Origin of the sequence: Paenibacillus sp. 1001270B_150601_E10 (assembly GCF_015558675.1) — a bacterium.
Classification (GTDB): Bacteria; Bacillota; Bacilli; order Paenibacillales; family Paenibacillaceae; genus Paenibacillus_B.
This window is the reverse complement of sequence record NZ_JADMOL010000018.1, coordinates 1-57,671: the sequence shown is the minus strand read 5'-3', so window position 1 is coordinate 57,671 and position 57,671 is coordinate 1. Positions and strand designations below refer to the sequence as shown.

General features: G+C 46.4%; 35 protein-coding genes and 4 tRNA genes (1 of these 39 running past the window's edge). 10 read left to right on the top strand and 29 right to left on the bottom strand.

The window, feature by feature from the left end:
• The 11 genes from I2H74_RS22915 to I2H74_RS22865 all read right to left on the bottom strand — a co-directional run.
• Nucleotides 1-2,025, bottom strand: partial view of a beta-ketoacyl synthase N-terminal-like domain-containing protein gene (locus I2H74_RS22915; protein ID WP_195576566.1) — the 5' portion only. 1,569 nt of this gene lie to the left of the window's left edge; the window shows 2,025 of its 3,594 coding nt (coding positions 1-2,025); its start codon is at nucleotides 2,023-2,025; its stop codon lies off the left edge, out of view.
• Nucleotides 2,018-6,112 carry an SDR family NAD(P)-dependent oxidoreductase gene (locus I2H74_RS22910; RefSeq protein WP_195576565.1) on the bottom strand — a complete coding sequence of 1,365 codons (4,095 nt, stop codon included), beginning with the start codon at nucleotides 6,110-6,112 and terminating at the stop codon, nucleotides 2,018-2,020. The genes I2H74_RS22915 and I2H74_RS22910 overlap by 8 nt, the downstream gene beginning before the upstream one ends.
• 24 nt (nucleotides 6,113-6,136) lie before the next feature.
• Nucleotides 6,137-7,420, bottom strand: coding sequence for an ACP S-malonyltransferase (fabD, locus tag I2H74_RS22905; protein ID WP_195576564.1), 1,284 nt, complete (start codon nucleotides 7,418-7,420; stop codon nucleotides 6,137-6,139).
• A gap of 13 nt (nucleotides 7,421-7,433) precedes the next feature.
• Nucleotides 7,434-11,282: a non-ribosomal peptide synthetase gene (locus tag I2H74_RS22900; RefSeq protein WP_195576563.1), complete on the bottom strand. Its 3,849-nt coding sequence runs from the start codon at nucleotides 11,280-11,282 to the stop codon at nucleotides 7,434-7,436.
• 37 nt (nucleotides 11,283-11,319) lie between these two features.
• Nucleotides 11,320-14,442 carry a cyclic peptide export ABC transporter gene (locus I2H74_RS22895; protein ID WP_195576562.1) on the bottom strand — a complete coding sequence of 1,041 codons (3,123 nt, stop codon included), beginning with the start codon at nucleotides 14,440-14,442 and terminating at the stop codon, nucleotides 11,320-11,322.
• Nucleotides 14,435-15,679: a macrolide family glycosyltransferase gene (locus I2H74_RS22890; RefSeq protein ID WP_195576561.1), complete on the bottom strand. Its 1,245-nt coding sequence runs from the start codon at nucleotides 15,677-15,679 to the stop codon at nucleotides 14,435-14,437. The genes I2H74_RS22895 and I2H74_RS22890 overlap by 8 nt, the downstream gene beginning before the upstream one ends.
• 222 nt (nucleotides 15,680-15,901) lie before the next feature.
• Nucleotides 15,902-20,428, bottom strand: a complete 4,527-nt coding sequence (locus I2H74_RS22885) for a non-ribosomal peptide synthetase (protein ID WP_195576560.1) — start codon at nucleotides 20,426-20,428, stop codon at nucleotides 15,902-15,904.
• 895 nt (nucleotides 20,429-21,323) lie between these two features.
• The gene (locus tag I2H74_RS22880; RefSeq protein WP_195576559.1) at nucleotides 21,324-22,283 is read right to left on the bottom strand and encodes a vWA domain-containing protein; all 960 of its coding nucleotides are present in this window, start codon (nucleotides 22,281-22,283) and stop codon (nucleotides 21,324-21,326) included.
• A 128-nt stretch (nucleotides 22,284-22,411) separates the two neighbouring features.
• Nucleotides 22,412-23,539 carry an AAA family ATPase gene (locus tag I2H74_RS22875; protein WP_195576558.1) on the bottom strand — a complete coding sequence of 376 codons (1,128 nt, stop codon included), beginning with the start codon at nucleotides 23,537-23,539 and terminating at the stop codon, nucleotides 22,412-22,414.
• A 95-nt stretch (nucleotides 23,540-23,634) separates the two neighbouring features.
• Nucleotides 23,635-24,114 carry a DUF6530 family protein gene (locus tag I2H74_RS22870; protein WP_195576578.1) on the bottom strand — a complete coding sequence of 160 codons (480 nt, stop codon included), beginning with the start codon at nucleotides 24,112-24,114 and terminating at the stop codon, nucleotides 23,635-23,637.
• A gap of 339 nt (nucleotides 24,115-24,453) precedes the next feature.
• Nucleotides 24,454-24,639, bottom strand: coding sequence for a hypothetical protein (locus I2H74_RS22865; RefSeq protein WP_195576557.1), 186 nt, complete (start codon nucleotides 24,637-24,639; stop codon nucleotides 24,454-24,456).
• Between the two features lie 177 nt (nucleotides 24,640-24,816).
• On the opposite strand from I2H74_RS22865, the gene I2H74_RS22860 reads away from it, so the two are divergent.
• Both I2H74_RS22860 and I2H74_RS22855 read left to right on the top strand, forming a co-directional pair.
• Nucleotides 24,817-25,443, top strand: a complete 627-nt coding sequence (locus I2H74_RS22860; RefSeq protein WP_195576556.1) for a pentapeptide repeat-containing protein — start codon at nucleotides 24,817-24,819, stop codon at nucleotides 25,441-25,443.
• A gap of 436 nt (nucleotides 25,444-25,879) precedes the next feature.
• A complete protein-coding gene (locus tag I2H74_RS22855) occupies nucleotides 25,880-27,601 on the top strand; it encodes a methyl-accepting chemotaxis protein (protein WP_195576555.1) in 1,722 nt (573 codons plus the stop codon).
• Between the two features lie 209 nt (nucleotides 27,602-27,810).
• Here the strand turns inward: I2H74_RS22855 and I2H74_RS22850 are convergent, their stop codons facing one another.
• On the bottom strand, nucleotides 27,811-30,972 hold the full coding sequence (locus I2H74_RS22850) for an MMPL family transporter (protein WP_195576577.1): 3,162 nt from the start codon (nucleotides 30,970-30,972) through the stop codon (nucleotides 27,811-27,813).
• 175 nt (nucleotides 30,973-31,147) lie between these two features.
• Between I2H74_RS22850 and I2H74_RS22845 the strand changes: the two genes are divergently transcribed.
• Entirely contained in the window at nucleotides 31,148-31,702 is a 555-nt protein-coding gene (locus I2H74_RS22845) for a TetR/AcrR family transcriptional regulator (protein ID WP_195576554.1), read from the top strand.
• A gap of 399 nt (nucleotides 31,703-32,101) precedes the next feature.
• Here the strand turns inward: I2H74_RS22845 and I2H74_RS22840 are convergent, their stop codons facing one another.
• Nucleotides 32,102-32,665 (bottom strand): TetR/AcrR family transcriptional regulator C-terminal domain-containing protein, encoded by a 564-nt coding sequence (locus I2H74_RS22840; RefSeq protein ID WP_195576553.1) that lies wholly within the window; start codon nucleotides 32,663-32,665, stop codon nucleotides 32,102-32,104.
• Nucleotides 32,666-32,842: 177 nt separating this feature from the next.
• Here I2H74_RS22840 and I2H74_RS22835 point away from each other — a divergent pair, with 177 nt between their 5' ends.
• From I2H74_RS22835 to I2H74_RS22815, 5 genes are all read left to right on the top strand, one after another.
• Nucleotides 32,843-34,612 carry an oleate hydratase gene (locus I2H74_RS22835; protein WP_195576552.1) on the top strand — a complete coding sequence of 590 codons (1,770 nt, stop codon included), beginning with the start codon at nucleotides 32,843-32,845 and terminating at the stop codon, nucleotides 34,610-34,612.
• A 315-nt stretch (nucleotides 34,613-34,927) separates the two neighbouring features.
• Nucleotides 34,928-36,145 carry an N-acetylmuramoyl-L-alanine amidase gene (locus I2H74_RS22830; protein ID WP_229506135.1) on the top strand — a complete coding sequence of 406 codons (1,218 nt, stop codon included), beginning with the start codon at nucleotides 34,928-34,930 and terminating at the stop codon, nucleotides 36,143-36,145.
• Nucleotides 36,146-36,496: 351 nt separating this feature from the next.
• The gene (locus I2H74_RS22825; protein ID WP_195576551.1) at nucleotides 36,497-36,922 is read left to right on the top strand and encodes a MarR family winged helix-turn-helix transcriptional regulator; all 426 of its coding nucleotides are present in this window, start codon (nucleotides 36,497-36,499) and stop codon (nucleotides 36,920-36,922) included.
• 100 nt (nucleotides 36,923-37,022) lie between these two features.
• Nucleotides 37,023-38,435, top strand: a complete 1,413-nt coding sequence (locus I2H74_RS22820) for an MFS transporter (RefSeq protein ID WP_195576575.1) — start codon at nucleotides 37,023-37,025, stop codon at nucleotides 38,433-38,435.
• A gap of 56 nt (nucleotides 38,436-38,491) precedes the next feature.
• The gene (locus tag I2H74_RS22815; protein WP_195576550.1) at nucleotides 38,492-39,718 is read left to right on the top strand and encodes a macrolide family glycosyltransferase; all 1,227 of its coding nucleotides are present in this window, start codon (nucleotides 38,492-38,494) and stop codon (nucleotides 39,716-39,718) included.
• A gap of 381 nt (nucleotides 39,719-40,099) precedes the next feature.
• Here the strand turns inward: I2H74_RS22815 and I2H74_RS22810 are convergent, their stop codons facing one another.
• Nucleotides 40,100-40,462, bottom strand: a complete 363-nt coding sequence (locus I2H74_RS22810; RefSeq protein ID WP_195576549.1) for a hypothetical protein — start codon at nucleotides 40,460-40,462, stop codon at nucleotides 40,100-40,102.
• 780 nt (nucleotides 40,463-41,242) lie between these two features.
• Nucleotides 41,243-41,710, bottom strand: a complete 468-nt coding sequence (locus I2H74_RS22805; protein WP_324254139.1) for a DUF6022 family protein — start codon at nucleotides 41,708-41,710, stop codon at nucleotides 41,243-41,245.
• Nucleotides 41,711-41,871: 161 nt separating this feature from the next.
• Here I2H74_RS22805 and I2H74_RS24890 point away from each other — a divergent pair, with 161 nt between their 5' ends.
• Both I2H74_RS24890 and I2H74_RS24885 read left to right on the top strand, forming a co-directional pair.
• Entirely contained in the window at nucleotides 41,872-42,159 is a 288-nt protein-coding gene (locus tag I2H74_RS24890) for a MerR family DNA-binding transcriptional regulator (protein ID WP_229506139.1), read from the top strand.
• A 6-nt stretch (nucleotides 42,160-42,165) separates the two neighbouring features.
• A complete protein-coding gene (locus I2H74_RS24885) occupies nucleotides 42,166-42,621 on the top strand; it encodes a MerR family transcriptional regulator (protein ID WP_324254142.1) in 456 nt (151 codons plus the stop codon).
• 432 nt (nucleotides 42,622-43,053) lie between these two features.
• Here I2H74_RS24885 and I2H74_RS22795 read toward each other — a convergent pair whose 3' ends face one another.
• The 14 genes from I2H74_RS22795 to I2H74_RS22730 form a co-directional block, all read right to left on the bottom strand.
• On the bottom strand, nucleotides 43,054-43,698 hold the full coding sequence (locus I2H74_RS22795) for a hypothetical protein (protein ID WP_195576548.1): 645 nt from the start codon (nucleotides 43,696-43,698) through the stop codon (nucleotides 43,054-43,056).
• A gap of 237 nt (nucleotides 43,699-43,935) precedes the next feature.
• Complete coding sequence (locus tag I2H74_RS22790; protein ID WP_229506134.1) at nucleotides 43,936-44,283, bottom strand: GNAT family N-acetyltransferase; 348 nt, start codon at nucleotides 44,281-44,283, stop codon at nucleotides 43,936-43,938.
• A 332-nt stretch (nucleotides 44,284-44,615) separates the two neighbouring features.
• The gene (gene glmS, locus I2H74_RS22785; RefSeq protein WP_195576547.1) at nucleotides 44,616-46,451 is read right to left on the bottom strand and encodes a glutamine--fructose-6-phosphate transaminase (isomerizing); all 1,836 of its coding nucleotides are present in this window, start codon (nucleotides 46,449-46,451) and stop codon (nucleotides 44,616-44,618) included.
• 887 nt (nucleotides 46,452-47,338) lie between these two features.
• The gene (gene glmM, locus I2H74_RS22780; RefSeq protein WP_195576546.1) at nucleotides 47,339-48,679 is read right to left on the bottom strand and encodes a phosphoglucosamine mutase; all 1,341 of its coding nucleotides are present in this window, start codon (nucleotides 48,677-48,679) and stop codon (nucleotides 47,339-47,341) included.
• Nucleotides 48,680-48,800: 121 nt separating this feature from the next.
• Nucleotides 48,801-50,207 carry a YbbR-like domain-containing protein gene (locus tag I2H74_RS22775; RefSeq protein ID WP_229506133.1) on the bottom strand — a complete coding sequence of 469 codons (1,407 nt, stop codon included), beginning with the start codon at nucleotides 50,205-50,207 and terminating at the stop codon, nucleotides 48,801-48,803.
• Nucleotides 50,200-51,024 carry a diadenylate cyclase CdaA gene (gene cdaA, locus I2H74_RS22770; RefSeq protein ID WP_195576574.1) on the bottom strand — a complete coding sequence of 275 codons (825 nt, stop codon included), beginning with the start codon at nucleotides 51,022-51,024 and terminating at the stop codon, nucleotides 50,200-50,202. The genes I2H74_RS22775 and cdaA overlap by 8 nt, the downstream gene beginning before the upstream one ends.
• Before the next feature lie 292 nt (nucleotides 51,025-51,316).
• The gene (locus I2H74_RS22765; RefSeq protein WP_195576544.1) at nucleotides 51,317-51,934 is read right to left on the bottom strand and encodes a zf-HC2 domain-containing protein; all 618 of its coding nucleotides are present in this window, start codon (nucleotides 51,932-51,934) and stop codon (nucleotides 51,317-51,319) included.
• 152 nt (nucleotides 51,935-52,086) lie between these two features.
• Nucleotides 52,087-52,653: an RNA polymerase sigma factor SigW gene (sigW, locus tag I2H74_RS22760; protein ID WP_195576543.1), complete on the bottom strand. Its 567-nt coding sequence runs from the start codon at nucleotides 52,651-52,653 to the stop codon at nucleotides 52,087-52,089.
• A 38-nt stretch (nucleotides 52,654-52,691) separates the two neighbouring features.
• Nucleotides 52,692-53,594, bottom strand: a complete 903-nt coding sequence (locus I2H74_RS22755) for an EamA family transporter (RefSeq protein WP_195576542.1) — start codon at nucleotides 53,592-53,594, stop codon at nucleotides 52,692-52,694.
• Nucleotides 53,595-53,744: 150 nt separating this feature from the next.
• Entirely contained in the window at nucleotides 53,745-56,537 is a 2,793-nt protein-coding gene (gene ppc / locus I2H74_RS22750; RefSeq protein ID WP_195576541.1) for a phosphoenolpyruvate carboxylase, read from the bottom strand.
• A gap of 729 nt (nucleotides 56,538-57,266) precedes the next feature.
• Nucleotides 57,267-57,340, bottom strand: a tRNA-Gly gene (locus I2H74_RS22745).
• A 7-nt stretch (nucleotides 57,341-57,347) separates the two neighbouring features.
• A tRNA-Pro gene (locus I2H74_RS22740) sits at nucleotides 57,348-57,424 on the bottom strand.
• A gap of 12 nt (nucleotides 57,425-57,436) precedes the next feature.
• Nucleotides 57,437-57,513, bottom strand: a tRNA-Arg gene (locus I2H74_RS22735).
• Between the two features lie 8 nt (nucleotides 57,514-57,521).
• Nucleotides 57,522-57,596, bottom strand: a tRNA-Gly gene (locus tag I2H74_RS22730).
• Nucleotides 57,597-57,671 lie beyond the last annotated feature (75 nt).

Genomic DNA, 57,671 nt, shown 5'->3' with positions numbered 1-57,671 from the left:
TTCTCTACTTAATTCAGCCGCAGCAGGGATCGTCCATGCTGGCAGCGTATCTGCCGCTGGATCAATCCAGCAGCGTGACGTTTCAAAGCGATAGACTGGGAGATTCAGCTTTGAGGATGGACGCCCCTCATATAACACCTCCCAATTCACATCTGCACCTAGGACATAGAGCTGGGCAAGCTTGTCGAACACTCCCTTATCCATTCCGCCACCCGTTGAGACTCTTTGATGGATCAGCTCATTGGCTGCTTCGCTTCGAGCTTTGAGTTCGTCTGATGTATATTCGCCGCGCTTCCGACTCTCTTTGCGACCGTTTGCAACTCGATGCTCACTATAGAAAATGCCTTTTTCCGATGTATCTTCAAGGCCATCTAAGCCTGCTTCCAGCACGGTGTACAGCTTGTCCAATAAGCTTGGAATGCTGTTTGCGATGATCGCCAATCTGCAGCTATAATGCCCTCGCCCTGTTTGCGCTGTGAAGCTCAGGTCCGAAAAGCTTCCTTCAAGCTTAGGGAGCTCACGAACATAGGCTTGAAGGAGCCGCAATAACGCAGGCCTGCTCTTAGCCGATAGAACCATGAGCTGATCATCACGATTCGGATCGCCTTGGTCTGAGCGAGGATCGCCTAACGGCGCTTCCTCTAGAACGAGGTGACAATTCGTGCCGCTGAAGCCGAAAGAGCTTACGCCGCATCGTCTCGGATGCTCTCCGCTCTTCTCCCAATGCTCTAAGCGATCATTGACATAGAGCGGGGAGCTTTCAAAGGCAATATTCCGGTTCGGCCTCGTAAAATGAAGCGTTGGCGGCAGCTTCTTATACTTGAGTGCTGCGATTGCCTTCGCTAATCCAGCAACTCCTGAAGCGGCATCCAAATGCCCGACATTGGTCTTAACTGAGCCGATGGCACAGAACTGTTTGCGATTCGTATAGTGGCGGAATGCCCTACGGATTCCATCAGCCTCAATCGGATCGCCAAGCTTCGTTCCTGTACCGTGGGCCTCGATATAGCCGATCGTCTCCGGATGAACGCCCGCATCCTTCCATGCTCGCATGAGAAGCTTCTCCTGCGAAGCGGCATTAGGTGCGGTTAATCCTACGGATGTCCCGTCCTGGTTCATGGCGCTGCCACGAATGACCGCATGAATGGGGTCTTTGTCTCGAAGAGCCTGGCTTAATGGCTTGAGCAGCAATGCGACTGTTCCTTCCCCCCAGACCGTCCCATCGGAGCTTTCGTCGAATGCGCTCGTTTTTCGATTGGAGGATTCGATGCCAATCTCAAATAGTCCATCCACTGGCATTAGGCATACCTTTACTCCACCTGCGATAGCCATCTCGCATTCTGCATTTCTAAGCGCCATACAGGCAAGGTGCACCGCTACCAACGAGGAGGAGCAGGCTGTATCCACCAGCAATGCAGGACCTTGCAAATCCAGCATATAAGCAATGCGGCCTGCAATAATGGAAGGCGTGTTGCCTGTGCTTGCCATCGGAATCTGCGAGGGCTGATTTTTGGTAATGTACTGGCCATATACAGGCCAATCCGCATATCCAAGATAAACGCCTGTTTTACTGCCTTGAATTCGCTTGCCTCCATAGCCCGCATCCTCAATCGCCTCCCAGGCAGCCTGCAAGAACAGCCGCTGATTCGGATCCATTAAGGAGGCTTCCTTTGGAGATAGATTGAAAAAGGCATAGTCAAACTTATCGATATCCTGCATAAATCCGCCATGGCTAAATGGAACGGAGTCCGCTTGCAGCTGGGTAAAGGTGCGGATAAAGCCTAGGCTATCCCGCTGACGCTCTTCCGACAGCGGCCCGATGAAATCTCGGCCCTGCTCAAGGTTGCTCCAGAACTGCGGGAGATTATCCGCTCCAGGCATTTTTAAGGAAAGTCCAATGATTGCAATATCCTTGCGCTCAGTCGGTTGCTGCTCCTTAAGCGTTCGAAGCAGCTGCATCGCAGCCTTCTCGTTCAATTGACCATTCGCAACCTGCTCAAAGATTTGACTCGCTAGTTTATCCATGTGCGACCTCCATCCCGCGATATTGATCAACCGCATGCTCGATGGATATTTCTTTTCGCTTCACTTGCTCAATCAGCTCAAGTATCGCTTCATTCAAGGAATCTGCTTCAAACGCCCCCAGCACCGGGACACCTGCTTCTTCCTTATTGGAAACGACGGCATGTAGATGGTCGGTTATCCGAGCAACCGTTGGATACGAGAACATATCCGCCACCGTAGTCAGACCGGGGAACTCCTCATCGATATAATGATGTACCCTCGTGATCAGAATGGAATCCCCGCCGATCTCAAAGAAGTTGGCATGCACATCCAGTTCCTCGTAGCCAAGCACTTCCTTCCAAGCCCCCAGCACCACTTCTTCGATCTCGTTTCGAGTACTAGGCCCTATATGCGGCGCCTCAGGACTACCGATTGAAGCACCTGCTGAACGCCTCGAATTCGTCTTTACGTCCGTATCGGGTACTGATGATAGCGTCAAGGCCTGTTGAACCTGCTCCGATTGGCGAAACGGAAGCAGCTCTCTTAGAGCAAACAAGTGGCTGCTGCGATTCCATTTCCCGACAATCGCTTGACGTACGGGAGCGGCTTCAGATGCTAGGAGAAGCGCTTGGAATGCCATGATGCCGTCCTCTTCAGCCATAAGACAGAACATCTCCTTCGATTCATCCACGATCTCTGTCTCATCCTGCTTCCAAGCCGGCCAATTGATCGTTAACGTTCTCAAGCCAAGACGGCTGCGATAAGCCGAATATCCATCCAAATAGGCATTGCCCGCGGTATATGGACCTGAGCCGATTCCGCCCACCAACGTTATAGCGGACGAGAAGAGAACCAAGAAGTCAGGCTTATCCTGCCGTGTTAAATGATCCAGCAGCCACGTCCCTGTCGTCTTGGACGCGATGACCGAACGCAGTTCTTCCTCCGACAATCGGCTCATTAGATTGCCTTCGGAGACCCCTGCAGCGTGAACGATGCCAGCAATTCGCCCATAGCGCTCTCGCAGAGTTGTTATCGCCTTACTCAGCTGCTCATGATTCGAGGCATCCGCTTGGATAACTTCAATCTGCGCACCGGCACCCTCCATTTCACGAATAGCACGTATCGCATAGATCATTCTTTTCTCCTGATCTACTACACGTGCTAGTTCCGTTTGTTCTAATTCAGCCCACTGCTCTCTTGGCGGCAAAGCCGTTCTTCCCATCAAGGCAAGGCTGATGCTGCCATTTGATGCTTTTACCAAATGGGAAGCGATCAGCAGTCCGATGCTGCCAAGGCCGCCTGTAAGGAGATAGATTCCGTTTGTTTCCTTGGAATCGATCGGTAACATCTTTGCGGAATTGGATTCGGCTGCCTTCAGCTCCAGCACATCTACTCGCTCCACATAACGTTTGCCTTCACGATAAGCTGTCCAATACTCATTTGATTCGCTTTCCAGCTCAGTGCAAACGCACTCTTCCATATCCGACTGTAAGTCCACATCCACCCAACGGATTCTAAGATTCGGCTTCTCCCAACCAACAGCCTTGCTCAGCCCGATCATGGCGAATTGCTCTGGACGAATCCTTGCCTGCTCTGACGTCACCTCATCTGCATTGGAAGCAACCAGCGTAACGGCAATCGATTCATGACCTTCCCGACGTGTCAGTGCGTGCATCAGCCGATAGAGCCGATATATCGATTGACCCATTTGCTCTTCATGCTGCACTATTGTCTCCGGTGCATGACTGCTGGCAGCAAACCGCAGATCTACAAGTTGAAGAGATCGTCCACTTGCAGACTCGAGTGTATTTTGCGCATCTACTGAATGTGATGCATGGAATATATCTTGTCCATCGAATGAACCGAGTGCATTTGCCAGCAAACGTTCATAATCTTCTATCTCGTCCCGTATGATATACTTCGTCTCATCGACTCGTTCATAGCGATCACCCATGACAGCCTCGATAACTTTCGAACCAGCTGTTGTCCATCTGCTTATAAATGGGTTGCTAAGCTGATCCTTCTCCGTCAGGAGCAGAATCGTCTCCCTTCCCCGCTCTTTTCGAACATCCTTCGGCAGCGGCTCATGGAGCCATCTACGCTGATGATAGAACGCATGTTGAACCGGATCATGACCGTCATTCTTCCTGACTTCGTTAGCGCTAATGTTTTTAGTCGGGGAAATTCGTGATTTAGCCCGAGGTGATTGATCTGTCAGCCTCACCCAGCAACGATAGCGGTCAAATGGATAAGCTGGAAAGCTGAGGCGTCTTCTTCGCTCCTTCCGATACAGTCGGTCCCATGGCATGCTTGCGCCTTGCACATAGAGCCTGCCTAACTCGGCACAACGCGCACGATCCTGTCTATCAGAGGATAGGTACGCACTTAATGCCGCTTCTGCCGCTGCACGAATCGCTTCAGGGTTCGAATCTGCTCGATCACACGAACCGGCATATAAGGAGCTGCTCATCGCCTCCTGTGATTGTTCTTCCGCATCCTTGAATCCAGCGGCCTGCAAGCTACTCAGCTCTGCAACCAGCTCTTCCGTGCTTTTCGCCGCGATCGCAATCCGGTAACGATAATGTCCTCTGCCCGTGCTCAAGGTATAGCATAGATCGCCAACATTAATGGAGGGATGACGCGTTACATAATCCAAGCTTGCCTGCACATAGTTCTCCAATGCAGACACTGTATGTGCAGACAGTACGAACAGTCGATATTCATCCAGCTGTGAATGCAATGAGGCGCGCTCTGCTGGAGCCTCCTCCACCACAACATGACAGTTCGTACCGCTAATGCCAAAGGAGCTCACTCCACATCTGCGAGGATATGGGCTGCTTTCCCATTCCATCAGCTTATCGTTCACATATACAGGAGATTCCGCAAAATCAATCACTCGATTCGGCCGATCAAAATGAAGCGTCGGATAGATGCATTTGTTCTTTAGCGAAAGAACAGCTTTGAGCAAACCTGCAATGCCCGCGGCATTATCCAAATGGCCAATGCTGCTCTTTAGTGCCCCGATCGCACAAAACTGCCGTTTGTCCGTAAAGCGTCGGAAAGCCCGCTTCAACCCTTCCACTTCAATCGGATCTCCAAGCTTTGTCCCCGTGCCGTGGGTCTCGATATATCCAATGGTCTCGGGATCGATATCCGCCTGCTTCCACGCGTCAACAATCACTGCCTCCTGTGCCTCCGCATTAGGAGCGGTGATGCCTACGGAGCCGCCATCCTGATTCAGGGAACTCGACTTGATCACAGCATAAATGTGATCACGAGCTTCAATCGCTTGTTCGAGCGGCTTCAGCATCATCGCTACAGCTCCCTCGCCGGTCCCGGTCCCGTCAGCTTGATCATCAAACGTTCTCGCTCGTGATGTGGAGGATTCAATGCCTACCTCATATTCACGAATGGGAACCAGGTGAAGCTGAATTCCGCCTACAATCGCGGAATCACACTCGCCACTACGAATCGCCTGGCACGCCAGGTGAACGGCTACCAGCGAAGAGGAACACGTTGAATCGACAATGAAGCTTGGGCCCCGGAGATTCATCAAGTACGATAAGCGGCTTGCGATAATGGGACGTACATTGCCTGCCATAGACATGGAGACAGCCTCTGGCTCCACCTCTCGAATCAGCTTTAAGTAGTCTGCATCCGAGCCGTAGCCAACATAGACGCCTGTCCGACTCCCTGCAAGCTTGCCGCCGCCATAGCCAGCATCCTCAATTGCCCGCCAGGCTGTCTCTAAAAACAGTCGCTGGTTCGGGTCCAGCAAGCTTGCTTCTCGCGGCGAAAGCTTAAAGAAGGAATAATCAAATTTATCGATTTCATCAAGATAGGCGGCCTCTCCGTAAGCCAAGCCCTCCGGATCGTACCCTATTTTCTTAAAATACAAATCGGTATCCTGCTTGCGCAGGGAAGGGATTGGTCTAACACAATCCCTTCCTGATCTTAGATTGTGAGCAAATTGCTCAACCGTGTCGGCGAGCGGCAGCTTCACCGCAATGCCGACAATCGCGATATCCTGATTCGATGTTCGATCAAAGGCTACATCCTCAAGCGCTGCAGCAGACTTGCGGTTTAATTTGATTGACTGAAAATCCACCTTGATCACCTCCGCATCACATCATTAAGCGATTACCCATGAATCAGGTGAGAATTCTGGAAACAATGCAGCAGTGCCCGTTTTCTCTAGAATGTCGGCAAATCGCTTCTGCTGCTCTTGTTGAGGCACCATTTTGGTATCCAGCATTTGCTTTAGCAGCTTAAGCGCCTCCTGCATCTGAGCTTGTGTAGGCGGTTCGCCGGTCTCATCCAATTGCTCCTGCAGTCGTTGGACCTGCCGATATGGCAGAATGAAGCCTTGTTCATACGCCTCCGAATCCCAATTCCGGTTGCGTGTGCATACGGCAGCTGCAAGGCACCGTGTAACCACATTGTTTGTAGCTTGATGACGGGCCTGATCCATAATGTCGGCTTCAAGCTCCTTTTGAAGCGCATCAAGCTCTGCTGCTTTTTCATATGGATAGCACATAACGGACTTGGCGTCTGCTCGCATGAACTGTGTCAGCACCTGCTTAGCACCAAGCTCCGCTGCAAGGCTAACCCCCTGCTCCACAAACAGTTTCATCGTCTCATCCCACCGCACAGGAGCAGTCAGCTGCTCAGTCAAATAATCGACGACCTGATCCGGAGATTCATACGGTTTGCCAGTGACATTCGATATTACCGGCCATCGGAACGTGCTATAGGTGCAGGATGCCAGCTCCTCTTTGAAGCGAATGGCCGCTCCTTTCATCAGCGGACTATGGAAAGGCGCGCTTACTTGTAAAAACGCGATGCGTGTGCTGTGTCTTTCGAGCTCGCGTGCCGCCTCCTCGACTGCCGCTCGATGCCCAGAAATCACGAGCTGTCCGGAAGAATTATAGTTGGAGATAACCACCTCCTGCTGTTCGGAGATCGATGCCCGCTGGCAAGCCTCTTCAACACGATTGGGATCGGCGCCTATAATCGCGCACATGGCGCCAGTGCCCTCGGCTGCTGCTTCCTGCATCAGTTGACCTCTCCGTCTTACAAGCCTTAGCGCATCTTGGAATGTCATTACGCCAGCACAAGTCAGCGCAGAGAATTCGCCTAAGCTGTGACCCGCCGAATAGGCAGGCACTACGCCGACTTCCTCCATATATACTCGGAATGCTGCAACGCTCACGGTAAGCAGCGCAGGCTGCGCATTCTCCGTTCGCGTCAGTTTCTCAGAGCTGCCATTTGCGATAAGCGCTTGAAGATCAAAGCCCAATACCTCATTGGCTTCAGCGAATGCCGCTCTTGCTGCAGCCGAACGTTCAAGCAGGTCCTGGCCCATCCCAATATATTGCGAGCCTTGACCTGGAAATAGAAGCGCTAGCTTTCTCATCTACGATTCCTCCTTACGACATCACGCGGCTTGCGGTCAACTGACGGAGCAGATCAACATATCCGTTAGCGAGCATTTGGACCGCTTCCTTTTTTAACCGCTTGTCGTTGAATTTGATCGAAATAGACAGCTGACCTTCATCAGCTTGATCCTCTATTCCCCAAGCCATATCGTATATATCAAGCCACGCCGCATTGACATCAAGATCATGTTGGCGATAAATAAGAGGAAGCACCTCATCTGCTCCCTTTTTCAGATGTGCCGCTTGCATGCGTTCGATTAGATAAGCATTCGCATCGTTAGTTCGGCTCTGATGTACTTGCTGAAACAGCTCCTCAAACCCACTAATCGATGAGAATGCTATAGATAAAGGTACAGCCTGTTCACTATCGTTCTGCAGACTGTGGATCGAAGCATGAGGCTGTTCATTCAACTCGCTGAACAAATACAGTGCGATGCTTGTTAACACATCGAACGTTTCCACGTTATGACCCAATGCCAATCTATCTATGCTCTCTTGAAGCTGGGCTTGAAGATGGAACCGTACGACTCCCAGGCCGCTGCCGCTCGTGTGATGCTGGAAAAAAGCTGCTGGGAGCTGTTGATAAACGTTCCATGTTGACTGTTCCTCTTTGTTCGGGACGCCGTGTTTTTCGTCTATCCATTTGGCCAGCTTCGTAATCGTTGTATAGGAAAAGAGATCGACGATTTGAATGCCCCAGCCGTATTCCTTCTCAAGCTTGGCGTGAAGCTGCATAAGCAGGATCGAATTGCCTCCGAGATCAAAGAAATGCTCATGAAGCCCGATCGCCTCTACCTTCAGCACTTCCTGCCATACTTGTCGGATACGGCTTTCGGTCTCACTAGCCTCGCTTGCAGGATACAACTCTGCGCGATCCGTTACAGCCAGTCTGTCTGTCACTTGAAGCAGTGCCTTCCGGTCCAGCTTGCCGTTAGAAGTCTTTGGAACCTCGTGGATACGGTAGAAGAAGGTTGGAATCATATAAGCTGGTAAAAAAGCCGAAAGCTCGTCCCGCAGCTCATTCGCTGTTACGTCACGATTGATCCTGACATATGCGGCAAGAATCATCATGCCGTGTTCATCTTGATGCGCAAGCACAACCGCTTCATCGATCGCTTCAAGATCAAGCAAACGATGCTCGATATCGCCTGGTTCTACGCGATAGCCTCGAATCTTCACTTGCTGGTCATTTCTTCCGACGTAAAGCAGACTGCCATCTGAACGCCATAGCCCGATGTCGCCTGTGCGATACATGCGCGCATGTGCATCAAAAGGATCCGTGGTAAAATGCCGATCCGTGAGATCTGGTCGATTCAGGTAGCCTCTCGCTACACCCGCTCCTGCGATGCAGATCTCCCCTGGCACTCCAACTGGCAGCGGATGCCCATAGGAATCCAGCACATATACGCGGTAATTCCATATAGGCTTGCCGATAGGAATGCTGGTTTTGGAAGCCGGTTCCGGCGAGCAGCGATGATACGTCGCACATACCGTCGCTTCAGTCGGGCCATAGGTGTTGTAGACCGCTGCCTTCTTGATCAGCTCCGACATATACTCCGGCTTCAATACGTCTCCGCCGCTAATAAAGATTCGGACGCTGTCCATACCGGATTGCTTATTAAGCTCGTTCATTAAAAGAGGAGAGCACGACACGATCGTAACGTGATGACGGTCAATCAGCTGAACCAGCTTTGGCATGTCGATCACATCGGTCTTCTGCGCAATCACAACCTGCCCGCCAGCGAGCAGCACCGGATATACTTCCTCTACAAATTGGTCAAAGGAGCACGAGGCTTGCTGCAAAAAGGTATCTTTGTCGTTTAAGTGAAACTCATGCTGGAAGGCATCAACATAGGCCAACAAGTTGCGGTGTTCAACCACTACCCCCTTCGGCGTCCCTGTTGAGCCTGACGTGTATAGGATGTACGCGGCATCTCTAGCTTTGCTCGCAAGAGGAACAGGATTATCTTGAACTGTATTAGCGGTTGGCATCTCCTTCTCTATGCACACGCAGGTGCCTTCAAATGCAATGGAGTCTGGGAGACCAGTGTCGTCCACTACCACTATCCTTGTTCCGCTGTCCTGAAGAATCTGATTGATTCGACCTGGCGCGTAATCATAGTCGATCGGCACATAGGCGGCCCCTGACTTGAGTACAGCAAGCATGGCAATAAGGAGCTGTTCAGATCGATCAAGCCATATCGCGACAGGCTCGTCGGCACGAATGCCAAGCGTTCGGATCTGATGCGCCAGCCGATTGGCCGCTTGGTCAATCTCTTGATACGTATAGCTCTGTTCGCCGCTGATCAGGGCTATGCTGTCCGGTGACTTTTGGACTCGTCTTTCAAATCGAAGCTGGACAACATCTTCTTCAACAGGTTCTAGTTCGTCAGACTCTAGCTGTCCAGCTTGGAGACACTTGGAAGACCTGCGGTTAAACGAAGAGAGAAGCTCTTCCCTCTCACCCGCTGTCAGCAGCTGAAGCTCATTGATCTTCGCCTCCTCCTTGCTGAACATTTGCAGGACGATCTGTTTATAGTGATTGGCAAGCCGATCAATCATCGCCCTTGAGAAGGAATTAGGATCATAAGCAAACTCTAGTGCTAGCTCTCCGGTCACCTTTGGCTGAACACCAATCGTCAGCCCATAGTGCGTCGATTCCACCATCTCATACTTCCCAATTCGCAAGTCACCCGCTTGGCCAATCCTCGTATCCAACGGGTAGTTCTCCACCACCATAATCGAGTTGAACAACGGCTCGTAAGAATCAGCGCCACTATAAGCGTTTATATCAACGAGTGGAGTCAGCTCATAATCTACACGCTGTTTAAGCTGATTGTTAATAGACTTAACAAGCTGCTGAACAGGGTCATCTGCTGTCCAACATATCCGCAGCGGTACGGTATTGATGAATAAGCCGATCATCTCTTCCATTCCAGAAAGTTCTGGTGTTCTGCCTGATACGGTCGTGCCAAACAGCACATCCTCCGTTCCGCAGTAACGCCCGAGAAGCAAGCTCCAAGCTGCATATAGATAAGCAGCCAGTGTAATCTCATGCCGCTGCGTATAGTGAGAGATAGCCTCTACCTCTTGGAACGAGAGGGTTAGCGTGCTCACATCACATCTATTACTCGCTTCAGCCGCTTCACGTTCGTTAAAAGCCGCTTTCTGCTCCGTTAGCTGTGTGCGTTCCTGCCATCCCTTAAACGCCTGCTCCCAATACTGCCGCTGCTTAGCTTTGTCTTGGCGCTGCAGGAGCTGAACATATTGCTTGAATGGCGTCTTTGCATTCGTTCTTATAGCTGATGACGATCCATCCTTGATGGCTTGATAGGTTTGTATAAACTCCTTTAACAGCACCCCATTGCTCCAGCCATCAAATAAGATATGATGCCATGTGAGAATCATCTCGCATGACTCGTTGTCTATCAGACACAGCGTAATTCGCATCGGTTCAATTTCAAGATCAAGCTCTTTCTTGAGATCGCGAGCTTTAAGCTCTGCAATCAGCGTCTCCGCCTGTTCAGCCGTATAGCTGGAGTAATCATTTACAACGATCGGAATGTCCATCTCTCTTAGCACAATCTGAACAGGCTTCTCAAGCTTCTCCCAACGGTACACCGTTCGCAGCACGTCATTTGCACGAGCAACGCTCTGCCATGCTTGCCGAACAGCTTCAACCGAGCAATGACCAGATAAGCGTGCGGAAAACTGCTGCGTGTAGTATCCCTTGTCCTTGTCGCTTCTGTAATGAAACAGCAGGCCTTCCTGCATCGGTGTTAGTGCTAGGATATCTTCCACATTGGCCTTGTCCAATTTGGTTGAACGACTTTCTCTCATTTTGCTTCATCCTCTCATGCTGGCAAGTAGATCGATTTTATTTCGAATAAACGAGAGTTTCCTTCGCTTTTATCTCAGCGTTTTGTTCTACCTGCACAACCTGACCAAGCTCCATCTTGATAACCTGATCTGCCATATGGAAGTAGCGGTCATCATGCGTAATGGCAATAATGCATTTCCCTCTTTGCTTAAGCTCAGGAAGCAAGGTGTGATAGAAGAATGCCCGATATTCCGGATCTTGGTCTGCCGCCCATTCATCGAACAAGCAGATTGGGCGATCTTCAAGATAGCTAATAAGCAGTGCGAGCCGTTTGCGTTGTCCTGTCGACAGCTTCGTCGTATTAAGGGAGCCGTCACGAATCTCAACCTTATCCTGAAGATGGAGCACATTCAGATGATGCTCAATCTCAGCCTGCTTCGAGGAGTAAGGAACGCCATACAGCTTTTCAAACAGATAAAAGTCACTGAATATCGCAGAAAACTGTTGGCTTAACTCTCTTGCAGGGACAGGTTGTCCATTTATCGTTATTCCGCCCTGCATAGGTTCATAGAGTCCTGTTATCAGTTTCGCTAGCGTTGACTTTCCGCTTCCGTTGCCACCGGTGATAAAGGTAATCTGACCTGTCTCGAAAGCACAGTTGATCGGTCCTACAGCGAAGCTTTCGCCTTCGCGATTGCCGTACCGATATTCCACGGATTGCAGCTTAAGCTCGATCGTCTCCGCTGGTTCGATACTGGTAGCAGCTTGCTGCTGTGCTACTTGGATGGCATCCAGTTCCCGTGACAGCTCATTAATCCGATTCCAGCTGATACGAACACGGAAGATGTTCGGAATCGTTCCCAGGATGCCATGAACTGGACCTGTCATATAAAGTAGAACAAATACATAATTGCGCAGCGTGCTCACCTTCAGCTCCGTGAACAATATCGGGAATAGGAAGACCACGGCACCGATAACGAAGGTAAACAGCAGCTCGCCGATTACGTTCACGTTCGCAAATTTGAGATCGCCGCCAATCCGTTTCTCACGGTAAGCATGGCAGTTGTCCTGCATGTCTTTCTTGAAATCTTCTCGTTTGTCTCGGTTCAAGCTAAGTTCTTTGAATCCGCCCGTTAAGTCATGAATAAAGCGGAAGAATACGTTTTGAATATCCCGCATTTGCTCCCACAGCTGATTCGCCTTCAAGCCCGTAAAGTAATGAATGCCGGCAGCAACGATGATAAAGCCGATTGCCATCAGGACTCCCATCGGGCTAATCATGCCCATGTAGACAAAGCAGCTGATTAGAGTGACTAAGCTGGTAGCTCCCGTAATGACAATGTTGGAGAAGCCGCTAATCGCCTCTGTATCGTTATTGAGAGAGGCAGGAATTTTGCCATCCTCTACGCCTTCGATTTTTTGATAGGACGTATTCAGAATCTTGCCTAGCAGTTCCATCCGCTTCTCATACACCATGTCATTCGCGATACGAACGAGCCTGGTTCGCACGAGCTTCTGTCCAAATACATAGATGGCTATCCCAAGAACAAAGTAGAGCAGCATGCCGCTTTGGAACTTATCGAGATCTCGATTCAATGTTTCATTCACGATGAAGATAATGAGTGCATTGCCAAAGCCGCTTGCTACACTAAGCAGGGTTATGGCAAAGAAAGAACGATCATCTGACTTTGGAAATACGGTCGTGAATAGGAAGTACAAGCCGAACAAGCAAATGGTTGCAAACAAGGAGAAAACAGCATAAATCAATGTGTTTGGCGCCCACACTTGCACGAATGCCCAGTTCACGCCCCAGAAGAGCGTATCTGGAATTTGGTATAGGCAATAAGCAAGACCTGCCATAAATAAAGCAAAGATTACAAATCCGGTAACCGCTGTAGCGTGGCGGCCAACATATCTGCGGCTGCCCCTAATTGCCTGCCACACAGCCTTCCCTGTCAGCCAGAAGACTAACAGCATTACGGGCATTGTTAAGAGAAGCACAACGGAAGCAATCATATCGATGCTTTTGTACATATCGCTTGCAGGCTCAGGAACTTCCTTGCCGGCAATCATGTTCATGAGGCCTTGAGCCGCTGCTCCAGAAAACGGGGAATTCATGTTGGTAAGCACCGCTACCCCATAACCGTCGGCTGGACGCAGGACGAAATACGTCGAGAAGTTGGGATTGCCGCCTGCGTGAGCCAGCATCCCGGTTCCATCCTGATAGACACTCCAGCCTGCCGCATATGAAGAGCCATCACCTGATGGCGCAACAGAGCGATCTGGCTCATGGGAACGATTGAGCCATTTCTCGAAGTCCTTTGATTCTGGTGCTGCTCCCATTTGGATCTTGAGCCATGCTGCCACGTCCAATGTATTGGAAATGATATAGCCCGCAGGCGTATTTCCTCGATACATCGGGGCATCGTAAGCTGATGGCCGGAGCACGCTGAGCTTATATCCTACTGCCATTTCGCCACGAGCGGCATCCTCGCGGAACATATACGTTTGCTTTAAATTCAGCGGATCCAGCACATGCTGCTGAACGTATTGCTCATAGGACATGCCAGAGACTTGCTGAATGATAAGAGCAAGCACATCATAGTTGATGGTCGCATATTCGTATTTCTCGCCCGGCTCGTGATCAAGCTTCTGCCCGATTTGAGTACGAACCGTTCTCTCTAGCGCCTGGTCATCATCCGCGGCAGGAATGTCCGCGATACTATGGAACGGAATTCCGCTTGTATGATGCAGCAAATGCTTAATGCGTATATCAGCGGGCTTGCCCTTATAAGTAGTCTCGAACCATGGGAGGTATTTCGAGACAGAATCCTCTAGATTCACTAGCCCCTGATCCTCCAGCTGGATCAAGGCAAGCCCCGTAAAGGCTTTACTCGTGGAGCCAAGCTCAAACAACGTCTCAGGCGTCACAGGCACATCGTTCTGGACATCTGCATAACCGAATCCTTTTTGGTAGACCGTCTCGTTCCCTTTTACGATGACCACGGACATTCCGGGAATCTTTGATTTGTCCAGCATATCCTCGATATAAGCATCAATATCATTAACTGTGGCGGAACCTATCGTAGAAGCGGCTGCTGACAGCATCCCATTGGTCGTACTTATGAAAAGGATAGCGATTAAACCTATCGACAATAGCAGCCGTGATAATTTATTCATGGCACACCTTCTGTTTCGCAAATTGTATGACTTTATCTACTGCATGCTCTAAGCCGCCTGCTGACTTAAAGGATTGCATGATCCATTCGCATTTCTCACGGTAAAGAGGATTCTCCAGCACCTCTTCCACCATTTCTCGCAATTGTTCTTTCGTAGGCCGTTGATCACGCAAATAAATTCCCGTACCCGACCGTTCCACCATCAAAGCCCCCATAAATTCGTCAAACACCTGCGGCAGCACGATCATAGGCACTGCGCTGCACAACGATTCATAGATGCTATTCGCCCCGCCATGCGTAATAAAGGCGTCAGCCCTGCCTAATAGCTTCAATTGAGGCACATATGGCCGAACGATAAAGTTGTCGGGGACTGGACCTAATGATGCTACATCGGTTTGAATGCCAAGCGACATGACGACTTGATACTTGGAATCTCCCAATGCGTCAAAGCAGGCCTGATAAAGCTCAGACAGATTATGAAGAATCGTCCCGAAGGCAGCGTAGATTAAAGGTCTGCCGTCCAACTGCTCGAATGGAAAGTCCAAAGGCTCTTCCCTTGGATAAATCTCATAGCCCGCAAACACATGCGTATCGTCAAATACCTCTTCATAGATTTGAAATTCACGAGAGGTAAACACTAGGTTAAGCGGCTCCTTGCTGCAAAAGATATCATTCATGACATTCATCGATGGCTTTCCATATTTGAGCCCGATGACGCGAGACAGCTTATCCATCAGCTTTTTGTACAGGTCATGCTGTCCCTTATGCTTAAGATAGAGGGGATCATCAGAAGCAAGCAGCACAACATCCATAAAAAACGCCGGGTCTTTCTTCGCCATCTCATCGATAAAGGGGAAGTTTGAAAATACGGAGATCCCCGGTATTTGAAGCTCCGCGGCAAGCTCTTTTCCCCACAAGCAGAAGCTGTCATGGATGATATAGTCAGGCTGCAATTCACGAACCTCTTCACGCAGAGCCTCCACGATGTTCCGACACTTGTCCATGATAAAGTCCGCAAATATAAGCAGGGTCTCTATCCCTGTTCCATTATGTCTGCCAAAGCTGAGCAGCCCTTGATAGCTGCGAAAGGTCGCCCCTGTCTGTTCAATCTTCTCGCGAAAGGGATCACTGCAATAGTAGAAAACCTCTTCGCCTCTCTCGATTAGCTTGTGGATCAATCCGAGCGTTGGATTCACATGCCCGTGCAGATCAACCCCGAAAAACACTACTCTGGACATCTCGAACGACCTCCTTTGAGATCTCGGATCATGAAATGCTGTTTTATCGTATTTCCGCCAGCATAGGCATCGAATATTTCGTAGTTTGAGTAAAGGACCGAATTCCTGTCGCTAATAGGTAAAATATCCTTCAGGCCGCTGATGTTTGATGCTTTCTTAACTGGATAAAGGCCGCATAGTGAAATGTTCTTCGATCGCTGTGCCTTTCTTCTTTCAATCTTTTTAGAAAAACAAGCTATCAAGCTCCTCCTGAGACAGCTTGGCCGCTTCAAAGTCGGATGGCGTATATTCCCTCACTTGATTGCCTGCACAATGGCTCAGAATCCGCAACAACGCATCTTGGTAGGCATCCATAAGTCTAGCAATCGTGTCGTCCTTGAACCGACTGCGGCTATAAGTAATGCTGAACTTTAGCGATTGGTTAACGATCATCGCCTGTATGTCGAGCAAGCAGGTAAGCTCATTGCGTCTGCTTGTATCAAGACCGCTGGTCTCTTTCGCTAATGTGAACCAAGGGTTGTCCCAGGCACCGTCAAAGTCGCCTAGGTAATTAAATCGAATCATATTCCTTGAATCATATTTCGAAGCAAACTGTCCGTTCGATTGCAAAATGCCAAATCCGATACCCTGCATAGGAATGGAGCGAATTTGCTCTTTAACCCCTTTAATCAAAGTAGCCAGTGTCGAAGCATCCGCCCCTCGTTCAGAACACACCAACTTCATAGGGTACATACTAGTGAACCAGCCAATGGTACGGGATAGATCCAGCTCTTCCAGCGATTCGCGTCCATGTGACTCCAATTCGATAACGGATTCCTCCACCTGGAAGCTTTCGCCTATTGCTCGGGTTAATGCTGCGACGAGCAATTCCAACGGCTTCGTACCGTACGCCTGATGACAATCATAGAGCAGACTATGTGTCTCCTCAGCTGTAAATCTATGCTCTAGCGTATGAGAACTGCTCACCAAGGATCGGCCCTCGCTATAATCTGTAGGAAGTGGACTTATAGCAGCAATCGTCTGCTCCCAATACTGCTGTTCCAGTGATGAAATAGAATATCTCGACAATGCATCAGACCACATCTGAAGGGACGCCGTTTTGGATGGCAGTAAGAACGCTTCTCCGCGTGCTTGACTGCTCAACGATTCCGCTATATCCTCGAGCAAGATTCGCCACGATACACCGTCAATCACAAGGTGATGCGCCGTAATGAGAAGTCTCTTTCCGTTACGTCCAAGATCAAATAAACAGCACCCGATCAAGATCGTATCGCGAAGGTGGAACTGTGACTTGAAGGTTTCGCTTAATTCCGCCATGCGCACCAATTGTGCATGATCATCGATATCTGCCAAGGATATGGATTGAAAGGGGATCATACGATCTGTTTGATTGTGGTAAATGATCGCTCGTTCATCCATATTGACTTGCAGGCGCAATCCGTCATGATGTTCGACGAGTCGCAGCAGTATCGCTTTAACCATGTCGGCATTTATTTCTGATTTCAAATCCAGCAATACGGATTGATGATAGTAGTCTGGCTCTTCAAGCTGCTGCTCAAAAAACCATGAAACAATCGGCCACGGCATGACTTTTCCTTCACAGCGCTCCTGCGGATAAGTGCGAGCATGCTTCAAGGACTCAAGCCTTAATGCCATCTGTTCAATGATCGGATACTCCAAGATGTCTCTGACCTTAAGCGAATAGCCATATCGATTGATGCGGGAAGAGACTTGAATCGCTTTAATTGAATCTCCGCCCAAATCATAGAAGTGATCATACAGGCCTACTCCCTCGAGCTGCAAAACATCCCTTACAACCTCGATCAAATCTGCTTCATTACGGTTTCGTGCTGCTGCGTGCCCGTTTTCCTGTACTAAAGTAAAGTCCGGTTCAGGAAGCAGCGCTCGGTTCACTTTGCCATTAATCGTTAGCGGTATTTCGTCCAGCTCCACAAATGCCGCAGGCACCATATAACCAGGTAATATGTGGGACAACTGCTGCTTGAGATCATTCACTTCCACTGAAGCATGCTTAACGAAATACGCACATAAGTATTTTCCAAGTCTATCATTCTCTCGATCAATAACGACTGCGTCAGAAATTGCTGTATGCTGGGTGATTGCCTTCTCAATCTCCCCAGTCTCAATGCGATAACCACGGATCTTCACTTGATGATCGACACGGCCGATATATTCGATCTTGCCATCCGGAAGCCGCTTCACCAAATCCCCTGTACGGTACATTCGAGTTCCGGGAACAAACGGATTCGTTAAAAATCGTTCCTGTGTCAGCTCCTCACGATGCAAATATCCCCTAGCGACGCCATCGCCGGCAATGTACAGCTCGCCAATCGTTCCGGTCATGACTGGATTCTGATCCTGATCCAGAATGTAGAGCATGACATTATCCGCAGGGACACCGATCGGTACGGATACTCGCTTGTCTTCGTTAGGATGATATTGATGAATCATGCAGCCCACGACTGTTTCGGTTGGGCCGTACTCGTTGTAGATCTCGATTGCTCCTCCAAAAGACTCGGTGATCTCTTTCGCAAGGCTCGTTTTCAGATCTTCACCGCCAACGATAAAGCGCCCTACGGATGATCCCGTATTATCCCGTTCTTTTAATAATGCGAGATGGGCAGGAGTCAGCTTTATGATGGTCGAAGCATTGTCTCGCATAATGCGGTATAGAATAAATTCATCTCCGTTATCGCGATACACGACAATACGACCGCCGCTTATCAGCGGAGTAAAGATGGAGGTTACGGTAAGATCGAAGGCGAGGGATGAATACAGTGGAAACGTCGGGATAGAATCGCGAACGTACACCTTTTTTGCCCACCAGATATAATTCGTTAGACCTCTGTGCTCAATCATCGCGCCTTTCGGGCGGCCTGTTGAGCCTGATGTATAGATGACATATGCCAGGTCGTGAAGCTCATGAACATATTGGACGTTGGACGAATCAAGTCCATCCAAAGAAAGCTCCGAATAAACGAGCACCTCGCCTGAATAATCTGCAAGCAGACCATCTGATAGATTGGTGATGACGAGTTCAGCACCGGAGTCTTCCAGCATATATCGAATTCGCTCTTCAGGATAAGCCGGATCAATAGGCAGATAGGTACCGCCTGCCTTCATCACAGCTAGAATGGCAACAACCGCCTCAATCGAATGCTGCATCCACAGCCCAACGATGGATTCACGCGCAATACCCTTTTGCATCATATAATGGGCCAACCGATTGGCCTGTTCATTTAGCTGCCGATACGTCCAAGTCTCCTGCTCGTACACGATGGCCAGAGCTTCTGGATTCTGTCTTGCCTGCTCCTCAAAGAGCTGCAGGATAGTCTGATCTTTCGGATAAGACACTACCGTTTGATTATAGTCATACAGCTCACGGTGCTTCTCCGCTGCTGTTAATAGGGTTAAACTTTTAATCGCTGCCTGAGGGTTGTCCAGCATCTGCTCGACAATAAGCAGCATTCGTTGAGACAACTCCTCTATCTGCTCCGATTGATATGCATCTATTCGATAGTCATAATCCAGCGTGAGGCCGCCATCAGCGGACCAATGCTTAATGACAATCTGGAGCTCGTACAGCTGATGGCCGTTGTAGAACTCGACATTCTCGATCGGTGTGCCGTTCAAGCTGGTTTGAAGCTTCGTATTGTAATAATTGATGCTTGTATGAAACAGCTGATCGTAGCCTTTTTTCTTCAACTCCAACTCCTGAGCAAGCAGGTCATACGGGTAGCGCTGATGAAAGTAGCATTCCATCAGTCCTTTTTGCACGGAGCTTAGCGTCTCCTCGATGCTTGATTCAGGATCAAGCGCGAAGCGAAAAGGCATCGTGCTGGTAAACATCCCGTACATGGATTTCTCCTTTTTGCCGGAGCGATTCAATACAGGGGTTCCGACAACTAGATCCCGCTGCTGCGTTGCCTTGTACGTATAGATCAAGTAAGCGAGCACAAAAAACGTATTTAGTGATATTCCCGCTTCATTCGTCCATGATTGAATACGTTGAGATCGCTCAGGATCGAGTTGTAACGTATACCGTCTTCCCTCCGTGCTGCTGATGGTTGCCTGTGTTACGCCTTCGGGAATCGTCTTGAATTTGTCATGCCAGAACTGCTTGCTTTTACTGAATCTTGGCGAAGTCAAATAACGATCCGACGCCTGAACATACTCAACATATGATGGCGGTTCCGGAGCAGCAGCAATGGTCTCCCCATTTAGCAGTTGGGCATACAATTCCGCAATCTGGGAGGTGGTCAGCTGATTCGACCAGCCGTCAGAGATGATATGATGGATCTTTACCAAATAGCCGTTATCTTCATTCGATAAGCGAAACATCGCAAAATAGTACAGCTTGGTATTCACTAAAGGAATTGGCTTTCTTGCCTCGCTATCCACCCATGACCAAAAAGATGCTTCTGGATCAGGTTCCCTTGAAAAATCAAAAAAATCGAGCGGCTGTTCCTCTTCGTCTTTAACCCTTTGCAGAGCATCTCCATCTCGATCCACTAACTGAATTCGAAGTCCCTCATGACGGCGAATAAAAGCATGGATCGCTTGCTCCAGCAGTGCAAAGTCAACTTCACCTTTAATACGAACAGGGCCGCCAATGTTCGCTATGGATGTGCCGGGAAAGATCTGCTCCATATACCATATGCGCTTCTGCGGATGGGTCAAAGGATACGTGACATCGCTCAACACTTGAACGGATGTCGTTACACTCATGTGAAATTCCTCCCATATACCAAGTTAGATAGATCTCGCATCGATTCTATATAGATTGAATGAATATGGATCTCAATATATAGGCCAAGCCCTGATATGCTGTTTTCAATTATGGGATTAATAGAAATAGACTAGAGAAGATATATATATCAAAATATGGGATATGGGTTGTTTAGGCCCTATTGGGGCAACTACGGAATCGTTCCAGGATAGAAATCTTGTTGTAAATGAACACATATATAAACGCTTGTATAAGCTTCGGAATAGCCAAACAATTAATCCGATTTAATTTTTAGTAAAAAAATAAAAAGTTTATTTCAGATTGGGAAAGTATGAGTAGATTCTAGGAGCGCTTCCCTATTAATAGGAGATGTGGGAAAGTTCATTGGTGATGGGTTAATTAGCCTTACTCTACCAAAGATTATCAAAAAAAGTCAATATGACCAATGGAGTATTTTGTAATTTCCTTCCGTCGATAAAAGTAGATTAAAGTTGAAATATTAAGATTTTTGTCGATAAAAATTCAAGTAAAACACCATCCCCTCTCCATTCATTCATATCATTAAAAATATAATTGATACCCTAAACTATTTTCCTAATGATCCCACAATATCCCTACATTTACCTAACGTCAAGTTTATTTTATTCGTTTTTAAATGAATTTTTTGTGTATAAGCAGAAACGTTATTTATGATTCTATACGCTTGTTTTTGCACCACCTTTTTACTCAAGTTTGAAAACTGTTTAGCCATCAGCTAGCCTTTACGCATGTCAGGACTTCTGACCTACTACTGATCACAAAGCAAAAATCGAGCATCCATCAGATATTCTATCTAATAGACACTCGATTTTTATATAAAGTTGCTAATAATTTGAACGCCTATTCATGCAAGCCTTATAAATACCGCGCTATAATCCTGACTAACTTAGCAGGCAGCTCTTGCAGATTAGTGATATCAAGGTACCTTTCATTGCCGTAGATCTGACTAATTACGTTCTTATCCTGACCAATCGCGGCCGCCAAAAAGGTTACGCCCTTGCGTTCATATTCCGCGATGGTCTGCTGCATATCTGTCATCGCATAGCCGCCCGTATAATCCTCCATGGCTTTTGGCTGACCGTCGCTTATGCTGATCAACAGCTTCGTCTTATGGGCAGCCGCCGCCAAGCGATCGGCCATCAAGCGAAGAGCCATGCCATCGCGGTTGTTGCTTCTCGCACGAATCCCCATCAGTCGATATCGATCCGTAGGGTCTACTTTATCAAAATCGGCGTAAGCGAAGAGTGACATCTGCTCCAGCCTAGATACATCAGCAGTATCTCCATAGATAAGGACCGGAATGTCGCACATCTGGCAAAATTCATATACCGCGATAACAGCGCGCTTAGCCGCCTCTAATCGTCCAAAGGCTGCCATTGAGGCAGATTCATCCACCCTTAAGCCGACCACAAGCGAAGGTGAATCGGACGGTGGACGCTTTTTAGCAAACGTTCTAAAATCACGATAGGCCATGCTGTCTGCCTGAAACTTCGTTCCGTAATACTGATGCTTGGCATAATCCGAGGATACTTCATGCTCAAGCAGCGGAAGCGTCTTCCTTGCGATCTCCCTTACGATAGGCATGAGCGAACGGCTTAGCTTCTCGTATTCCATCTGATGCACCGAATCAGATTCGGGCCGATGCACGATAAGCTTTACTCCATTATGGATGGAATGAGAGGCTGTCTCCCTGGCCGATCGATTCAATTGTTTGCGGAATTCACGCTCTCTTTGCTTCGCTTCCTCGTCCATAGCTTCAGGATTGGCCTGATGATACTTGGGAGAACCGTCTTCACCCCGATCAGAGCTTTCCATATCTGAAGATGGATCTGCCTCCGCAGATGCGCTTTCTTCACTATCCGACGATCTTTTTAAAGCGATGCCAGCTTCCTCTTCTTTATCGTCCTGAGTCCAATCGCCATCGTCTATGCTTCCCCATGTTTTTATTTCGATCTCATCGATTTTTCGTTTTTTTTTACGTGATCCTCAAGCTGCTCCAAGCTTTTAATCAGACCTTCAAGGTTAAGCGCATCTTCGAGCAGCTTGATTTCGTCCGAGTCCGTCGTGATCTTATAGATCACCTTGTAATAGAGCGATTCTTTAGCGGAAGCTCCGCCTGCAATGGCATCTACCCAGTAGAAAAAGGATCGCATGCCCGCGACACCTTTAATCGCATTAGCCCGGGCGGCTTTATCCAGCGTTATGATGATCTTAGCCAGAACATCGAGCACCTGTTCATCCTGATAGCCCGTCTTGGCAATCGCCCGCTCAACCATGACCTCCTTCGTCGGCAGATCCATCTTCTCCGCATGCTGAATGCGATCGCGCAGCGCCTCATTGAGCGGTCTAGCTCCAGCGTAGCTGCGGTTGGTCGTAATCACCACGATAAAATCCGGATGTCTGCGAATTACCTCTGTCGGAAGATTGAGGCTTCCGTCCAGCTCCAAGGCAGAATTTAACGCCATTAATACGGCTGCGTCCCGAATGACATTCGGCTCTTGAATCTCAAGCAAATAGCCATGTTGATAGGCTCTCACAATCTCGGACGGGTAGAAGCGATACTCGACGTTTTCGCCCTCCGCATGATCATTAGCCAGCTTCATCAGTTGCTTTAGTTTTGAAACAGCCTCCTCCGGGGTGAATTTCAGGACGCTCGTTAAGATTGCCGTCGCACTCTGAAAGCCATCCCCCTCATAGAGGGCCTTCAATGCAGCTTGATCGTTAAGCTCAAGCTGCTCTAACCCCTCAGTGGACAACACCGGCAGAATGGCGCCGATAATATCGGATTTGTCCATATCGGCAAAGCAGGTTACCTTCGTATAAGGCAGCCCAAAATTAGCAGACAATGCCTTTGCAAGCTGCGTCTTGCCCGTCCCTGCATCACCCTCTAGGAGGATGTTGGCGATCTTCATCTCCCCGCGATTCCAATTGCGCACAATCTCCTCGCTAATGCGCCGCTCCTGTTCACTATCCTTATGTGACTGCGACTTATTCCAAATCAACGCTCGTTCTTCCTTCGTTAACAGCCGTTCAGGCGATAACGCATATAGGGTTGATTGCTGTTCATTCATCTTTGTTCCCTCCAAAACATGATCACGTGCGTGAATGCTCGTTCACCAGCGAGGGTTAGCTGTTTATGGGAAAGGCTCATGGATGATAGGAGAAATTAATAGCCCATCTCCTTCAAAATTCTCGATAACGTGCGAAGTCTTTCCCCAATCAGCTCTCCATCATCGCTTAGAGCTTGATTAAATAACTGAATATCTTCATTAATTTTCTCGTTGTCTGTGCATACCTCTACCATCATTGCATCCCCTTGCAGGCCGATTCGGTCAATGACAGGATTCTCTGGATCGTACAGATGCTCGTAGCGATAGGCTTCACGAAAATGCTCCATCGTCCGGCAGATCAGAATCGTCAAATCCAATACGCGGTGCAAAGGCAGCTCCTCGGATTGTCTTGACCACTTCTCACCCGTGAATCTCCATACCTTAGCTGAGATATCCACCTTTCCTCTGTCATTCCATTGAGCCAAGCCCAAGGAAAGGCCCTTAGCATCTGTATTTCTGGCCATTCTTCCGTCAACCTGCTCATAATTCTCCGTTACGACAACAGGCTTATGCTTTAGATTTGTAGGTATCTTCATCATGAACGCCTCACTTTTCATCTTTATACTTTACTAAATTACTGATTTACTTATTTACTAAATTACTAAATCCATGAGCTCATTATAGCTCCTTTCTTATCATGAATCAATTCCGTTTTTTACAATCCGCTTTTTTCCTATAATGTTCATCCTGAAAATAAAAAAAAAGCACCCTTGTGAGCATGGTATTAGACAGACTCTAATACCCATGGCAAACTAAAGATGCCCGCATCGTTTGCAATTCACTTCACGCTCACGGCCTTCCCGCTTCTATATAGAAGTGAAATAAACGAATATTATTGACTGATTCATCATTTGTTCCATAACCATAGTTTTCAGCTACTCTTCATGGCTTCTCTCTCTGATCACACGCTCACATTCATCCGTCAGGACATCCAGCTTGCGTGACAGCGATTCTAAATCATCGTTAATCTTTTTCATAAGAAAGATAGCACGTTTCATTTCACTTCGTACTTCATCTACTTTTTCATATATGCTGTTTGTCGTCTCATTTTTTTCTTTCATCGGGAATCCTCCGAATCACAAGCTTGATATTCTCCAGATTGAAATCTAGATTTGATCGAACCGTGTTAAGTTGCTATTGTAAGGGGTAATAAGATACCACAAATCCGATGATGATGAAAAACAAACGCCCTGATCAGCATCAAAAGATTCATATCTCAAATAAGAGGAGTACACGATATGAAAGATTTCACGATTCCATCAGACTATTACGAACACATCATTGAAAATGAAACGATCCTTTTGGAAGACATCGAATCCTATTCTCATCTCAAAAATTGCGTCATTGAATGCAAATTCGGACGAAGACAAATGAATGAGGTCGCTTTCGAGAACTGTGAATTTTCATATAATGACCTGTCTAAAATGGAGTTTTTGGACTGCGTGTTCTACAAATGTGATTTTTCAAATGGAAGCTTTGAGAACACTACATTGTATCGCGTCAAGTTCGGGTCATGCAAACTGATCGGTGCACGCTTTACAAACTCCACTATTAAGGATGGACAATTTTGGGACTGCTTATTAACGTATGCGAATTTTTCGGATTCCAAATTAACAAATGTTCACTTTCATGAAGGAAAGCTTGACGACAGCTTCTTTCAGCATATGAAACAAAAAAACGTAACCTTCAGTCACGTTGCTATGGACGGAATTGATTTCTCAGAGACGCTGTTAAAAGATATCAACCTGTCTACCTGTGAATTTCATCGTATTAATCTGGATATCGCCTTGGCAAAGGGCTTAACGATTCGCCCCGATCAAGCTTATAGCTTAATTGCTTTATGCGGTGTTAAGCTTTCGGAATAGCTTCATTTGTTCATGGCTACCCTTTGATTGGGTAGCTTTTTCTGTACCTTTTTTAATGTCAAAGACTCAAAGCCCGCCTCTACTATGTGTTTAAACACAAAATCGAACCCTTGTTAAGTTCTAAAACTTACTTAAGTTCCAAACCCAGCATACTTTTTTGAAAGCTTCATCGATTCGATATCATGCTATACTTTTTAGTACTTTAGTCATGCATGCCAGCTTTGCCATTCTCCTACGTATATACCGTCATTACGCGACGGTCTTTTTTTTATTTCAACTTTCACATCCTGGATTTGGAAAGGAGAACATCCATTGTCAACACTGCGGTCATATTCACTTCACCACTTACATACCTAATGAATTTCGTTTTTCACAACACCTTTGTTCTTGAAAAGAGATTAGACACCATTTTACGACTGAAGGAGTAAGGATCAACATGAAGGTACACCCATTCTCGTTGCGCAATTTATCGGTCAAAACAAAGCTCTATCTTATGGGAATGATCAGTCTGGTCTTTATGCTATTGGTAGGAGGAGTCTCCATGTACGCTCAAGTACAGCTTCGCAATAGCGCGGACAATATGTATATGCAATCCGATACCATCCGCAAGCTTGGACAAATTCGTACCGATACACGGGCTGCATATGGATTTTTATTAGAATACATCCTCATCTTCGACGAAAATGAGAGAGCAAACCTGAATCAAAATATCGATAAACGTCTTGCCTCCATTGGCAATACCATTCAAACGTGGTCCCAAACTGTAGCAACCGCACAAGAGAAGGCGCAGGTGGAGTCGTTAACCAAGCTGTTTAAGGACTTCCAAGACGGACTGACCACGATCAGATCTACTTATAAAAGCCAAGGAAAAGACGCAGCCTTGCACCTCATATTTGGAGAATTCAGCAGCAGCCAGCAGCAGTTGAATAATAAAGCGGCAGAGATTGGAGAATCCATTAACAGCCAAGCGGATCAGCTTCATATTGAAAATGGAAACGTCTTTCGCGGCACGGTGATAATGTCTGCTGTGATCATTCTCCTTTCATTATTGGTGGGAACGCTTGCTGTGACAATCATTACGCGCTCAATTGTTCGGCCAATGAAAGCTTTGCAGAGCCTTATGAAATCAGCTGGAGAAGGAGACTTTACCGGGGTTGGCACACACGTCACGTTGGACGAGGTCGGTCAATTGACCCAATCCTATAATGATATGTCGGAATCGCTCAAATCTCTGGTTGGGCAAGTGCACCACTCGACTGAGCTGGTTGCCGCCTCTTCCCAGCAATTGAATGCAAGCTCTCAGGAAACGAGCAAGGTCACAGAAAAAATCGTGCTGGCAATGGAACAAATCTCAAAGGAGACGATTGCTCAAAATCAATCGGTCGTAGAGACAGCTAATACGATTGATGATATGAATTCTGCCTTGCAGCATGTATTGTCCAATACGATTGGCATCTCGGAGAAAGCGACGGATTCCTCCAGAACGGCTAACGAGGGGAATGACATCGTAGTAAAGACCACGATGCAGATGAATCAATTGCAGCAGCAATTCATCCAGCTTGAGCAGGTGCTCAGTCAGCTTAACACGCAGATTGTAAATATCGGAAATATGAATGATGTCGTATCCAATATAGCGGATCAAACCAAGCTCCTTGCCTTAAATGCTTCAATTGAGGCTGCGCGTGCAGGCGAAGACGGACGCGGCTTTGCCGTTGTGGCGCAAGAGGTGCGTAAGTTGGCGGAGGAATCCGCTCAATCCGCTCAAGAGATTTATCAGCTCGTAGGCGCGATTCAAAGTGACAACCAAACCGTTATGAACACGATGAAGAATGTGCATAATGAATTCGAAAGCGGCATTAAGATGGTGCATGCTGCAGGCGATCAGTTCTATACGATTGGCGAAGCCATTACCACGATCGCCGCCCATCTTGAGGATGTTTCCGCTACAATGCAGCAGATGTCCGCGGGCTCTGAGCAGATCAATACAACGGTTCAGCAGTTTACCAGTTCTATCGAACAGATGTCGCAGAACGTCCAGAACGTGGCATCAAGCACGGAGGAACAACTGGCAGCCATGCAGGAGGTCGAAGCATCTTCTCAGCATCTTGCAAAGCTGGCTGAAGAAATGCAGGAGAGTACTAGCCGATTCCGCATTTAATATATGGTTTGTGCGCATGAAAAAGAGCTGCCAGAGGAGTGGAAACCCTCAGCAGCTCTTTCGTGTTAGGATGACGAATACTTATGGATCTTGTACATTCATTTTGCTACGCTTCAGGCAACTTGAACGCTTGGGCTTTGGTTGCTTTGCCATTGGACAAAGGCCAATAATGTAACTTTGTATCCGAAGTCATACAAAGAAAGCCACAATTATAAGGACAAGTCGCTATGGATGCTCTCCTTCTCTTTTTGCCTAAATGGCCACCAGTTGGCGTTGCCGAACGTTCGTATCATAACTGGAACAAAGAATGGCATGAAAGCAAAAGCATAAAGGAGGAGTCCCGTAATCGCAATGGTCGCAATCTGGATAAGGGACAGCACGCCAGACGGCAGCATCGCAGCAAAGGTTCCTCCCAGAATAATCGCTGCCGAGATGATGACGCTGCCCATATTTTTCATGGCATGAATCATCGCCTCTTTGATTGGCAAATGTCTATACTCATTAAAGCGATCCATAAGGAAGATGCTGTAGTCGACGCCTAGTGCGACCAATATGACAAAGGCAAAGAACGGCACAGGCCAACTAATGCCTCCATATCCCATAATGTCGACAAATAGCACTTCAGCCACCGCTACCGAGGTGAAGTAAGTCAGAATGAGCGACAAGATCAAATAGAGCGGCATGATAATCGATCTTAGCAGCAGCACGAGAATAATGCCGATTCCAACCAACATCAGGACAACCGTTCTTGAATAGTCAGCGGCCGAGATGTCATTCAGATCGGCAAATGTTCCTGTAACCCCGCTTATGCCGTACGCTGCATCTGACAGCACCGTCCCTTTCACTGCCCGCTCAACGGCTGCCTTGATCTCATCAATCTTAGCGATCGATTCCGTGCTGTAAGGATTGCCAGTGAATACGACATCGAGCGTGGCTACTTTACGATCACTGGACATATAGGCATCGAATACTTGTTGGAAATCCCCATTGGTCAGCACTTCATCAGGGATATACCAGCCTGCCATCGTTTCATCAGTAGAGCCGGCAAGGCCGTTTAAATATTGCTGAGCAGATTCCAGGCCTCCCGTCAGCTCATTCAACCCATCCACGCTCTGGTTCAGACCATTCGTAAGCTCGGCAAGCTGATCATCAAGCTGGTTGAAGCCTTGCTGGATTTCTTTTTGACCAGAAGAGATTTGTCCGAGTCCTTGAATGACACCCGGTACCTTGGATACAATTTGCCCTTGGCCGTCAGCAGCCTGCTCGATGCCAATGCGCAGCTCCTCCATGCCTGATACTAATTGATCCAAGCCGCCAGCCAGCAAAGTCTGGCCTTCCAACGATTGAGCCAAGCCTTGGTTCGCCTGCTTCAGTGAAGCTCCAACCTTGACCAGTTCGGCATTCAATTCAGCCATGCCGCCAGACATTAGTCCAACGCTCTGCTGCAATTGAGACAGCATCGCCTGGATCGTGATGTAATCTTCATCTTGCTTCATATCTGGATAACGTTCGGCCAGATTGCGAAGATGCTGATCCATTCCGCCAAGGCCTTGGCTGATTCCACGCAGTCCCTGTTCAATCTCCCCATATTTCTTCGCAAACGTCGAGATTCCACCTTCCAGCTGCTGATATCCGTTCAGCAGCTCCTTGCCTGCTGCCGCAAGCTTCTCCGCTGATTGCTTCGCCTGCTCGACAGCTTGCTTTAACTCGCCCGCACCTGCGGAGCCCTGACGAATGCCCTGTTCGATTTGCTTAAGTCCTTGGTTAAGCGCGGTTACCCCTTGCTTTAGTTCATCCGTACCCTGAACCAAGGTTCCAACTCCTGCCGCCGCTTTGGACAGCTCAGGTCCAGACTTGCTTAGCTCGGAACTCGCTGTACGGAGGCCTTCGCGAATCTGTCCAATTCCATCTTTTCCTTCTCCAAGCCCTTCATCGAGCTGCTTTGCCTGCTCCGTGACGAGCAGCTCCTTCAAGCCCTCTCCCGCAGGACGAGTTGCGCTTCGTATCGACTCGATGCCATCTATTTTGGCAATCTCTCGATTGACCTTCTCGATAGCAGCTAGAGCCTCCGAGTTATCCATAGGCTGCTCATGTTTCAATACGATCTTGGCTGGCATGGACTGTCCAGGACCAAAGCCCTCCGCTATAAGATTGAATGCCTTGACGGAATCATAGCCATCGCCGATCTCATCGAGCGAATTATAGGATTTGAGTCCATCATAAGACACCAGTAAAGGAATAATAAGCACCGCCAATAGCAGCAAGGTGATAAACGGGCGTTTCCAGGAGAATCGTCCTGCTGCTGCCCACATCCGGCTTGGCTTATGCTCCAGCGTCCCCTTCGAGGGCCAGAACAGCTTGCTGCCCAGCACTGCCATAAAGAAAGGCACGATCGTGACAAGAGCGACCAGCAGTACACCGACACCTACTGCCACAGCAGCTGCCGATTGGTAGAGAACAAAGGTGGAGAAGCCAATTGACGCAAAGCCCACCATAACGGCAAGACCAGAGAAAAACACTGTTTTTCCCGCTGTGCGATACGTCTCAATGATCGCCGACCATACATCCTCCGGCTGTTTGACCAGCTCTTCTCTGAATCGACTGATCAATAGGATGCAATAATCCGTTCCGATCCCGAACATGACCGCGACCAAAAAGATTTGTGTAAAGTTAGAAAGAGGGAAATTCACCCCGTCCACTAAGAAAGCAACGATGGACTGTGCGACCAAGTAGCTGATGCCCACCGTGAGAAGCGGTACAAATGGAGCAACGGCTGATCGGAATACGATGAACAGAATCACGAGAATAAAGACCACCGTAATGATCTCCGTTCGCTTCAAGCCTTCTTCGGAGCTTGCCACTACATCCTCATTAATAAAGTGCCTGCTCGTCAAATAATGCTCGACAGGATTATCTTGCAGAGCAGCATATAGAGAATCCCTAAGCTCCGACGTAGACTGCCCCTCCCAGTCGCCGCCAAGCAGCACCATCAACGTCTTGCCATCCTTGGACACAAGCTGATCCTGCAGCTCAGGCTGTTCAAAGTGACTTGTCACGGAAGTGAGCGACAATTCCTTCTGCTTGCTCTTAAGCAGCTGTATGGATTGTTCAATGTCCGTTAGGTCACTCGATGTCAGTCCCTCTTTATGATGAAAGACCAATACCGTATCCCCAATCTCCTCACTGCCTCCTTGCTTGCTGACTTCTTTTAGCATGTGGTCTGCCATTGAGGACGAATAGCCATCTGGGACTGTAATCTGCCCTTTCTCCCGAACGAGATCCGCTATATTCGGTGCCGTCAGCAACAAGCCAGCTGCAATGGCTATCCACAGCACAACCATGTACCATCTCGCCTTTAAAATCCCCCTAATCAATCGTCCATTCCCCTTTCCATCCGATAGATGAAATGCGCGAGGGCAGCTCAGAACCCCAGTCATACACACGTCATTAAATTGACATGTGTAATATTTTCGTATAGAGTATAGGAAAAAACGTTGACACGTGTCAATCATATTTCCCAAAGTATGACAGAATGGAGGAAGTGTCGTGTATTCCGGTACGAACCCCTCGGCTATTCGTTCACAAAAATGGCTGACCGAATCCCTATTGCAGCTAATGGAGGTAAAACCGTATAAGAACATTACCGTGAAAGAACTGACTGAGCGGAGTGATCTAGCTAGACAAACCTTTTACCAGCTGTTTGATTCGAAGGAAGAGATCCTTGAGTATCATTTGGATCATCTCTTTCAAAACTATCTTCAGGAGATGCATAATCTAAAGCTGCTGACGACCTCGGAATTAACACGCTTGTATTTTGTGTTTGCCGAGCAGAATGAAACATTCATTCGCCTCTTAATCCAAAACGATATGATCAGCATACTCAACAATAAGTTCAATTCATACCTAGGTGAGATTATGAATCTGCTGAAGCTAGAGCAGGATGTCATTCTCGATCAATACGCTACTGCTTTCCTTTCATCAGGGCTCGTCGGGATTCTCGTATTTTGGTTTAATCATGATAAGAATTTAACGATTGATGAGCTCTCGGCATTGGTCTACGGCATGTTAACTGATGATTGCCGAGATAAAAGTGAAGGATAAATGGAGTTCAGCACCTTATTTAAAGGTCATTTGCACGCCAAAGGGCAGCTTCTCGTATGCTTACGTTAGGCTGCCCTTTACTTTTATGATCGCAGCATATCCAACTATTCCTGACTCACCTCACGGTGCAGGTTAGCCTGACATGATGCGATAGCATGGGATCGAACAGCTAACGTTGAGAGTCTCCATGTTCTAATGCGATATTTCGAGAATATTCGAAGATTTTTATATGGTGAACGATGGTTCATAGCCTGTTTTTGGTTTTTAATAGCAAGTGGGGTTCAATGAGTTGCTCTATACAATAGGGGAATCTGCTCATTTTGACTAAGTTATCTTTAGAGCATTACCGATTTATTTTATGTCGATCAGAACAGAAGCAATATTCTAGTACGCCATCGTTTATGAGGGGGAATGCTTAAAACGCGCCACTGCATCCGCAAAACGTCCATCCATCAGCCGAACAATATGGTTCACGACTGTCTCACAAGGTGTTTTCATCCCATGTTCAATCCAATCCAGCAGCGTCCCAGCAAAGGCATGGCTGTAGAATTGAACGATAAACGTCTTGTCCTCATCCGAAATCGATCTTGCGTCCGAAACTTCGTTGATGACATTGCTCAGCAGTTCAAATAGCACCTGATTCAAAAACATCTCCAAATGCTCTTTGCCGAGTGAACGACAGGTGTTCATGCAAAGCGCCTTATTGCTCTCTACATATTCCAGAATGATCATTAGCCCCTGCTGCCAAGTTGCATAGGATTTATTATTCTGAATCGCACCTAGCGCCTCCGTTTTGTATATCCATCCGAGAAGATCATAGATATCCTGAAAATGGTAGTAAAAGGTTTGACGATTCAGCTTGCAGGCTTCCACCAAGTCTTTGACCGTTATTTTGTCTAGGGTCTTTGTGACCAGCATGTCCTTCAGCGCAGCTGCCAATGCTTGTTTCGTATACGGATGCATAGGAAACCTCCCCTTAACGATGGATTTTGTTTATCATTTTACCATAACCGATAGCGATTTTAGACACATGGAACCTGACGTTGAATATTTAGACACAAGGCATATACTGTCTATGTTGATTCCTTACCATCTCCTATACATTAGAGGTGTCAAGAACACTCAAGGAGGTTGTTAAGGATGTATTACAGCAATGGTAATTATGAAGCATTTGCCCGTCCAAAGAAACCACTCGGTGTTGATCAAAAGTCCGCCTATCTGATCGGCTCAGGCCTAGCCTCTCTGTCCGCAGCCGCATTCCTTATACGCGATGGTCAGATGAAGGGGGAAAACATTCATATTCTCGAGGAACTCGATATTGCCGGAGGTGGACTGGACGGCATCTATGATGACGGACGAGGATTCATAATCCGCGGCGGCCGGGAAATGGAGAATCATTTCGAGTGCCTATGGGATCTGTTCCGCTCTATTCCCTCACTGGAAACAGAGGGAGCATCGGTGCTGGATGACTTCTACTGGCTGAACAAGGAGGATCCGAACTATTCCCTGCAGCGTGCGATCGTGAATCGCGGCGAGGATGCTCATACCGATGGCAAATTTACACTTACCCAGACCGCTTCAATGGAAATTATCAAATTATTCTTTACGCCTGAAGAAGCGCTCGAAGATATGAGAATCACAGATGTCTTCTCAGAAGATTTCTTTAACTCTTATTTCTGGCTTTACTGGCAGACGATGTTTGCCTTCGAGCCTTGGCATAGTGCAATGGAGATGCGCAGATATATCGCTAGATTCATCCATCATATCGGAGGATTGCCTGATTTCTCAGCATTGAAATTCACAAAATACAATCAGTACGAGTCTCTTGCCCTGCCGTTGATTAACTATTTGAAAGGTCATGGTGTTACCTTCCAATACGCAACGACGGTTACCAATGTAGAGTTTGCGATTACAGATAACAAGAAAGTGGCGAAAAAACTGGTTTATGTTCAAAAAGGGCAAGAAAAACAGATCGACCTGACTGAAAATGATCTGGTCTTCATTACGAACGGCAGCAATACGGAAAGCTCCACATTAGGCGATAACCACACACCAGCTGTTATGAATCCTGCGCTCGGCGGCAGCTGGGAGCTATGGAAGAAGATCGCGGAGCAGGATTCTGCCTTTGGCCGTCCTGACAAATTCTGCGGCAACATTGCGGAGAGTAACTGGGAGTCTGCTACCATTACTACACTAGATGACCGAATTCCGCCTTATATCGAGAAGATCTGCAAGCGGGATCCATTCAGCGGCAAGGTCGTTACCGGCGGCATTGTCTCAGTGAAAGATTCCAAATGGCTGATGAGCTTTACACTGAACCGTCAGCCTCACTTCAAATCACAGCCAAAAGACCAGCTCGTCGTATGGGTGTATAGCTTATACTGCGACGTGCCAGGCGATTACATCAAGAAACCAATGAAGGACTGCACAGGTATCGAGATCACGCAGGAGTGGCTCTATCATATGGGCGTACCTGAAGCAGAGATTTACGATCTTGCCGTAAATTCCGCAAACTGTGTTCCTTGCATGATGCCGTATGTCACCTCTTACTTCATGCCAAGAGCAGCAGGAGATCGTCCGAACGTTGTTCCTGATGGCTGCGTCAATGCTGCCTTTATCGGCAACTTTGCCGAAACGCCTCGAGACACGGTGTTCACTACGGAATATTCGGTCCGTACCGCTATGGAAGCCGTCTACACGATTTTAGATATTGACCGCGGCGTGCCTGAAGTATTTGGATCCGCTTATGACGTGCGCGTATTGCTGGATTCCACCGCCAAGATGATGGATGGCAAGAAGATAACCGACATGGAGCTTCCACCTGCAATCCAACTGGCAGCAATGACAGGTGTGCAAAAGATATCGCAAACCAGAATCATGCAGCTGCTGAAAGAGTATAAGTTGATCTAATCCAATACGAATAGATGTAAAGCTATGAGGCTGTTGCACAAAGGTGAGAGATTCACATCACGGTGCATCAGCCTCTTTTTTGATGAGAACAAGATTCACTTCCTATATTCGCCCTGATAGATTGCAACTGATTCCTAGGGCCCGCTTCTTTAAGACGATGGTAGCAATTTCATATATTTTATATTTTCTTTTATTAATCCATGTTAGTCTTTTAATAGAGCTCCTATAAAACGACAGCTTTATCCTCTCTATTCAGAACAGAGCGAAGTCTGTCTTTTTCTTACCTATTATATTTTTCGTATAAAGCGAGGCCTGATGATGAAAAATTGCAACCACGACAACATTCAGCTATTGGATCCGACATCCGATACCAATAAACGCTCCGAGAAGCGTCGCCGTCCAGCATGGCTTACCTCAAGAGGATGGCTCACTGCTGCCCTTGCGGCCATCCTTGGCTTTATGCCTGTCTTCGATACCATCCACGCGGAGAGCTATTCCGCAAAAGTATATGCTTCGTCCCTCAATGTCCGCAGCGAACCTGCCGCAGATGCAAAGATCAAGGGATCGGTGAAGGAAGGCAGTGTCGTAACGGTACTGGACGAGCAGTACGGCTGGATGAAGATTCAGACGGAACGCCTGACTGGCTGGGTAGCCGGATACTATCTTAAAAAAGTTACTGTAAACTCTGCCTCCAGTTCTTCTTCAAGCAAACCATCTCCCTCGAATGCTAACAACTCGTCGGTGGGAACCGTTACAGCAGATTCACTGCGCATTCGAAGCGGTCCTGGGACTGGCTATGAAGTCGTCGGCTCGCTTAAAGAGCACAATACCGTTACCATTCTATCCAGCAGCTCCGGCTGGTTGAAGATCAAGACTTCAAACGGAATGACCGGGTGGGTGTCAGATGATTATGTAGCACTCTCTGGTTCTTCCACGATTAGCGGCGAAACCACAAGCGGGAGCTCAAGCACCCATACGAACTGGGACAGTCTTAGAGGCAAGACAATCGTCGTTGACGCAGGTCATGGTGGTGATGATCCGGGGACAGTAGGCTCCACCCATGGAACCTTGGAAAAAGAGATAAACTTGCAGACCGCTATGTATCTGCGTGATTATTTGCGGGACGCCGGCGCGCATGTAACGATGACTCGGACGAAAGACAACGAGCGCCCTTCCCTCTCCAGTCGAGCCCAGTTGTCGCAGTCCGTTTCTGCTGATGCTTTCATTAGCATTCACTATAATTCATCGCCGAAGAAGGTATCAGGTACGCTTACCTTCTTCTATTCGGAGTCTGGCGATCTGAACCTGGCACAAGCGATCGAGAATCGGTTGGGGAATGGTGTCAACTTGAAAAGCAATGGTGTATCCTTCGGCGACTTTCATGTGCTCCGTGAGAATTCAGCACCTGCGACGCTGGTGGAACTCGGCTTTTTGACCCATCCGACCGACGAATCCATTGTGCGAGGAACCTCCTATCAGAAAAAGGCTGCCAAGGCGATTGCCCAAGGGCTGGCGGATTATTTCACACCGTAAACAAAGCCTTGCTGCTGGTGTTTAGTGAGAAGGACGCTGCCAAAGCGAAGACGGGGAGCGTCCTTCTTTGAACTAACGGCAGTAAAATTGGCGAATCCTTAGTTAGGAAATTGCTTCAAGAGACAGAACGTGTTGGGTTAGAGATTGTAACATTGACATACGATTCGAAACATACATCCTTTTATACAAAGAGTGGATTCACTCCCTGTTCTGGGGGATTATGGAGAAGAAGCCCTAACATTTGAACTGCAAAAACAGTCATGATCATCCAAATTCAGATTGACTTCATCTAGGCGTGTCCATATAATTGTCATAACAACTATATGTTCTGCTCTGAAATGGAGGTTCATCTTGAAGTTAGAAAAGTACATTGGCGTAGTCGTTCACCGCACAGATCTAAAGCTTTATCAGTACTACCAGAAAGTCGTTGACCCCTTCAATATCACCATCGATCAGTGGGAAATTCTCGTCATTTTATGGGAAACAGAAGGGATTACGCAAAAGGAGCTGGCTGAAAGGCTTTATAAAGATCAAGCGAACATTGCACGCATGCTGTTTAAGCTCGAACAGAAAGGCTTTATTCATCGTACGACTCACGAGAAGGATCGGCGTTCGCTGCGTGTATACTTAACAACCAAAGGGCGTGATATTAAAGATAAAATCCTCGAACCCTCTATTGAGGCGTATAACAAAACGATTGCTGGTCTGACCGAAGAAGAAGTTGAGAATTTCAGACGAACGCTTTCGATTATATATAACAATGTAAAGGATCTGTAGCTTCCTAATACGCTATTGATCCTCCATTTTTATCGGGATATAGTTGTTATGACAATTACAGCTAAGACAACTACAGTTATGACAAGTATAGAAGGAGGTAATCCTAACAGAAACCGTAAAACAAGGAATTTTCAGCGCTCCGTATCGCGCATTAACCATCGGGATTATTTTAGCGATCTCTACTGTTGCCTTTGAAGGATTAGCGATTACTACAGTTGCTCCCAATGTGGCACAGCACCTGCAGGGTATCCATTTATATGGATGGATATTCAGCGCTTTTCTCCTATTTCAAATTATCGGAACAATCGTAATGGGCAAGCGGATTGACCAAAACGGAGTCTTCAAAAGCATCATCTGGTCTTTTTCCATTTTCGTGATTGGAATCATGATTGCTGCATTATCGTTCCACATGCCTATGCTTATTTTAGGAAGGGCTTTTCAAGGATTTGGAGCAGGCGCGCTTATAACATGTGTTTATTACTGCGTTGCTGTTCGTTATCCTGATTCTCTTCGGACCAAAATACTTGCTTCATTCTCGATGGCTTTCGTGTTGCCAGCTTTAATCGGCCCTTATATTGCCGGGCTCATTGCTGCGTATGTTTCATGGAGACTTGTATTTCTAATCGTACTCCCCTTCATCGTCATCTCCTTATTTCTCACACTTCCTACTTTTCGTTCCTTACAACAACCTGCATCTGCTTTAACTAAAAAAGGTAATATGAAAGAACTCTATGCGATCATACTCGCGATTGGCACAGGAGCACTGCTAACTGGACTTAGCTGGATCCCTGATTGGAAAGGGATCCTCCTTACCGCAGCGGGCATTCTGACGATGGCACAGCCACTTCGCAAGCTGCTTCCAGCAGGTACTTTTTCAGCTGCCAGAGGCTTGCCTGCAACGATTGTTGCAAGAGGCATGTATGTCGCCTGCTACTTTGCCACGGAAAGCTTTGTCGTGTTGGCCCTTGTCGAAGTAAAAGGATTATCCGAAAATTTGGCGGGTCTAATCGTTGCGGCAGGAGCATTGAGCTGGTCAGCTGCAGCTGGGCTGCAGTCTGTACTTGATGCCAGAGATCATGGAAGTGGAAGGAAAATAAGAATCCTCTGCGGAGTAGGGTTTATTATCGTAGGAGTTGCACTCATTATCATCGCAATTGCTAGCCTAGGTGTTGGAATCGGGATCGCTGTGCTGTCCCAGATCATCATAGGCTTTGGAGCAGGGCTGGCTAATCCAACGACTGCAGCGATTGCGTTGCAGTACGCTGAGCCTGGGGAAGAAGGAGAGGTTTCATCCATCCTTCAATTCATCGATTCCTTTAGTATCGCACTAAGTATTGGAATTGGCGGTGCATTAGTCGCGATAAGCGAGACGTTTAATTGGGGGATTGGGACTGGCATTCTAATGGCGATATCCCTACAGCTGCTTTTCGCTGTCCTTAGCTTTATCACTTCCTTCCGTATTACTAAAAAGGATCCTATCCGTGACACGGGTGTATCCAGCAGCATGTACTAACATCACGTCAGCATTTATGTCTGAATACAACACTTTTAAATTGGAGGTTTGGCTGTATGGCGCGTGTGTTAGTCGTTAATATCCCTGCTGAAGGACATATTAATCCTACCTTGGGTTTAGTGAAGCAGTTGATAGACTGCGGGGAACATGTTGTCTACTTATGTACAGAAGAATATCGTGATAAAGTGCTTCAAACTGGAGCGGAGTTTCGAGCGTACCCTTTTCAGACCGACCCGTTCTCGCATGATCCTGACTTAAAACCAGCTCCGTATAAGCACCCTTCGCAGTTTGCCAACATGGTCGTTCGTGGGATTATTCAGAAAATCATCCCAGAAGCATTAAAAGTTGCAGAACAGGACACTTATAACTATCTCATTTTTGATTCGTTGATGGGCTGGGGAGGTACAATACTTGCACAGAGATTGGGTATTCCTGCGGTATGTTCGATTGCTTCCTTTGCCTTTGTCGACCCGCTTGGCTCTGAGCAAGACTCTTACGAGGATGTTGATGGAGGCGATGTCGAAAATCTATATGCGTCAACGATGGAGCTTGCTCATCAATTAGCTAGACAATTTAACGTTCCAGTCCCTTCGATAAAGGAGCTTACCAAGCATGCAGGACAGCTCAAGATTATATATACCAGTCGCTATTTGCAGCCAAAAGCGGATCAATTGGATGAAAGCTTTCTTTTTACGGGAACCTCTATTGTCCCCCGTCTAGATGCCCCACCATTTGCTTTTGAACAGCTGCTTGATTCGAGCCGAAAGATCGTTTATATATCCATGGGAACGATTTTGAATCGGGATTTAGCTTTCTATAAGCTGTGCTTTGATGCATTTCGACAGCTGCCGTTTCAGTTTATCTTGTCTTCAGGAAGAGATACGGATATGACACCATTGGCAGATTGCATTCCAGACAATTTTATTGTGAGGCCCTATATTCCTCAGTTGGAGGTGCTTGAACGAGCAGATGCTTTTGTTACACATGCGGGAATGAACAGCGTAAGCGAGGCTTTGTATTATGATGTACCGATGGTCATGATTCCCTTAACATCAGATCAACCACTAGTCTCGAATCGAGTGCAAGAGCTTGGAGGTGGTATCACACTCAAGCCTAGCACGCTCACGCCTGAGGATTTGAGAGAGGCACTATTGCAGATATTAAATGATAGGAGCTATAAGCAGCAAGCTTGCACGATCGGTGAATCATTACGGCAGGCGGGCGGATACGTGCGAGCAGCAGATGCTATTATCCGAACTTTCTCTACCGTAGAGCAGAAATGAGCGGTAGCTTTCACCTAACTCTAAAGGATTATCACGGCGTGTAAATGACAAATGCATTTCATCTTTCAAGAGTGAGAAATAGATTAAACATGAACAAGTGCTAGAGATGATAAGAGATTAAAAGTATCTCGATGCGTATATGAAAAATACTAGCCCGCTCCTTATTATATAGAGCTGGCTAGTATTCTTTAATAGTTAGTGTCTTACTGCCGCTGTTTCATTAAACCAATATTCCCCATTAGTTGAATCATACTGAACATTTAGCTTCTATCTTTGAACTGTTTTATAAGCATTCCAATAATGTGAATGCTGTACTTTATTTGTTCTATATATCAGGAATTTTTCCCCAAGAGGTTATTTTTACTAAAACTACACCTTACTTTACTTTGGGGGAGTCGTCAAAACAGGAATAGAGGACGTTTTAATAACTTGACCATTAAGAACAATTTTGTCAAGAACATTTCTATTTAGTAATTTCTCTTTTATTTTCATACAAAATAAATCTTTGTATTCTCCATCTCGATCTGATTGGTTTGATTTTCTTTGTTTAGTATCAATAGTCATGGAATTTTTCCCTGTGACCATTGAGACACTAACAGGATCTAAATATTTCATATAGAGATAGAACACACTGTCATTGCTTTTCGCAAGATATATTCCATTGCTTTTAGCGTTCTCTTCAAACCATTGCTTTACATGAGCATCTGCAGAACTTAATTTAAGCGACTCAACTGAGACATCCAAAATTGGCGAGCACCCAGTAACAAAGACTAGAACTATAACTACACATAAGTTAAGTAACTTCCTCAATGCAAAACTCCTTTCAAAAAAGGTAGTATATTAAAATATACTACCTGCGACCTTAATTTTATAGAGGCTGACGCAAAATGTTCTCTGCTTCTTTCTGAGTACCAAAACCAAACTCTACTGAAATTCCAGCTGGAAAAGAGACAGAAGGTGAACCACTTTCAAATATAGTATGTTGGTTGTACCATAACCTTTGATACATATCCACGCTTAAATAATTTGTAACCAAATATACCTGTTTTGGCGTATTCAGCACCCTTCCACCCTAATTTAAACTCGATCCAGGCATCTTTATCTATATGCATACGGTGAATCAATCTTTAGCCATTCTTTATAATCGATTCCCTGACCTTGTCTCCGACCATCCTTAATCTTTTTTTTTTAATTGACTTGTTCTTTTTCGCTTAGCCATTGTAATCACCACACAATTCTTCGGTGAAAATAAAATTTTAGACTGGGGTCGTTGATTTAACATGGTTTTTGAATTGATGAATCGTCGGCTTTTGAAAAATACGATTTAGACTGATCCATTAAAAAGCAGCTGCGGACCAAGACTGAAAAATAAAGTCTTAGACTGCCGCTGTAATCATTCAACTAACGTGTTCCGTTAAATTCAACAAATAACTTATCCGTTGGGTTCGAATCTATCATATCGATTCCATCCTTCGGAAATATACATCTCAATTCTAATGAACTCAGCCAGATTCCTTAATTCGCCTAATTCATTGCACGATCCGCTCCTTGAGACTCTCCCGCAGCGAGTAAATGACCTGCAGGGATGTCGAATTTCAGATGGGAATGGGGAATTTCCGTGAGTATGGTGCCGATCGGGTTGCCTTGCTTGTCATGGATTACGTTCCAAAATATTCTCGATCTATTGTCTTCCGCACCCCATTTTTCAAGGGAGTTTCGGAAAACCAAGCGCTTTGCGATAACGAAATCATTCTCTTCGAGCTTCTCCATAGCGCTGAAACCGGCATCCTCCAGCTGTTCGAATATGAACGGCATAAGCTGATCCAAATAAAGACCATAGGCCGCATCTTCGATTTCAACAAAAGCAGCCGTCAATTGTTCATGCATGGATTCGTATATGGACTTCCACTCGGAATCGATATAACTGTTGGACACCTCACTTATTTCTTCGATCGACATGTCTTGCCGGAAAAGCGGGAATCCTTTCTTCACAAACGAACGCCTCCTTCTCTTCATTTCAATTCCATTGTACAACTTGTAAGCAAATTCGAAGGTTAAGCAAAAAAAGAGAAAGAATATCAGCCATTTTATAGAAAATCTTATATGCTTATTTAATCTTGATCTATTGTAATGCGGGAGATGACGAGTTGACAATGCGCCCCAAAAAAATGGCGGCTAAATTCAGGATTAGCGCCAGTACTATAAGGAATTACGAGGCTAAAGACCTAATACCTCCTGCTGAACGATCATCAAATGGCTACCGTATTTATACGAACCAGCACACAGCCTATCTGTCGTGTATCCAAGCCATGGCTCCGGCATTCGGAATGGAAGTGACCGCCGAGGTGCTTCGTTGTCTCCATCAAGACAAGCCGCAAGATGCATTGTGGATCATCAGGGAAAAAGAAGTCGCTTTGTACGAGGAAAAAGAGAAATTATAGAGATTAATTCAGGATATCCGGATATACGCTTACGAAAATAAATCTCCGTATGCCGAGGAGACGTTCACCATCAACGAAGCAGCCGAACTGACGCAGGCTCCCAAATCGGCGATCCGCTACTGGGAGCAAGCAGGATATGTAACGGCGGATAGAGACCCCAACAACCGCTATCGTCGATACAGTGGATCTCATTTGCTAAAAATCAGGTTGATTCAAATGCTGCAAAGCTCCGTGTACTCAAAAGATACTGTGAATTTTAAGCAATCCCTCGCCGCAGCCAAACATACGGATCTGCAGGGGATCATGAATGTGGCTGGGAATGTCAGGTCTTATCTAAATAAAATCATCGAATCCCAGGTGTGTGGGATATCCTTTTTACACCAATTAATTCAGCTTAAAAAAACCTCGAACTTCGACGGAGCTAGGATCATTCAACCGCGCCTGAATGGACCCGACGATTAGATCGTGGAAGGATTGAAATTGTTTAACTAACATGAAGCAGAATATTTTTTATCTGTTAAATGGTAATACCTCCATTTGTTGAACTATCCTGCTCGTTAGTTTTAACACTATCGCCAGTCTAGTACTTTATTTTCCGAGTCTAATACTATATTTTTCAGTCTAATGGTTTATTTTCTTTTAATAGTAGCACTAGCTATGGCCAAAGTGCCTTTAGCGAACTAAAAAGGATTCCACTTGTAGCTTTTGAACAAAGTTCGATTAAAAGTAAGTTGCAAATGCTGATTTTATATACGAAAGAAACCAACTGTTTTGAAACAAAGTTTGATCAAAATAGTTGGTTCTTTATTTATCTAGTTTGATTTTTATAATAAAGATTGATTATTTCTGGATGCAAATTTTCAATTAAAGCACCCGTTAGTTGAAGAAACGTATCTACTTAAATTCATTTGCAAATGCACCATTTTCGTTATGCAATAAATATCTTTTATCATTAACTACATTATGGTAATCAATTTCTAAAAAATATGTTGCTTTACTTAGAATGTCATAAAAGAAAGGAACAAATTCCAAATCTTTAAAAACATAAATTTCTATTTGTTCATCATTATTTCTATATGCTTCAAATATACGATGGTTTCCATTGATACAATAAGGTTTGTTGTTGGTTAAATATCGACTCTGAAGTACCATTATAGGATTTTTATGATTGGGTTTTATTCGGTTTGGGTCTTTATTTATGTTACCTTGGTCAACAGCTTCAATTATATTCGATGGAGAAGTCTTTATGGGTTTAATGTTTTTTTCTTTTATAAATGTAGTAGCCCCGTCTATGTCTAAGGTATACTCAAATACCCCAGTCGTGAACTCTGCATATAACGAGAATGTCTCCTGACCAAATGGATGTATCACTGGGTAAGTTTCATCTACAAGAGTTTGGTTTAAAATATTAGTCCATTTTGAGGCAACTTCAGCCCCATAGCTGGATTCTTTCCGCATTACTTGAATGCGTGAAAAAAAGTGTTTAAAAGGTTGGAATTCCTGAGACTCTTTTTCGTATAATTCTATTTTACTTACCATTTAATAATCCCCTTTGCTACTTTTATATTTAGAGTAACCCTCTTCAACTCTTCAGCCCCGTTAGCCATCCATGAAGTGCAAAAATAAGCTCTTCGCCACAGAAAATGAAAGATGATTAAGTTCTTTCATGGGAGTTGAACAAGAAATCATTTACTGTTCATAAACTCTATAAACCATTGTAGTAGATGTTCCTGATACTCCATAATCTCCAAAACCCAATTTCTTATAAATATGGACTTAATTACTATTTTTAGGGTCTACACTTAGGGAAATTGATTTATACCCTTCACAGATAGCTTGATGATTTATCTTCTTCATTAGCAAAGTTCCTACTCCCGTTCCTCTAACTTCTTCAGACACTGCTATTCCTAATTCAGGAGTGTTACTGTCTACATAACCATATCCCTTATTAAATTCGTTAAACAATCTATACCAGACAACCCCGACTGCTTGGTTATTAGTATTTAATGCTATTAGTGCTGTATCGCCCTTTCTTCCCCAACCTTCATGATATTTTTTTATATGTGTTGAGTTTATCAAAATCCTCTTTATTTGGTTTATTTTTAGGAATATGAATAGATTCATAAAGCATATCCATCAAAAAATCAAATTCACTTTTTTTGATTTCTAATAATAACCACCATTTATACACCCCATTATTTTTTAAAACATTTTATTTACTTCTATGTAAAACAATTTTTTTCCTTCTTCATTTAAACTGCCCCGTTAGTATAAGTACATTTCTTCACAATTTCCAAAGTGATATCATCATAAATTTCCAATTAAAAACATCTCACCTCTTAAAATCTATAGAGGTGAGATGTTTTTAATCAAACTTTATTACAAATTATCAATCTTTATTATAATGATCAAACTTTTTTATAAAGCTACAACATGCTATACAATTGTGTTTCCCCTTACTCAACCGTCACACTCTTCGCCAAATTTCTTGGCTTATCTACGTCATGACCTAACGCAAGAGAGGCGTAGTACGCAATCAACTGCGTTGGGACAACGGACAGCGCTGGGTTTAGATGTGCAAGCGTGGTTGGCAGCACAAAGATTTCATCTGCTGCTTTCGCAACCTGCTCTTTATGCGCTTGATCCACAATCGCAAAGATGTGGCCGCCACGCGCCTTTACTTCCTTCATGTTGCTGATCATCTTCTCGACGAGTGAAGGTTGGGTCACAAGTGCGATAACCGGTACGCCCTCCTCAATCAATGCCAACGTTCCGTGCTTCAGCTCCCCAGCAGGGTAAGCTTCCGAATGGATGTAGGAGATCTCCTTCAGCTTCAAAGAGCCTTCCAACGATACGGCATAATCGACACCACGGCCGATGAAGAACAGGCTGTCATGCTCCGCCAACTCCTCAGCCACCCGCTTCAGCTGATCCTCTTGCGCAAGAATCGCTTCCACCTGTTCTGGAAGAGCCTCAATGGCTGCCAGCTGATGTCGAATCTCAGCTTGGCTCAAGGTCTCCAGCTGTTCCGCCCAATACAGGCTAAAGAGCATGAATGCGACGAGCTGGGAGGTATAGGCCTTGGTCGAAGCTACCGCGATCTCTGGTCCAGCCCAAGTTACAATTGTATCGTCCGCCTCGCGAGCAACCGAGCTGCCGACGACATTCGTAATGGCAAGCACCGATGCTCCGCAGCGCTTGGCTTCGCGAAGAGCGGCAAGCGTGTCTGCTGTCTCCCCGGATTGACTCACCACGATAACAAGCGTATTTGGCGTAATGATTGGGTTGCGATACCGATATTCGGACGCAACATCTGTTTCTACCGGAATCTTCACATTGTGCTCGATCAAGCTCCGACCAACAAGTCCAGCGTGATAAGCCGTACCGCAAGCCACGATGTGCACATTGCGAATCTCGCAGAGACGCTCATGTGTAATCATCTTCAACTCCGGTAATTTGACACCTGCCAACCCTTCACGCAAACGGCCTCGCATCGTGTCGCGATATGCCTTCGGCTGCTCGTTAATTTCCTTCAGCATGAAGTGGTCATATCCGCCTTTTTCTGCAGTCAACGCATCCCAATCGACAACAATCATTTCCCGAGAAATACTGTTGCCCTCAATCGTCATCAAATCGACAGCGTCCTTCGTCAGAACGGCCATCTCATTGTCATTCAAAATATACACACGACGTGTATATTGTAAAATCGCCGGAATATCCGAGCCGATAAAATTCTCCCCTTCGCCAATTCCAATCACGAGAGGGCTTGCGCAGCGAACCGCTACAAGTCGGTCTGGCTCATGCTCAGTCAGCACACCAAGAGCAAACGCCCCTCTTAGATGTCGAATTGCATGCTGCACCGCCTTAACAAGATCACCTTGATACTCACGAGCAATAAGGTGGGAAATAACTTCGGTATCCGTCTCCGAACGGAATACCACCCCCTCAGCCATTAGCTCTTCCTTAAGCTCCAAGTAGTTCTCAATGATCCCGTTATGCACGACCGAGAATTTCATTGTCACATCCGTATGTGGATGAGAATTCTCATCCGAAGGCTTGCCGTGAGTCGCCCAGCGAGTGTGTCCAATACCGACCTCTCCTGTCAGCGGCTCACCTTCGAGTTGACCCGCCAGATTCGCCAAGCGACCCTCCGCTTTGCGAATTTCTAGCCCTTCGCTTGTCATAACCGCGATGCCTGCCGAATCATAGCCGCGGTACTCCAAACGGCTCAAGCCCTCAAGCAATACTTCCTGTGAATTACGCGTTCCGATATATCCAACAATACCACACATATAGTTAGCCTCCGATTCGGTCTGCTCCAAAGCAGCATCAACCGGAGAACCAGCGGTTCCTGTATGGCTTGATGGCTAAGACATCGATGAGCGGTATTAAGTCCTATTCAATTGTTCTGTACCGTACATGTCATCCTGCTGTCTGCCATCAGCCTTCATTGCTCATGCGGAAAGAAGGGTCTAGGACACATGATAAAAATCAATGTACGCTACATTAGACCTCTAATCCTCGTCATGTGCTCAGCCAAGAGCCATAAGGAACCAGCGCTTCTGATTCCGTACCGTTCATCAGCTTCCACTTCTAGAAAGCCTATATGCTCGGTGTCCGATCGATGCTCTTGGTAGACAGACTGTCTGTTATTTTTGATTTATACGATATCCAATGATAACTGCAAGCATTTCGTATTAACCTATTCATCATTCGTTGTCCAACAAGTTGCCTCATTGTTTTCCGAAGTGATGTTACGGTGTTGGTTATACACCGGGAGGTCCCCGCCGAACATTTTCGAACACCTCCACCTCGTCCACTTGCCACGAATTGCCGTCCGTCGTGTACAAGTGCTGGCGCTTATCTTACGTTAAGTTCAGTTCAACCCTGCCTTTCCTTCTCGAATCCAAAACCATCCACCAAAACTTATGCTGTGTTATTCCTCCCGCTACCGGCTTCTTGGTTACATCGATCAATGTCGGCACACATCTTCTCGACTTAGACGGTGGAATATGACTATTATATGCAACGAGACGTCATCTGGCAATATCATCGCTCAACATTCCTTTAGACCATTAAGAAATTGCAGGCGCCATATACGTCTATATGTCGAAAAAGCCGCACATCCCCAAACACCTAGGGACGAGCGGCAAATTATTATTCTTATCCTTGCTTCGTGTTATTGCAATTCGCGTTGAACCACTTCAACGATACGGTTCACATACTCTTCAACCATCTCGACATCAGGTCCTTCTGCCATGACACGGATCAAGGATTCCGTTCCTGATGGACGAACCAGAACACGGCCATTGTCGCCTAGCTCCTGCTCAACAGCAGCAACTGCCTCTTCGATTGCTGTGTTGCCTGCATACTTGCTCTTATCGGCAACACGCACATTCACCAATACTTGCGGGAACTTGCGCATAAGTGATTTGGCTTCAGACAAAGTGCGTTCAGAATTTACAAGCGTATCCACGAGATGAACACCTGTCATCATGCCATCGCCAGTTGTCCCATAATCCAAGAAGATGATATGCCCAGACTGTTCGCCACCGAGGTTGTAGCCGCCACGGCGCATTTCCTCCATGACATAGCGGTCGCCTACAGCCGTTTTTACGGAATGAAGTCCTGCCTTCTCAACGCCTTTATAGAAGCCGATATTACTCATAACGGTGGAGACGATCGTCTTCTCGTTAAGCTTTCCAGCACGGTTCATTGCTTCACCGCAGATAAGAAGCAGATAATCTCCATCGACCTCTTCGCCATTCTCATCAATCGCAATCAAACGATCCGCATCCCCATCGAACGCAAGCCCAAGATGAGCCTTCTGACGAACAACTTCTTCAGCAAGCGTTTCAGGATGTGTAGAGCCGCAATGATCGTTAATATTCAAGCCATTAGGCTCCGCTGCGATCGTAATGACTTCAGCCCCAAGATCACGGAACAGTTGCGGTGCCAGTTCAAACGCTGCACCATTGGCACAATCCAAGACGATACGCTTTCCTTCAAAGGAATTCGCAACTGTCGATTTCAAATACTCAACATACTTCCACTTCGCTTCTGTATCCACCGTAACCGTACCAAGATCTTTGCCGATCGGACGAGGAAGCTCATCAACCTCAGCATCCATCAGCGCTTCGATTTCAAGCTCTGTTTCGTCAAGCAGCTTGAATCCATCTCGGCCAAAGAACTTAATGCCATTATCCTCTACCGGGTTATGAGATGCGGAGATCATGACCCCTGCATCCGCCCCCAGCGTGCGTGTTAAGTAAGCAACAGCTGGTGTAGACAACACACCCAGCAAGACAACGTCTGCACCAATCGACAGCAGTCCTGCAGTCAGGGATGCTTCAAGCATTTTACCTGAAATACGCGTATCCATCCCGATCAATACTTTTGGCTTAGCCGCCTCTTTTGTTAAAACATAACCGCCAGCACGACCTACCTTGAATGCGAGTTCAGCGGTCAATTCCTGGTTGGCAACACCGCGAACACCGTCTGTTCCAAAATATTTCCCCATCTTTATCTTAATCCCCTTATCTCCTAATGATATGATCGAAGCCAGCATCCTACTGGCTCCACTCCCTTGAATCATTTCACCCATGATGTTCTATATCTAAAGTTAGTCTTTTTCTGTTAGCTCAGCTGCCTCCGGTTCCCAAGGAATCCGAATTGGACTCCCCTTCACTTGGCGGGACTTCCTGCTCGTCAGACGGCTTATCCTGTCCATCGGTTTCGGTTCCTTGCTCTCCTGATGTTCCGGGATCCACAGGTGGATTCGGATCAGGATCAGGTTTAGTGCCTGCCGGGACATCTTGGTCCTCGATTAGTACAACCGCGGTAAAGGAGGTCTGATTCGCAAGCCGAACGAATCGTGGCAAGTTCACCTGCAAGGTTACGCGATGGTTTCCAGGCGGCAAATCATTGACATTGGCAATCAACTGAATATCTGATGCCGTCAATGCATCCACAATCTCAGGCGCACCTATAACTTTGACATCATAACTACGGGAAGCCGGTTCCGTAATTGTTGTCTTTAGCTTATCATTGAGACCAGCCATTGTGATAGGTACACTTGAAATGACGCGTTCTTTTTCTGCAACGATGACGACTTTTACATCTATCGCATTAGGTTCCATTTTCTCAAGGTTTGGCGGAAGCGTCAACTTCAAGTTTACATTGTACGTTCCTGCGGACTTGAATGTCGACATATCCAGCTGAATGCCGTCGTAGAACTCAATCTGATCCAAGTCCTCCTGAGGCCCGTACAGCGTCACTTGATTCACACTTGGCTCTACAGAGCCTACTGCCAAGCCAGCTGGCAAGTTGCCTCTTACATTCAACTGAAGCGGCACCGTCTTGAACGGCTTCGATATTGGAATCTCCACCTGAACGACAGAAGGCTCAATTACCGCATCCTTAATCTCATTTCCAGCTTTATCATAAGCCGTCAGCTTCACTTGCTTCTGCACGACTGATTCATTGGCTTGATCGATATTGACGATCGCACTAACGGATTGGACATTATCCATCTCCGAAGTAGGCAGCGTGACATGCACGCGATTCGATGGCGTAACAATCGGCGTTCCAGCCGTATAGCCTTCCTGAGGCGTTCCTTTGGTCTTAATGACCACATCGAACTGCTTCGCCTGTACTTCCTCAATCTGAACCGTAACGGCTGAAGGCTGCATCGAAACAAGCTTTACCCCTTCAGGCAGCTCATATTTCAACGGAATCGTGTGCGTGCCCGCTCCATATCCGGCTACATCCAATATCACCTTGTAATTTTCGGTTAGAATCGAGGACATCCGATTGCGCAAAGCCTCAACCTGGATGCGCACGTTAGAAGGCTCCATGCTTTTAATGACATACTGCTTATCATCAAGACCTGTCGTGGCTACTTGTACAGCTTGAATCACTTTGGTCTCGTACAAGGGCTGATTCGTGTTGATATTTGGGTCTTGCTTATGTACGACTGCAAACAGCAGTACGCCCAATACTAGCGCAATGATTTTCGAGGCGGTATTGTCCATGAGCCACTTATCCATGATCTTCACCTTTCCGTTTCCAGAACATACGCAGTTCCCGCTTCTCCTTCGGCTTCAGCTCCTCGAACAGCTTCGAAATCATAGACTCCTCGTTGATCTTGCGAACAATCTGGCCATTGATCGCTAGCGACACATCGCCTGTTTCCTCTGAAACGATAACCGATATCGCATCCCCAACTTCACTGATCCCAATAGCTGCACGGTGCCTCGTTCCTAGCTCCTTGCTGATAAAAGGATTCTCCGATAATGGAAGGTAGCATGCAGCAGCAGCAATGTTCCCGCCTTGAACGATAACTGCGCCATCATGCAGCGGTGTATTCGGAATGAAAATATTAATCAACAGCTCTGAGCTAATGCGAGAATGCATCGCAATGCCCGACTCGATATATTCGTTCAAGCCCGTCGTTCGTTCGAACACAATTAATGCCCCTATTTTTCGACGAGACATATAATTAACAGCTTTAATGAGTTCTCCAATCACGCGGCCCGTTTCGTCCATTTCATTTGCGGATCTGGTGCCAAAGAGCTTGCCTCGACCGATCTGCTCCAGTGCTCGGCGGAGTTCTGGCTGAAAGATAATGACTAGCGCTAGTACCCCAAACGTAAACATCTGGTTCATGAGCCACTCAAGTGTATACAGATTAAACCAAGTACTTACTGCCCAAGCGATGACTAGGACGAAGATCCCCTTTAGCAGCTGTACCGCTCTTGTACCACGAATCAGAACTAAAAGCTTATATATAACGTAACTTACAATTAAAATATCAATAAGATCCTTGATGCCTTCTTGCCAAGTCAAATTGGTAAAATAGTTCAAATTCATGAATGTACCCCCGGTGATCCCTTATAAGATACTTCTACAGATACTTTTCTATATCTAACTATACTCTTTTCTGCAAAATGAAGCAAAATCCCTGCAAATATGTAAACAAGCGCCCAGATTTTCTGGGGAAAATACACGTTTTCTGTAAACGAGTGACAAGATCATCGATCATGTTCACAACGATCAGCCAAATCTCTCCCCATCTTAGGCTTTCCTATAAAATAAAAACTCTTCCACAAAAGTGGAAGAGCGGCTGTAATTATTCAGTTCATCTGTATTCGCTTATTTATGGTGAGGGAGTCGATGCGAACAGACTGGTAATCTGATACCATATCCAGCTCATTGCCTCATCAATTTGTTGAACAGAACCGGAGATATGTGCCGTTGATGCTTGGAATATCCTCCCGTCAACGACTGTTACATTGCCTTCGATATCACCGTATACTTCAGCCAAACCATTGTGGATCGTGAGGTCACCCTTTACAACCTTGCCATTCGGTACAATCACCTTATTCTTTTCAATGATGACCCCGTCAAGATGCCGACCCTTCACGACCATCTGTTGATCCGCGTTCCACATGCTCATGGCGCTTCCCATCATCACGAGTACGAATACGGCAGCTACGGTAATCGCAGGATGTCGCTTTACCCATTTCAGCCATGTTGGCTGCTGCCTCTTCTTCTCAGGGATAACCTTCATGATTCGATCCGTCAGATCAGGCGACGGTGTCTGTAAGCGATGGTTAAACCCATATAGCAGCTGCTCCGTGGCTTCTAGTTGACGGAAATGCTCCTTGCAGGCGGGACAACCCAACATGTGCTCTTTGAGCTCTAATGCAGTCGATCGCTCGAGATCGTCGTCTAGAAGACTGTGCATTAACGAGACGGCTTGTTTGCAATCCATGTGAGCCAATCCTTTCATGGGGTCTTTATTATGATCGTATGATGAATCTTGTCCGATAGCCTATAGCCCGCACAAAACCCATCTACATTTGTCTTTTGTTATACGATACGTTGTGGCAAGCATTTCGTTTCAAACTTATTTATGCAAAAATTTCAAATTTTCCTCTCCAGCTTCTTTCGCAGAAACTCGCGGCCGCGGTGAACGCGCGTTTTGATCGTCGTTACCGGCATATCCAGCACATCGCTTATTTCCTGAAGAGACATATCCTGCAAGTATCTTAATACCATGACCGACTTATATTTAGCTGGGAGACTGTCTATGGCTTCATGAATCATTCGCTGCGTCTCACTGACCAGCATATAGCTCTCCGGGGTACGGTCATCACTTGGTATCATCGAGTAGCCATCGACGCCCTCCTGATCGTTCATCTCTGCATCCAAAGAGTAGACCGGTTTTCTCTTACGCAGACGATCAATACATAGGTTGGTTGCGATACGATAAATCCAAGTAGAGAACTTTTGATTCTCATCATATCGATCCAAATTACGATATACCCTTAGAAACGTATCCTGCACCACGTCCTCTGCCTCATGCCGATTGCTAAGCATTCGATAGGCTAGGTGAAAGATCTTGTCTTTATATAATTCAACGACTTCTGCGAATGCCCTCGTATCGCCACTTCGGGCCAGCTTCACTAGTCGTTTCTCAAACGTGTCCAAACGCTTCTCCCTCCGTCCTCACTGCTCAGTCTAACCAGTCATTTCATTGTGTTCTTTTGTTCCGCAATGACGATACCGGCCAAGATGAACAGGATTCCAAGCCATTGGAGCATGGTGACCTTTTCATTCAGCAATGCATACGCCACAATCGTGACGACCGGCAGTTCCATTGCACAGATCATGGAAGCGAGGCTGCTTCCGATCTTAGGGATTCCGAAATTCATCGTAACAGTCGGAATAATATAGGACAAGGTCCCAATAAGCAATGCCCATAACAATAATTTGCCCACAGATGCAGGTATGGTCAACCCGCCTGCAATGAATGGAATGTAAATGCAGTATATTACGATTAACACGCCCGTCAGCGTTACTGCAGATCGTATAACGGGGTCATGATCAGTCTTAATATAACCCGTAAGCCATAAAAACAAGCTGTACGTCAGGGCTGACAATAAACCAAGGATAACACCTGACAGGGTAAACCTCGCAAAGCTCTCTTCACTGATTCCTACTGCCAGTGCCGTTCCAAACAGCACTATCGCGATAGAAAGCCATTGGTAACGGTTTGGCCACACTTTACGGCTGATACAATCCAGCACAAGCGTAATCCAAGTAAATTGAAACAGCAGAATAATGGCAAGAGAAGCATCAAGCTTCTGTAAGGTTGTGTTATAGAAAATGGTGGTGAGGGACATCCCAAAGATCCCAATAAAAAGCAATTTCCAGCCACCACCGCCAAATGGATTGCGCCATGATTTCGGGCGAAGCAGCACCATGAGCCATAAAACGACTGCCCCAGTAGTGCTCATTGCGACCGTGACCTGAGGCACAGTGAAGCCGTCCGCATACGCAAGCTTAACCGTAGTCGCGACAAATCCATAGCTGCAAGCACCAATAAGGACTAAGATGACGGAGAGCCAATACATGGCGCTCTTCTTCATGAGGTCAACTCCTTTAATCGAGGAACACAGGAACAGTCGAGTCCTGCTCTAAGGCGTGACTCGACTGCTTATTGCTCCACTGAGCAGCTCTAGAGAAAGCTCTCAATGGTTGTTTCATCTACTTTCATTAACCGTACGCGAACGAGGTTATCAGCCCGTATTCCGTAGCCCTGAAGCAATGCCATTGATAGTGAGCAATACTTCTCTTAGCAGAATAGGATCGTCTTGGCCTTCTTCACGCAGCTCGCGCAGTTCAGACAGAAGCTGAACCTGCATATAGCTGAGTGGATCCACGTATGGATTGCGAAGCTTAATGGATTCTTGAATAACTGGTACATTATCTAGAATTTCCTGCTGACCTGTAATTTCAAGCAGCAGCTTCGACGTTAATTCATATTCTTCTTCGATGCAGTTGAAGATGCGTTCACGGATCGTGCTGTCCTTAATCATAGCTGCGTATTCTTTTGCAATGATCAGGTCAGCCTTTGCAAGTGCCATCTGCAGATTGTCGATCATCGAAGCAAAGAATGGATAATGCTCATACATCTGCTTCAGAATCTTCATCTTCTCTGGATCGTTATTATAGAAGTCTTGCAGGGCTGTTCCTGCAGCATACCATGCTGGCAGCAAGTAACGGCTCTGCGTCCACGCGAATACCCAAGGAATCGCGCGCAAATCCTCAAAGCGATCACTGTTCTTGCGCTTGGAAGGACGTGAACCGATATTCAGCTCGCCAATCTCTGGCAACGGTGTAGACTCCTTGAAGTAAGTCAGGAAGTCAGGGTCACGGAAGATCAAGTCCTGGTACTTCTCTTGTGCGGTCTCAGAGATCGTAATCATCCACTGCTCCCACTGCGGATCAAGCTGCTTCGTCTCAGGGGTACGAGCCAAGAGTGCGGCTTGCAGAAGTGCTGATGTCGCTTGCTCCAAGCTGCGGTAGGCTATACCTTGGACGGAATAGCGAGACGACAATACTTCACCCTGTTCTGTAATCTTGATGCCGCCACCAATCGTATGTGGAGGCTGAGCCATGATGCTGCGGTTCAAAGGCATGCCGCCACGACCTAGTGCTCCGCCACGGCCATGGAAGAACTTCAGCTTCACGCCGTATTGCTGAGCCACTGCGGTGAGCGACTTCAATGCAACTTGCAGCTCCCAGTTTGCTGTAAGCATTCCACCATCTTTGTTGCTGTCGGAATAGCCAAGCATGATCTCTTGCAGATCATTCATTGCTTCCACACCTTGACGGTAGATCGGAAGATCGAACAATGTCTTCATGATGCCCGGAGCAGCATGGAGATCATCGATCGTCTCAAACAATGGAACAGCTTGCAGGGTACATGTAACCTTTCCGTCTGGTGTCTTTTTGAAGAGACCTGCTTCTTTGGAGAGAAGCATGACTTCCAATACGTCACTTGCACCTTGAGCCATACTGATCAAGTAGCTTGTAATACAGTTCACGCCGAATTCCTGCTGTGCTTCATATACGACACGATACACATCGAGGCATTCCTTCGTCGATTCGCTATACTCCACGTAGGAAGAAGTCAATGGACGCGGATCGTTTAGCAAACGATTCAACAGCTCGATCTTCTCTTCTTCCGACAATGCGCTATAGTCTGCCACAATATTCATATTGGCTAGAATCTCTTTCATGGCATTCTCATGCTCTTTGCTGTGCTGACGTATATCCAGTGTAGCCATATGGAAACCAAACAGCTCTGCTTGACGAATCAGCTTCTTAATATGCGTATCCGCTGCATAGTCAGCAAAGTGATGACGCAAGCTGCGATCAACAATGTGAAGATCTTCAATGAACTCATTTACAGAACGATAGCGCTGAGGCGTCCCCTCAGTATCCTCATCCAAGATACTGCGCAATTTTTCAAGCATGAAAGAAAGTTTGATTCGATAAGGCTCTTTATCATTTAACCATGTAGGTACATATCTAAGGGTAATGTTCTTCTGATCTTCTTCGATTGAAGCCTTCAACTCATCACTAATCTGAACAATGGTTGTACTAAAGCTTAACGCACGCATAATGTCTTTCAACCGTTCTTCATATTTGTGAAGAGCGAGACCTCGATGCATACGGAGTGTCTCCATCGTGACGGATGCGACAACAGAAGGATTACCATCACGGTCGCCACCGATCCAAGAACCGAATCTCAGATATGTCGGCACGTGCCACTTCTCGCTTGGATAATATTTATCCAGACAGCGTTCCAATTCTTGATAAACCTCTGGAAGAACATCAAACAACGTTTCGTTGAAATAGTAGAGCCCATTGCGTACTTCATCCAACACGGTTGGCTTGCGGTCACGCAGCTCATCAGTCTGCCACAATGTAATGATTTCATTCAGCAGCTTATCGCGAAGCTGTTGACGCTCGCGATACGTAAGTGTTGGATTATCCAGCATCATAACATCGTCAGCAATCCGCTTATGGATATCAAGAATAGCGCGTCTCATGGCTTCCGTTGGGTGAGCTGTCATCACAAGCTCTAATGAGATTGTAGACAGAATGTCATGCAATTCTGCCTCGCTTACCTTGTGCTCTTTAAGCTCAAGAATGCTGCTCTCAATGGAACCAGGCTGTACGGTCTCACCTGCGGAACGCTCGTAGTCACGTTTGCGACGGATACGATGGTTTTGCTCCGCAATATTCACAAGTTGAAAATAAATCGCAAAAGCGCGAATCACCTGGTGACGAATTTCTGGGTTTAACGTGTTGATCAGCTGCTTGAATTCATCATATAGCTCCGGCAAAAATACCGCGCGCAGCGATTTACTAAGTTCACGAATCTTCTCGACAATATTGAGCAACTCGTTGCCGCCTTGATGTACGAGTACTTCACCCAGAATATTTCCTAGGAAGCGCACGTCTCGCCGCAAGAGATTATTTGAATTAGCTTTATTCGCGGTTAACGTTAAGTCAGTCATTCGTCTCCCCCTATCTGATTTCAGTAACTCTGAAATTAGGCTTTCTTACCATCATACTACAATTTACGACTAAAATCCTTACTTTCTTTGAAAAAAAGAACGTTTTTCATAAAGGATAAACCTTCATTTGGCATGATAATATCAGGGAATCCGAACGATCATCTTCCTAAAAGGAAGCAAAACAAATCATTGGAAATCATACATTTTCAATATTTGTATGTAAATCTAACCTAGATACATCCTTGGTCGATCCATCCACTTTTAATCTTCACATAGAACCTACTCTAGACTTTTGCATTGAGGCTACACTTTAGAAATACTTGAGATCTTCAATTTCCATTTGCCCATTCATTATTGTAGCCATTAAACGGGAAAAGCTTGTATCCGCAAATATTGATTAAAAGCTTTGTAACGATATACCCTGCTGGAAGCTTATTTGATTTCAATGGGATTATTAATATGCTTAATAATATAGTGATTTAAGGTAGGAAAAAGAACTTGAGATAAATTGGCTTTGTATCATGAGTTTCGAATCTTAACTTTATATCCTAAGATTGACATATCAATGATGTCTTTGGGGTTCCTTCCGTGCCGTTCCTATAAAGTCGCTGAAAGAAGCTTCTTCACATTACATATAAAAAAATGCCTAATACCAATCAATCGAAAATCACGATAAGGTTTTAGGTCTATATAACAAAAAAAACGCCCATTGGCGTTAAAATGATAATATGGAGCGGGTGATGGGAATCGAACCCACGCTACCAGCTTGGAAGGCTGGAGTTCTACCATTGAACTACACCCGCGTATGAATGGTCGGGACGACACGATTTGAACATGCGACCCCTTGGTCCCAAACCAAGTGCTCTACCAAGCTGAGCTACGTCCCGTTGATTCATAAGTGGCGCGCCCTGAGAGATTCGAACTCCCGGCCTTTTGATTCGTAGTCAAACGCTCTATCCAGCTGAGCTAAGGGCGCATAAATTCTGGAGCGGACAACGAGATTCGAACTCGCGACCCTCGCCTTGGCAAGGCGATACTCTACCACTGAGCTATGTCCGCTTATTAAGTTGTGAAGATGAATGGAGCGGGTGATGGGAATCGAACCCACGCTACCAGCTTGGAAGGCTGGAGTTC

Bases quoted from the DNA above. Each gene is read 5' to 3' on its own strand.
- fabD (WP_195576564.1), bottom strand. From the start codon at position 7,420: ATGAGAAAGCTAGCGCTTCTATTTCCAGGTCAAGGCTCGCAATATATT.
- I2H74_RS22900 (WP_195576563.1), bottom strand. From the start codon at position 11,282: ATGAGAGAAAGTCGTTCAACCAAATTGGACAAGGCCAATGTGGAAGAT.
- I2H74_RS22895 (WP_195576562.1), bottom strand. From the start codon at position 14,442: ATGAATAAATTATCACGGCTGCTATTGTCGATAGGTTTAATCGCTATC.
- I2H74_RS22890 (WP_195576561.1), bottom strand. From the start codon at position 15,679: ATGTCCAGAGTAGTGTTTTTCGGGGTTGATCTGCACGGGCATGTGAAT.
- I2H74_RS22885 (WP_195576560.1), bottom strand. From the start codon at position 20,428: ATGAGTGTAACGACATCCGTTCAAGTGTTGAGCGATGTCACGTATCCT.
- I2H74_RS22880 (WP_195576559.1), bottom strand. From the start codon at position 22,283: ATGGAAAGCTCTGATCGGGGTGAAGACGGTTCTCCCAAGTATCATCAG.
- I2H74_RS22875 (WP_195576558.1), bottom strand. From the start codon at position 23,539: ATGAATGAACAGCAATCAACCCTATATGCGTTATCGCCTGAACGGCTG.
- I2H74_RS22870 (WP_195576578.1), bottom strand. From the start codon at position 24,114: ATGAAGATACCTACAAATCTAAAGCATAAGCCTGTTGTCGTAACGGAG.
- I2H74_RS22865 (WP_195576557.1), bottom strand. From the start codon at position 24,639: ATGAAAGAAAAAAATGAGACGACAAACAGCATATATGAAAAAGTAGAT.
- I2H74_RS22860 (WP_195576556.1), top strand. From the start codon at position 24,817: ATGAAAGATTTCACGATTCCATCAGACTATTACGAACACATCATTGAA.
- I2H74_RS22855 (WP_195576555.1), top strand. From the start codon at position 25,880: ATGAAGGTACACCCATTCTCGTTGCGCAATTTATCGGTCAAAACAAAG.
- I2H74_RS22840 (WP_195576553.1), bottom strand. From the start codon at position 32,665: ATGCATCCGTATACGAAACAAGCATTGGCAGCTGCGCTGAAGGACATG.
- I2H74_RS22835 (WP_195576552.1), top strand. From the start codon at position 32,843: ATGTATTACAGCAATGGTAATTATGAAGCATTTGCCCGTCCAAAGAAA.
- I2H74_RS22830 (WP_229506135.1), top strand. From the start codon at position 34,928: ATGATGAAAAATTGCAACCACGACAACATTCAGCTATTGGATCCGACA.
- I2H74_RS22815 (WP_195576550.1), top strand. From the start codon at position 38,492: ATGGCGCGTGTGTTAGTCGTTAATATCCCTGCTGAAGGACATATTAAT.
- I2H74_RS24890 (WP_229506139.1), top strand. From the start codon at position 41,872: ATGCGCCCCAAAAAAATGGCGGCTAAATTCAGGATTAGCGCCAGTACT.
- I2H74_RS22795 (WP_195576548.1), bottom strand. From the start codon at position 43,698: ATGGTAAGTAAAATAGAATTATACGAAAAAGAGTCTCAGGAATTCCAA.
- I2H74_RS22790 (WP_229506134.1), bottom strand. From the start codon at position 44,283: ATGAATCTATTCATATTCCTAAAAATAAACCAAATAAAGAGGATTTTG.
- glmS (WP_195576547.1), bottom strand. From the start codon at position 46,451: ATGTGTGGTATTGTTGGATATATCGGAACGCGTAATTCACAGGAAGTA.
- glmM (WP_195576546.1), bottom strand. From the start codon at position 48,679: ATGGGGAAATATTTTGGAACAGACGGTGTTCGCGGTGTTGCCAACCAG.
- I2H74_RS22775 (WP_229506133.1), bottom strand. From the start codon at position 50,207: ATGGATAAGTGGCTCATGGACAATACCGCCTCGAAAATCATTGCGCTA.
- I2H74_RS22765 (WP_195576544.1), bottom strand. From the start codon at position 51,934: ATGGATTGCAAACAAGCCGTCTCGTTAATGCACAGTCTTCTAGACGAC.
- I2H74_RS22755 (WP_195576542.1), bottom strand. From the start codon at position 53,594: ATGAAGAAGAGCGCCATGTATTGGCTCTCCGTCATCTTAGTCCTTATT.
- ppc (WP_195576541.1), bottom strand. From the start codon at position 56,537: ATGACTGACTTAACGTTAACCGCGAATAAAGCTAATTCAAATAATCTC.